The sequence below is a fragment of the Pseudomonas sp. FSL W7-0098 genome (assembly GCF_005930585.1).
GTDB lineage: Bacteria > Pseudomonadota > Gammaproteobacteria > Pseudomonadales > Pseudomonadaceae > Aquipseudomonas > Aquipseudomonas bubulae.
This window is the reverse complement of sequence record NZ_RXHW01000012.1, coordinates 56,028-113,698: the sequence shown is the minus strand read 5'-3', so window position 1 is coordinate 113,698 and position 57,671 is coordinate 56,028. Positions and strand designations below refer to the sequence as shown.

At 55.5% G+C, this 57,671-nt stretch carries 46 protein-coding genes and 1 other RNA gene (1 of these 47 only partly in view); 34 read left to right on the top strand and 13 right to left on the bottom strand.

Annotated elements, in window-relative coordinates:
- Together ubiG and FHL07_RS20435 are read right to left on the bottom strand one after the other, a co-directional pair.
- A protein-coding gene (gene ubiG / locus FHL07_RS20440) for a bifunctional 2-polyprenyl-6-hydroxyphenol methylase/3-demethylubiquinol 3-O-methyltransferase UbiG (RefSeq protein WP_095002809.1) crosses the window boundary here: on the bottom strand, positions 1–376 show its 5' portion. 323 nt of this gene lie to the left of the window's left edge; the window shows 376 of its 699 coding nt (coding positions 1–376); it begins with the start codon at positions 374–376; its stop codon lies off the left edge, out of view.
- 63 nt (positions 377–439) lie between these two features.
- Positions 440–1,771 (bottom strand): TRZ/ATZ family hydrolase, encoded by a 1,332-nt coding sequence (locus tag FHL07_RS20435; RefSeq protein WP_095019028.1) that lies wholly within the window; start codon positions 1,769–1,771, stop codon positions 440–442.
- A gap of 107 nt (positions 1,772–1,878) precedes the next feature.
- Between FHL07_RS20435 and mtnA the strand changes: the two genes are divergently transcribed.
- The 22 genes from mtnA (at position 1,879) to FHL07_RS20325 (ending at position 29,846) form a co-directional block, all read left to right on the top strand.
- A complete protein-coding gene (mtnA, locus tag FHL07_RS20430; protein WP_138738854.1) occupies positions 1,879–2,955 on the top strand; it encodes an S-methyl-5-thioribose-1-phosphate isomerase in 1,077 nt (358 codons plus the stop codon).
- 330 nt (positions 2,956–3,285) lie between these two features.
- Entirely contained in the window at positions 3,286–5,940 is a 2,655-nt protein-coding gene (gyrA, locus tag FHL07_RS20425) for a DNA gyrase subunit A (RefSeq protein WP_095002806.1), read from the top strand.
- Between the two features lie 215 nt (positions 5,941–6,155).
- Positions 6,156–7,241: a 3-phosphoserine/phosphohydroxythreonine transaminase gene (gene serC, locus FHL07_RS20420; protein ID WP_095002826.1), complete on the top strand. Its 1,086-nt coding sequence runs from the start codon at positions 6,156–6,158 to the stop codon at positions 7,239–7,241.
- Positions 7,241–8,335 (top strand): prephenate dehydratase, encoded by a 1,095-nt coding sequence (gene pheA, locus FHL07_RS20415; protein ID WP_016780245.1) that lies wholly within the window; start codon positions 7,241–7,243, stop codon positions 8,333–8,335. The genes serC and pheA overlap by 1 nt, the downstream gene beginning before the upstream one ends.
- Positions 8,336–8,346: 11 nt before the next feature.
- Complete coding sequence (hisC, locus tag FHL07_RS20410) at positions 8,347–9,459, top strand: histidinol-phosphate transaminase (RefSeq protein WP_138738853.1); 1,113 nt, start codon at positions 8,347–8,349, stop codon at positions 9,457–9,459.
- 4 nt (positions 9,460–9,463) lie between these two features.
- A complete protein-coding gene (locus FHL07_RS20405; protein ID WP_095002825.1) occupies positions 9,464–11,695 on the top strand; it encodes a bifunctional prephenate dehydrogenase/3-phosphoshikimate 1-carboxyvinyltransferase in 2,232 nt (743 codons plus the stop codon).
- Positions 11,695–12,381 carry a (d)CMP kinase gene (gene cmk / locus FHL07_RS20400; RefSeq protein ID WP_138738868.1) on the top strand — a complete coding sequence of 229 codons (687 nt, stop codon included), beginning with the start codon at positions 11,695–11,697 and terminating at the stop codon, positions 12,379–12,381. The genes FHL07_RS20405 and cmk overlap by 1 nt, the downstream gene beginning before the upstream one ends.
- Positions 12,382–12,504: 123 nt before the next feature.
- Positions 12,505–14,199, top strand: coding sequence for a 30S ribosomal protein S1 (gene rpsA, locus FHL07_RS20395; protein ID WP_016780248.1), 1,695 nt, complete (start codon positions 12,505–12,507; stop codon positions 14,197–14,199).
- 329 nt (positions 14,200–14,528) lie between these two features.
- Positions 14,529–14,825 (top strand): integration host factor subunit beta, encoded by a 297-nt coding sequence (gene ihfB, locus FHL07_RS20390; RefSeq protein WP_003447108.1) that lies wholly within the window; start codon positions 14,529–14,531, stop codon positions 14,823–14,825.
- Positions 14,826–14,848: 23 nt separating this feature from the next.
- Positions 14,849–15,112, top strand: coding sequence for a lipopolysaccharide assembly protein LapA domain-containing protein (locus FHL07_RS20385; RefSeq protein ID WP_095031747.1), 264 nt, complete (start codon positions 14,849–14,851; stop codon positions 15,110–15,112).
- 319 nt (positions 15,113–15,431) lie between these two features.
- Entirely contained in the window at positions 15,432–16,793 is a 1,362-nt protein-coding gene (locus FHL07_RS20380; RefSeq protein WP_178084398.1) for a Wzz/FepE/Etk N-terminal domain-containing protein, read from the top strand.
- 874 nt (positions 16,794–17,667) lie between these two features.
- A complete protein-coding gene (rfaH, locus tag FHL07_RS20375; RefSeq protein ID WP_095031748.1) occupies positions 17,668–18,195 on the top strand; it encodes a transcription/translation regulatory transformer protein RfaH in 528 nt (175 codons plus the stop codon).
- A gap of 165 nt (positions 18,196–18,360) precedes the next feature.
- A complete protein-coding gene (rfbA, locus tag FHL07_RS20370; protein WP_095019024.1) occupies positions 18,361–19,254 on the top strand; it encodes a glucose-1-phosphate thymidylyltransferase RfbA in 894 nt (297 codons plus the stop codon).
- Positions 19,251–19,799 carry a dTDP-4-dehydrorhamnose 3,5-epimerase gene (gene rfbC / locus FHL07_RS20365; RefSeq protein ID WP_095038552.1) on the top strand — a complete coding sequence of 183 codons (549 nt, stop codon included), beginning with the start codon at positions 19,251–19,253 and terminating at the stop codon, positions 19,797–19,799. Before rfbA ends, rfbC begins: the two co-directional genes overlap by 4 nt.
- A gap of 125 nt (positions 19,800–19,924) precedes the next feature.
- Positions 19,925–21,157, top strand: a complete 1,233-nt coding sequence (locus tag FHL07_RS20360) for a hypothetical protein (protein ID WP_138738852.1) — start codon at positions 19,925–19,927, stop codon at positions 21,155–21,157.
- 13 nt (positions 21,158–21,170) lie between these two features.
- On the top strand, positions 21,171–22,388 hold the full coding sequence (locus tag FHL07_RS20355; protein WP_095025919.1) for an oligosaccharide flippase family protein: 1,218 nt from the start codon (positions 21,171–21,173) through the stop codon (positions 22,386–22,388).
- A 13-nt stretch (positions 22,389–22,401) separates the two neighbouring features.
- Positions 22,402–23,196 (top strand): glycosyltransferase family 2 protein, encoded by a 795-nt coding sequence (locus tag FHL07_RS20350; RefSeq protein ID WP_095025920.1) that lies wholly within the window; start codon positions 22,402–22,404, stop codon positions 23,194–23,196.
- 1 nt (position 23,197) lies between these two features.
- Positions 23,198–24,283: a glycosyltransferase gene (locus tag FHL07_RS20345; RefSeq protein WP_095025921.1), complete on the top strand. Its 1,086-nt coding sequence runs from the start codon at positions 23,198–23,200 to the stop codon at positions 24,281–24,283.
- 237 nt (positions 24,284–24,520) lie between these two features.
- On the top strand, positions 24,521–25,648 hold the full coding sequence (locus FHL07_RS20340) for a glycosyltransferase family 4 protein (RefSeq protein ID WP_095025922.1): 1,128 nt from the start codon (positions 24,521–24,523) through the stop codon (positions 25,646–25,648).
- A gap of 43 nt (positions 25,649–25,691) precedes the next feature.
- On the top strand, positions 25,692–26,672 hold the full coding sequence (locus FHL07_RS20335) for a UDP-glucose 4-epimerase family protein (protein WP_238705570.1): 981 nt from the start codon (positions 25,692–25,694) through the stop codon (positions 26,670–26,672).
- Between the two features lie 43 nt (positions 26,673–26,715).
- Positions 26,716–27,735 carry an MraY family glycosyltransferase gene (locus FHL07_RS20330; RefSeq protein WP_095025923.1) on the top strand — a complete coding sequence of 340 codons (1,020 nt, stop codon included), beginning with the start codon at positions 26,716–26,718 and terminating at the stop codon, positions 27,733–27,735.
- Between the two features lie 113 nt (positions 27,736–27,848).
- A complete protein-coding gene (locus FHL07_RS20325) occupies positions 27,849–29,846 on the top strand; it encodes a polysaccharide biosynthesis protein (RefSeq protein ID WP_095025924.1) in 1,998 nt (665 codons plus the stop codon).
- A gap of 405 nt (positions 29,847–30,251) precedes the next feature.
- Here FHL07_RS20325 and FHL07_RS20320 read toward each other — a convergent pair whose 3' ends face one another.
- The gene (locus FHL07_RS20320) at positions 30,252–31,343 is read right to left on the bottom strand and encodes an acyltransferase family protein (RefSeq protein ID WP_138738851.1); all 1,092 of its coding nucleotides are present in this window, start codon (positions 31,341–31,343) and stop codon (positions 30,252–30,254) included.
- A gap of 523 nt (positions 31,344–31,866) precedes the next feature.
- Between FHL07_RS20320 and FHL07_RS20315 the strand changes: the two genes are divergently transcribed.
- Positions 31,867–32,196: a ComEA family DNA-binding protein gene (locus FHL07_RS20315; protein ID WP_138738850.1), complete on the top strand. Its 330-nt coding sequence runs from the start codon at positions 31,867–31,869 to the stop codon at positions 32,194–32,196.
- A 63-nt stretch (positions 32,197–32,259) separates the two neighbouring features.
- On the opposite strand, the gene FHL07_RS20310 is transcribed toward FHL07_RS20315, so the two are convergent.
- Together FHL07_RS20310 and FHL07_RS20305 are read right to left on the bottom strand one after the other, a co-directional pair.
- Positions 32,260–32,823 carry a TetR/AcrR family transcriptional regulator gene (locus FHL07_RS20310; RefSeq protein WP_095002781.1) on the bottom strand — a complete coding sequence of 188 codons (564 nt, stop codon included), beginning with the start codon at positions 32,821–32,823 and terminating at the stop codon, positions 32,260–32,262.
- A gap of 137 nt (positions 32,824–32,960) precedes the next feature.
- Complete coding sequence (locus FHL07_RS20305) at positions 32,961–33,128, bottom strand: DUF2897 family protein (protein ID WP_095002780.1); 168 nt, start codon at positions 33,126–33,128, stop codon at positions 32,961–32,963.
- A gap of 230 nt (positions 33,129–33,358) precedes the next feature.
- Between FHL07_RS20305 and pyrF the strand changes: the two genes are divergently transcribed.
- Positions 33,359–34,057 (top strand): orotidine-5'-phosphate decarboxylase, encoded by a 699-nt coding sequence (gene pyrF / locus FHL07_RS20300; protein ID WP_178084400.1) that lies wholly within the window; start codon positions 33,359–33,361, stop codon positions 34,055–34,057.
- Between the two features lie 125 nt (positions 34,058–34,182).
- On the opposite strand, the gene FHL07_RS20295 is transcribed toward pyrF, so the two are convergent.
- Entirely contained in the window at positions 34,183–35,187 is a 1,005-nt protein-coding gene (locus FHL07_RS20295; RefSeq protein WP_095002778.1) for an NADP-dependent oxidoreductase, read from the bottom strand.
- A gap of 196 nt (positions 35,188–35,383) precedes the next feature.
- On the opposite strand from FHL07_RS20295, the gene FHL07_RS20290 reads away from it, so the two are divergent.
- Complete coding sequence (locus tag FHL07_RS20290) at positions 35,384–36,145, top strand: SDR family oxidoreductase (RefSeq protein ID WP_138738848.1); 762 nt, start codon at positions 35,384–35,386, stop codon at positions 36,143–36,145.
- Between the two features lie 4 nt (positions 36,146–36,149).
- Here FHL07_RS20290 and FHL07_RS20285 read toward each other — a convergent pair whose 3' ends face one another.
- Positions 36,150–37,340, bottom strand: coding sequence for a benzoate/H(+) symporter BenE family transporter (locus FHL07_RS20285; RefSeq protein ID WP_138738847.1), 1,191 nt, complete (start codon positions 37,338–37,340; stop codon positions 36,150–36,152).
- Positions 37,341–37,567: 227 nt separating this feature from the next.
- Here FHL07_RS20285 and FHL07_RS20280 point away from each other — a divergent pair, with 227 nt between their 5' ends.
- A complete protein-coding gene (locus FHL07_RS20280; RefSeq protein ID WP_095002775.1) occupies positions 37,568–38,335 on the top strand; it encodes a GntR family transcriptional regulator in 768 nt (255 codons plus the stop codon).
- A gap of 111 nt (positions 38,336–38,446) precedes the next feature.
- On the opposite strand, the gene guaD is transcribed toward FHL07_RS20280, so the two are convergent.
- The 4 genes from guaD to xdhA are packed head-to-tail and all read right to left on the bottom strand — an operon-like array spanning position 38,447 to position 44,429.
- A complete protein-coding gene (guaD, locus tag FHL07_RS20275) occupies positions 38,447–39,745 on the bottom strand; it encodes a guanine deaminase (RefSeq protein WP_165484586.1) in 1,299 nt (432 codons plus the stop codon).
- A gap of 8 nt (positions 39,746–39,753) precedes the next feature.
- A complete protein-coding gene (gene xdhC / locus FHL07_RS20270; RefSeq protein WP_138738846.1) occupies positions 39,754–40,611 on the bottom strand; it encodes a xanthine dehydrogenase accessory protein XdhC in 858 nt (285 codons plus the stop codon).
- Complete coding sequence (gene xdhB, locus FHL07_RS20265; protein WP_095002772.1) at positions 40,604–42,979, bottom strand: xanthine dehydrogenase molybdopterin binding subunit; 2,376 nt, start codon at positions 42,977–42,979, stop codon at positions 40,604–40,606. The genes xdhC and xdhB overlap by 8 nt, the downstream gene beginning before the upstream one ends.
- Complete coding sequence (gene xdhA / locus FHL07_RS20260) at positions 42,972–44,429, bottom strand: xanthine dehydrogenase small subunit (RefSeq protein ID WP_095039339.1); 1,458 nt, start codon at positions 44,427–44,429, stop codon at positions 42,972–42,974. The genes xdhB and xdhA overlap by 8 nt, the downstream gene beginning before the upstream one ends.
- A gap of 224 nt (positions 44,430–44,653) precedes the next feature.
- On the opposite strand from xdhA, the gene FHL07_RS20255 reads away from it, so the two are divergent.
- The 8 genes from FHL07_RS20255 (at position 44,654) to recR (ending at position 56,153) form a co-directional block, all read left to right on the top strand.
- Entirely contained in the window at positions 44,654–45,313 is a 660-nt protein-coding gene (locus FHL07_RS20255; RefSeq protein WP_095002770.1) for a GntR family transcriptional regulator, read from the top strand.
- Positions 45,314–45,315: 2 nt separating this feature from the next.
- Positions 45,316–48,804 (top strand): chromosome segregation protein SMC, encoded by a 3,489-nt coding sequence (gene smc / locus FHL07_RS20250; RefSeq protein ID WP_138738845.1) that lies wholly within the window; start codon positions 45,316–45,318, stop codon positions 48,802–48,804.
- A 258-nt stretch (positions 48,805–49,062) separates the two neighbouring features.
- Positions 49,063–49,944 carry a cell division protein ZipA gene (gene zipA / locus FHL07_RS20245; protein WP_095002768.1) on the top strand — a complete coding sequence of 294 codons (882 nt, stop codon included), beginning with the start codon at positions 49,063–49,065 and terminating at the stop codon, positions 49,942–49,944.
- Positions 49,945–50,039: 95 nt separating this feature from the next.
- A complete protein-coding gene (ligA, locus tag FHL07_RS20240) occupies positions 50,040–52,400 on the top strand; it encodes an NAD-dependent DNA ligase LigA (protein WP_095026137.1) in 2,361 nt (786 codons plus the stop codon).
- Positions 52,401–52,645: 245 nt separating this feature from the next.
- An RNA gene (gene ffs / locus FHL07_RS20235) (signal recognition particle sRNA small type) lies at positions 52,646–52,742 on the top strand.
- Positions 52,743–52,964: 222 nt separating this feature from the next.
- On the top strand, positions 52,965–55,016 hold the full coding sequence (gene dnaX / locus FHL07_RS20230; RefSeq protein ID WP_095026138.1) for a DNA polymerase III subunit gamma/tau: 2,052 nt from the start codon (positions 52,965–52,967) through the stop codon (positions 55,014–55,016).
- 77 nt (positions 55,017–55,093) lie between these two features.
- Positions 55,094–55,432 carry a YbaB/EbfC family nucleoid-associated protein gene (locus tag FHL07_RS20225; RefSeq protein ID WP_095002765.1) on the top strand — a complete coding sequence of 113 codons (339 nt, stop codon included), beginning with the start codon at positions 55,094–55,096 and terminating at the stop codon, positions 55,430–55,432.
- Positions 55,433–55,550: 118 nt separating this feature from the next.
- Complete coding sequence (gene recR / locus FHL07_RS20220) at positions 55,551–56,153, top strand: recombination mediator RecR (protein WP_138738844.1); 603 nt, start codon at positions 55,551–55,553, stop codon at positions 56,151–56,153.
- A 98-nt stretch (positions 56,154–56,251) separates the two neighbouring features.
- Here recR and FHL07_RS20215 read toward each other — a convergent pair whose 3' ends face one another.
- On the bottom strand, positions 56,252–56,797 hold the full coding sequence (locus tag FHL07_RS20215; RefSeq protein WP_138738843.1) for an adenine phosphoribosyltransferase: 546 nt from the start codon (positions 56,795–56,797) through the stop codon (positions 56,252–56,254).
- A 53-nt stretch (positions 56,798–56,850) separates the two neighbouring features.
- Positions 56,851–57,585, bottom strand: coding sequence for a fumarate/nitrate reduction transcriptional regulator Fnr (fnr, locus tag FHL07_RS20210; protein ID WP_029611340.1), 735 nt, complete (start codon positions 57,583–57,585; stop codon positions 56,851–56,853).
- Between the last annotated feature and the right edge of the window lie 86 nt (positions 57,586–57,671).

Sequence of the window (57,671 nt, the reverse complement as noted above, 5' to 3'; positions counted from 1 at the left end):
CATGCTCAAGCATTTCGAGGCAGGTGACTACATCGAACTGCCCGGGCATTTCTTCAGCCAGATCTTCAGCAGTGACCTGGCGGTACTCAACGTTTACGCCGGACTCGAGCTGATGCAGCTGTGCCACGGCCAGCGGGGCTTCGCCCATGTCGATGCCCATTACGGTGGCGCCGCGCTGAGCCATCGACTCGCTGAGAATGCCGCCGCCGCAGCCGACGTCGAGGACTTTTTTGCCAGCCAGTTGTACGCGCTCGTCAATCCAGTTGACGCGCAGCGGGTTGATGTCGTGCAGCGGCTTGAACTCGCTCTCACGGTCCCACCAGCGATGGGCTAGCGCTTCGAATTTGGCGATCTCGGCGTGGTCAACGTTGCTCATGGGTAAATCCTCTAAAGCTGAATAATCTGGTAAAGCTCCGGGCGCAGGCCCGAAGGTACTGAATCAATGAGTATGGCCGCTTATGCGTTCGCCCCAGGCCCTTGCGGTTGCGCAGAGTTGTTGCTCGTCCAGGCGGGTCAGGTGTCGATCCTCGAGCAGCTGCTTGCCTGCGACCCACACATGTTTAACGCAATCGCGGCCAGTGGCGTAGATCAACTGCGAAACGGGGTCGTAGACCGGTTGCTGGGCCAGGCCGCTGAGGTCAAAGGCTACCAGGTCGGCGGCCTTGCCGATTTCGATCGAGCCGGTGTCGCTTTCAATGCCCAGGGCGCGCGCGCCATTGAGGGTGGCCATGCGCAGTGCGCGGTGGGCGTCCAGCGCGGTGGCAGAGCCTGCAACGGCCTTGGCCAGCAAGGCGGCGGTGCGGGTTTCGCCGAGCAGATCGAGGTCATTGTTGCTGGCCGCTCCGTCGGTACCCACCGCCACATTGACCCCGGCTTGCCACAGGCGCTCCACCGGGCAGAAGCCACTGGCCAGTTTGAGGTTGGACTCGGGGCAATGAACCACGCTGGAGTTGCTTTCTACCAGCATGGCCAGGTCGTCATCGCTGATCTGGGTCATGTGTACGGCCTGGAAGCGCGGGCCCAGCAAGCCCAGGCGGGCGAGGCGGGCCATCGGGCGTTCGGCGTGTTGCTCGACGGCCTGATGCACTTCGAAGGCGGTTTCGTGAACGTGCATATGAATGGCGGCATCCAGCTCGTCGGCGATGACCCGGATTTTCTCCAGGTTGTCGTCGCTTACGGTGTAAGGCGCATGGGGACCGAAGGCAATTTTGATCCGCGGGTGAAACTTCAGGTCGGCAAACAGTTCGACGGCCTGGCGCAGGGATTCGTCTGCGCTGCTGGCGCCGGGAATCGGAAAGTCGAGAATCGGAATGGCGATTTGTGCACGGATACCGCTCTTGTGCACGCACTCGCTGGCAACTTTCGGGAAAAAATACATGTCACTGAAGCAGGTGATGCCGCCCTTGAGCTGTTCGGCGATGGCCAGGTTGGTGCCGTCGCGCACGAACTGCTCATCGACCCATTTGCCCTCGGCCGGCCAGATATGCTGTTCGAGCCAGGTCATCAGGGGCAGGTCGTCGGCCATGCCGCGGAACAGCGTCATGGCCGCATGCCCGTGCGCGTTGATCAGCCCCGGGCTGAGCAGCATGTCCGGCAGCTCGCGGGTTTGCGTGGCGGTAAGCTTCAGCGCCTGTTCGCGCGGGCCGATGAACACAATGCAGCCGTCGCGAATGCCCACGCCGTGATCCTTGAGTACGACACCGGCCGGTTCTACAGGCACCAGCCAGGTGGGTAACAGCAGTAAGTCCAGGGGCGTGGTTGGGGTCGGCATCGAAAACTGATTCCAGTGCGTTATAAAAGGAGGCGAAGTATACCCGAGCGTCTTGGGGGTGGGCTCGCTATAATCGGCCGCTTTGTTACCAGGTAATGGGGGAAGGCATGCGCGATCGACTGTTGGCTGCGGAAAAGGTTAAGGCCATCGATTGGCGGGATGACGCCCTGTATCTGCTGGATCAACGCATTCTGCCCTTTGAAGAGAGCTGGCTGGCGTACGCCGGCGTTGACGGTGTGGCGCAAGCGATTCGCGACATGGTCGTGCGCGGCGCCCCGGCAATCGGTATCGCGGCGGCCTATGGCGTGGTGCTGGCTGCGCGTGTGCGCAAGGCTGCAGGTGGTGACTGGCTGGCAGCGCTGGAAGAGGACTTCACCCTGCTGGCGGACTCGCGTCCTACGGCAGTGAACCTGTTCTGGGCCTTGAATCGCATGCGCGAACGTCTGGCTCGAAGCCAAAACCGCGCGGATGTATTGCAGGTGCTTGAGGCAGAGGCTGTTGCCATCCACGAAAGTGATCGCGAGGCCAATCTGACCATGGCGCAGTTGGGTGTCGATGTCATTCGCCGCCATCAGGGCAATGCCCAGGCGGTGCTGACCCACTGCAACACCGGAGCCCTGGCCACAGGCGGCTTTGGTACGGCGCTGGGGGTCATCCGGGCGGCCTGGCTCGAAGGCATGATCGAGCAGGTCTATGCCGACGAAACCCGGCCCTGGCTGCAGGGTTCGCGCCTGACTGCGTGGGAGCTGGCCAATGAAGGCATCCCGGTGGTGCTCAATGTCGATTCGGCAGCAGCGCATATCATGAAAACCAAAGGCGTCACCTGGGTGATCGTGGGCGCTGACCGCATCACTGCCAATGGCGATGTGGCGAACAAAATCGGCACCTACCAACTGGCGGTCAACGCCATGCACCACGGCGTGCGCTTTATGGTGGTGGCCCCGAGCTCGACCATCGACATGGATCTGGCCTCGGGTGATGACATCCCGATTGAGGAGCGTGACGGCCGCGAACTGCTGGAAGTGGGTGGCAAGCGGGTCGGCGCGGATGTGCAGGCCTTCAACCCGGTGTTTGATGTGACGCCTGCGGACCTGATCGATGTGATTGTCACCGAGAAGGGTGTGATTGAACGCCCGGATGCGGCAAAGATGGCGCAATTGATGTGCCGCAAGCGCTTGCATTGAAACGCAAGCCTGTCGTCGCTGCCGAAGGCCGCGAAGAGGAACGCGGGTGCTTCAAATCGCCTTCAGAGTCCCTCTGGGGCCCTTCAGGCCGATAAACGTCGTAATTACTACGCTCCATGCACATCTGAGGGATAGGTGCGTGGCGGCGATTGTGATAACATTCGGCGGTTTCCAGGGTGACCCGCAAGGGTTGCCCTTACTGCGCAAATCCGTGACATAACTTGTTGATTTGTCGTAAGTCGTTGCGTGGCACGTGGCCAGCGGCGGCGAGCTTCGTTCGTCCCGAATGGATGTGGCGAAGTTTCACCCGAAAAAGGAATCAGGCTTCTCATGGGCGAACTGGCCAAAGAAATCCTCCCGGTCAATATCGAAGACGAGCTGAAACAGTCCTACCTCGACTACGCAATGAGCGTAATTGTCGGGCGGGCACTGCCTGATGCGCGCGATGGCTTGAAGCCCGTGCACAGGCGTGTGCTGTTTGCGATGAGCGAACTGAACAACGACTGGAACAAGCCGTACAAGAAATCTGCCCGTGTGGTCGGTGACGTAATCGGTAAGTATCACCCGCATGGTGATACTGCTGTTTACGACACCATCGTTCGAATGGCTCAGCCATTCTCCCTGCGCTACCTGCTGGTAGACGGTCAGGGCAACTTCGGTTCGGTCGACGGCGACAACGCTGCGGCCATGCGATACACCGAAGTGCGCATGACCAAGCTGGCCCACGAATTGCTGGCCGACTTGCACAAAGAGACCGTGGACTGGGTGCCGAACTACGACGGCACGGAAATGATCCCGGCCGTCATGCCGACACGAATTCCCAACTTGCTGGTCAACGGCTCAAGCGGTATCGCCGTGGGTATGGCCACCAATATTCCGCCGCATAACCTGGGTGAAGTCATCGACGGCTGCCTGGCGCTGATCGACAACCCGGAACTGAGCATCGATGAACTGATGCAGTTCATCCCGGGCCCGGACTTCCCGACTGCCGCCATCATCAACGGCCGTGCCGGTATCATCGAAGCCTATCGCACGGGCCGTGGCCGCATCTATATGCGCGCCCGCTCGATGATCGAAGACATCGACAAGGTCGGTGGTCGTCAACAGATCGTCATCACCGAACTGCCGTACCAGCTGAACAAGGCTCGCCTGATCGAAAAGATCGCCGAGCTGGTAAAAGAGAAGAAGCTTGAAGGCATCACCGAGCTGCGTGACGAGTCCGACAAAGACGGCATGCGCGTTGTGATCGAGCTGCGCCGTGGTGAGGTGCCGGAGGTTATTCTCAATAACCTTTATGCCCAGACCCAGCTGCAAAGTGTTTTCGGTATCAACATCGTTGCCCTGATCGATGGTCGCCCGCGCATCCTGAACCTCAAGGACCTGCTCGAAGCCTTCGTACGTCACCGTCGTGAAGTGGTTACCCGTCGTACTGTTTTCGAGCTGCGCAAAGCCCGCGAGCGAGGCCATATCCTTGAAGGCCAGGCCGTAGCCCTGTCCAACATCGATCCGGTCATTGCACTGATCAAGGCCTCGCCAACCCCGTCCGAAGCCAAGGAAGCGCTGATCAGCACCCCTTGGGAGTCGACAGCGGTAGTGGCCATGGTTGAGCGCGCCGGTGCCGATTCGTGCCGTCCGGAAAACCTCGATCCGCAATACGGTCTGCGTGATGGCAAATACTTCCTGTCGCCGGAGCAGGCCCAGGCCATTCTTGAGTTGCGCCTGCACCGCTTGACCGGTCTGGAGCACGAAAAACTGCTGGCCGAGTACCAGGAAATTCTCAACCAGATCGGTGAGCTGATCCGCATCCTCAATAGCGCCGTGCGCCTGATGGAAGTGATCCGCGAAGAGCTGGAAGTCATTCGCGCCGAATACGGCGATGTGCGTCGTACCGAAATCCTGGATCACCGTCTTGATCTGACCCTGGGTGACATGATCCCGGAAGAAGAGCGCGTCGTGACCATTTCCCACGGTGGCTATGCCAAGACCCAGCCATTGGCTGCGTACCAGGCCCAGCGTCGTGGCGGTAAAGGCAAGTCGGCTACTGGCGTCAAGGATGAGGACTACATCGCTCACTTGCTGGTTGCCAACAGTCACACCACGCTGCTGCTGTTCTCCAGCAAGGGCAAGGTGTACTGGCTGAAGACCTATGAAATTCCTGAGGCGTCCCGCGCTGCCCGTGGTCGTCCGCTGGTGAACCTGCTGCCGCTGGATGAGGGTGAATACATCACCACCATGCTGCCGGTCGAAGAGTACACCGAGGGTCACTTCATCTTTATGGCGACCGCCAACGGCACTGTGAAGAAGACCCCTCTGGAAGCCTTTAGCCGTCAGCGCAGCGTAGGCTTGATCGCGCTGGAACTGGACGAAGGCGACGTGCTGATCAGCGCCGCGATCACCGATGGCGAGCGTGAAGTCATGCTGTTCTCCGACGGTGGCAAGGTGACTCGCTTCAAAGAGTCCGATGTCCGTGCCATGGGCCGTACTGCCCGCGGTGTACGCGGCATGCGTCTGCCAGAAGGGCAGAAGCTGATTTCCATGCTGATCCCTGAGGAGGGTAGCCAGATCCTTACCGCTTCGGCGCGTGGCTATGGCAAGCGTACGGCGATCAGCGAGTTCCCAGAGTACAAACGTGGCGGCCAGGGTGTTATCGCCATGGTCAGCAACGAGCGTAATGGCCGTCTGGTCGGTGCGGTTCAGGTGCAGGACGGTGAAGAAATCATGTTGATTTCGGACCAGGGCACTCTGGTACGTACGCGCGTCGACGAAGTGTCGAGCCTGGGTCGTAATACCCAGGGCGTTACCTTGATCAAGCTGGCCAGTGACGAAACGCTGGTAGGGCTTGAGCGGGTTCAGGAGCCTTCTGAAGTTGAAGGCGAAGAGCTCGAAGATGAAGGCGGTGCAGAGTTCGACGGTGAGGCCATCCAGGATGGCGCAGACGACGAGCAGCCGCTAGAGGCTGGCGCTGACGAAGAGCCGCAGGAATAAGCGGACACACAGGGGGCGGATGAGAATTCGCCCCCTTGTTGTATGTCCAGTATGAAAGTTTGCGACACTGTGGGAGCGAGCCTGCTCGCGATGGCATCAGCGCGGTATGTCAGATAGACATTACTGCCCGTATCGCTAGCAAGCCCGCTTCTACAAGCAACAATGTGTCGAGAGTTGATTTATTGCGTGACCACCAAATCAGAGTGAGAGTGGAAGTGAGCAAACGAGCCTATAACTTCTGCGCAGGTCCTGCTGCGCTACCTGAAGCTGTTCTGTTGCGTGCCCAGTCCGAGTTGCTCGACTGGCATGGCAAGGGCCTCTCGGTCATGGAAATGAGCCATCGCAGCGATGAGTTCGTGTCCATTGCGACCAAGGCTGAGCAGGATCTGCGTGACCTGCTGTCTATTCCCTCGAACTACAAAGTCCTGTTTCTGCAAGGCGGTGCCAGCCAACAGTTTGCCCAGATCCCGCTGAATCTGTTGCCTGAAAATGGCAAGGCGGATTACATCGATACCGGTATCTGGTCGCAGAAGGCCATTGAAGAGGCGTCGCGTTTCGGTCACGTCAACGTGGCAGCAACCGCCAAACCTTACGATTACTTCGCGATTCCTGGTCAGAATGAGTGGAATCTGTCGAAAGACGCGGCCTACGTTCATTACGCGCCAAACGAAACCATCGGCGGTCTGGAATTCAACTGGATCCCTGAGACTGGCGATGTGCCATTGGTCGCTGACATGTCTTCGGATATTCTGTCGCGCCCGGTTGATGTGTCCCGTTTTGGCATGATCTACGCGGGTGCCCAGAAAAACATCGGCCCAAGTGGCATCGTGGTCAATATCATTCGCGAAGATCTGCTGGGTCGTGCGCGTTCGATCTGCCCGACCATGCTCGATTACAAGGTCGCGGCTGACAACGGCTCGATGTACAACACGCCGCCGACCCTGGCCTGGTACCTGTCAGGTCTGGTATTCGAATGGCTCAAGGAGCAGGGCGGTGTCGAGGCAATCGGCAAGCTCAATGAAGTGAAAAAACGCACCTTGTACGACTTTATCGACGCCAGTGGCCTGTACAGCAACCCGATCAACCTTTCTGATCGCTCGTGGATGAACGTCCCGTTCCGTCTGGCGGACGATCGCCTCGACAAGCCATTCCTGGCAGGCGCTGAAGCACGCGGGCTGCTGAACCTCAAGGGGCACCGCTCCGTTGGTGGCATGCGCGCATCGATCTATAACGCTGTGGATATCAACGCGGTTAACGCGCTGGTGGCTTACATGGCAGAGTTCGAAAAGGAACACGGCTAATGTCCGAGCAAGAACTCAAGGCGCTGCGCCTGCGTATCGACAGTCTGGACGAAAAAGTCCTGGAGCTTATCAGCGAGCGGGCGCGTTGTGCCCAGGAAGTGGCGCGGGTCAAGATGGCTTCCCTGGCTGAGGGTGAAGTGCCGGTATTTTACCGGCCTGAGCGTGAGGCTCAGGTGCTCAAGCGCGTTATGGAGCGCAATAAAGGCCCGTTGGGCAACGAAGAGATGGCGCGGTTGTTCCGCGAAATCATGTCCTCGTGCCTGGCGCTGGAGCAGCCGCTGAAAGTGGCTTATCTCGGCCCCGAGGGTACCTTTACCCAGGCTGCGGCCATGAAGCACTTTGGCCATGCCGTGATCAGCAAGCCGATGGCTGCCATTGACGAAGTATTCCGCGAAGTGGCTGCCGGTGCAGTGAATTTTGGCGTGGTGCCAGTGGAAAACTCCACAGAAGGCGCAGTCAACCACACTCTCGACAGCTTCCTTGAGCATGACATGGTGATCTGCGGTGAAGTAGAGCTGCGCATCCACCATCACCTGCTGGTCGGCGAAAACACCAAAACGGACAGTATCAGCCGCATTTACTCCCACGCCCAGTCGCTGGCTCAGTGCCGCAAATGGCTGGATGCACACTACCCGAATGTCGAGCGTATTGCGGTGTCGAGCAATGCCGAAGCGGCCAAACGGGTCAAGGGTGAGTGGAACTCCGCTGCCATTGCCGGTGATATGGCTGCTGGCCTGTACGGCTTGACCCGACTGGCCGAAAAAATTGAAGACCGCCCGGACAACTCCACGCGGTTCTTGATGATTGGCAGTCAGGAAGTGCCACCCACTGGCGATGACAAGACGTCGATCATTGTGTCCATGAGCAACCGTCCTGGCGCCCTGCATGAGCTGCTGGTGCCGTTCCATGAGAACGGGATCGATCTGACGCGTATTGAGACGCGTCCTTCGCGTAGCGGTAAATGGACCTATGTGTTTTTCATCGACTTTGCTGGTCATCACCGCGACCCCTTGGTCAAAAGTGTCCTGGAGCAGATCAGTCAAGAAGCCGTAGCGCTTAAAGTATTGGGTTCCTACCCGAAAGCGGTTCTCTGAGGCGATAAAACATGAGCGGTGATTTCCTCGCCCTGGCACAGCCGGGCGTACAACAACTTTCGCCTTATGTCCCGGGTAAACCTGTGGATGAGCTGGCGCGTGAACTGGATCTGGATCCGGCCACGATCGTCAAGCTGGCCAGCAACGAAAATCCTTTGGGTGCGAGCCCCAAGGCGCTGGAAGCCATTCGTGCCGAGCTGGCCGAATTGACGCGCTACCCGGATGGCAATGGCTTTGCCCTGAAAAGCCTGTTGGCTGAGCAGTGTGGCGTACAGCTTGGCCAGGTAACATTGGGCAACGGTTCTAACGATATTCTGGAGCTGGTGGCGCGTGCCTACCTGGCGCCGGGGCTAAATGCCGTGTTCAGTGAGCATGCATTTGCCGTGTATCCGATTGTGACCCAGGCGGTAGGTGCCCAGGCCCGCGTTGTGCCGGCCAAGGACTGGGGGCATGACCTGTCTGCCATGCTGGCTGCCATCGACAGTGATACCCGGGTGGTCTTTATTGCCAACCCGAACAACCCGACCGGTACCTGGTTTGGCGTCGATGCGCTGAACGAGTTTTTGCAGGACGTGCCCGAACACGTGCTTGTGGTGCTGGACGAAGCTTATATCGAGTACGCAGAGGGCGGTGATCTGCCCGATGGTCTGGAGTTTTTGTCGGGGTATCCCAACCTGCTGGTTTCCCGCACGTTCTCCAAGGCCTATGGCCTGGCCGCGTTGCGGGTGGGTTATGGGTTGTCAACGGCGGTGGTGGCCGATGTGCTGAACCGCGTTCGCCAGCCATTCAACGTCAACAGTCTGGCGCTGGCTGCGGCTTGCGCGGCGCTTAAAGACAGCGATTACCTGGAGCAAAGCCGCCGCCTGAACGAGGCCGGCATGCAGCAGTTACAGGACGGTTTTCGTGAGTTGGGCCTGGGCTGGATCCCGTCGCGCGGCAATTTTATCGCGCTGGATCTCGGTCAGGTAGCGGCTCCCGTCTATCAGGGGCTGTTGCGTGAAGGTGTCATAGTGCGTCCGGTGGCCAACTACGGAATGCCTGACCATCTGCGTATCACTATTGGTTTGCCGGCGGAAAACACTCGCCTGCTTGAAGCGCTGTCCAAGGTTCTTGCTCGTGGTTGATGTAATGTCTGTGCAATCTGTAAGGCCTGTAATAGGGCGGCTGGTCGTTGTCGGGTTGGGTCTGATTGGCGGGTCTTTCGCCAAGGGCATGCGTGAGAGCGGTCTGTGCGACGAAGTGGTCGGTGTTGATCTCGATCCCGAATCCTGTGTTCTGGCCGTTGAGCTGGGAGTGGTCGATCGCTGTGAAGCAAATCTGGCCGCTGCTTGCGTGGGCGCAGATGTGATTCAGTTGGCCGTGCCGATTCTGGCCATGGAAAAAATGCTCGGCCTTCTGGCGGGCATGGATCTGGGTAACGCGGTGCTTACCGATGTGGGCAGTGCCAAAGGCAATGTTGTGCGGGCAGCGGCACAAGCCTTTGGTGGCATGCCTGCGCGCTTTGTACCTGGCCATCCGATTGCCGGGTCTGAACAGAGTGGTGTAGAAGCTTCGAATGCCAGTCTGTTTGAGAGGCACAAGGTGATTTTGACGCCTGTGGCTCAGACCGATGCCGATGCGCTGGCTCTGGTTGATGCGATGTGGCGCGCCCTGGGGGCAGACGTCGAGCATATGCAGGTCGAGCGACATGACGAGGTACTGGCTGCAACCAGCCATTTACCTCATTTGCTGGCTTTCGGGCTGGTGGACTCTCTTGCCAAGCGCAACGAGAATCTGGACATCTTCCGTTACGCAGCGGGTGGCTTCCGTGATTTCACAAGAATCGCCGGCAGCGACCCGGTAATGTGGCATGACATTTTTCTCGCTAATCGCGAGGCAGTGCTGCGCACATTGGATACATTTCGCAGTGATCTCGACGCTTTGCGCGACGCGGTCGATGCAGGGGATGGGCATCAATTGCTGGGCGTTTTCACTCGCGCCCGGGTTGCCCGCGAGCATTTCAGTAAAATCCTGGCCCGCCGGGCATATGTGGACGCTATGAATTCCAACGATCTGATTTTTTTGGCAAATCCTGGTGGTCAAGTAACTGGCCGAATTCGCGTACCAGGCGACAAATCCATTTCCCACCGCTCGATCATGCTCGGCTCGCTGGCTGAAGGTACGACCGAAGTGGAAGGTTTCCTTGAGGGTGAAGATGCCCTGGCGACGCTGCAGGCGTTCCGTGACATGGGCGTGGTGATTGAGGGCCCGCATCATGGTCGCGTGACCATTCATGGCGTTGGCCTGCACGGTCTGAAAGCGCCACCTGGCCCGATCTACCTGGGCAACTCGGGTACTTCGATGCGCCTGTTGTCCGGCCTGCTGGCAGCACAGAGCTTCGACACCACCCTGACCGGCGATGCGTCCCTGACCAAGCGCCCGATGAACCGTGTGGCCAATCCATTGCGTGAAATGGGTGCCGTGATTGAGACCGCTGCCGAAGGTCGCCCGCCGATGACCATTCGTGGTGGTCATGCGCTCAAGGGCATGGATTACACCTTGCCGATGGCCAGTGCCCAGGTTAAATCCTGCCTGTTGCTGGCGGGCCTGTATGCAGAAGGTAAGACCTCGGTAACCGAGCCTGCACCGACTCGTGACCATACCGAGCGCATGCTGCAAGGCTTCGGATACCCGGTAACTGTTAATGGTCCTACTGCTTCGGTTGAGTCGGGCCACAAGCTGACGGCGACCCATATCGAAGTGCCGGGGGATATTTCCTCGTCGGCGTTCTTCCTGGTCGCCGCTTCGATCGCAGAAGGCTCGGATCTGCTGCTTGAGCATGTGGGCATCAATCCGACCCGTACCGGCGTTATCGACATCTTGCGTCTGATGGGGGCGGATATCACCCTGGAAAATCAACGCGAAGTGGGCGGTGAGCCAGTGGCGGACCTGCGCGTGCGGGCTGCTAAACTCAAGGGTATCGAGATTCCGGAAGAGCTGGTGCCGCTGGCGATTGACGAGTTCCCGGTACTCTTTGTGGCCGCGGCCGTGGCTGAGGGTCGTACGATCCTTCGGGGTGCTGAAGAGCTGCGGGTCAAGGAGTCCGACCGGATCCAGGTAATGGCAGATGGCTTGCTGACCCTGGGCGTGAAGTGCGAGCCGACACCGGATGGCATCATCATTGATGGTGGCACTATTGGCGGTGGTGAGGTTCATGGTCATGGCGATCACCGTATCGCAATGGCCTTCAGTGTGGCTTCGTTGCGCGCAACCGCACCCATCCGTATCCATGATTGCGCCAACGTGGCGACTTCTTTCCCCAACTTCCTTGCTCTGTGCAAGCAAGTGGGCATGCGTGTTGCTCAAGAGGCAAACTCGTGATGGTTTCGGCACCGGTTATCACCATCGACGGCCCAAGCGGTTCAGGTAAAGGCACGGTTGCTGGCATCCTGGCCAAGCGCCTGGGGTGGAATTTGCTCGACTCCGGTGCTCTGTACCGCCTGCTGGCGTTTGCCGCAGGTAACCATGGTGTGGCCCTGGATAACGAGGCGTTGCTGGAAAAACTGGCTGCGCATCTTGATGTGCAGTTCATCGGCGCGACGGACGGTAAGCCGGCGCGGATCATTCTGGAAGGTGATGACGTGACTCACGCCATCCGCAGTGAGACCGTAGCGGCCGGAGCCTCGAAAGTCGCGGCTTTGCCGGCTGTTCGCGATGCGTTGCTGCAGCGTCAGCGTGCTTTCCTTGAGTTCCCGGGGCTGGTTGCAGATGGTCGGGACATGGGTACCGTGGTCTTTCCTGACGCGCCATTGAAGGTTTTTCTGACCGCTAGCGCTGAGGAACGGGCCCGCCGCCGTTACTTGCAGTTGAAGGCCAAGGGCGATGATGTTAGTCTCTCGGGTCTGCTAGATGAGATTCGTGCCCGCGACGAGCGTGACATGCAGCGTGCAATAGCCCCGCTCAAGCCGGCGGCTGATGCCATACAGCTGGACTCCACGGAGTTGTCCATCGAGCAGGTGCTGGAACGCATCATGAGCGAAATCGCACTTCGCGATATCGCTGGATGACCAAGAAAGCGTGCAGGAGACCAGAAATAGTCCTGCATGCCTTCTTTTATATGAACGTAACCCACATTGTCTGGAATGTGGCTGATGGGCGTATTCCTTCGCCCTTGAACAACAGGAATTAAAATGAGCGAAAGCTTTGCAGAACTCTTTGAAGAAAGCCTAAAAACCCTGAATCTTCAGGCTGGCTCGATCATCACCGCTATCATCGTTGATATCGATTACCAAGCTGGTTGGGTTACCGTTCACGCTGGTTTGAAGTCGGAAGGCCTCATCCCGCTGGAGCAGTTCCACAACGACGCTGGCGAACTGAACATCAACATCGGTGATGAAGTTCACGTTGCGCTGGACGCGGTCGAAGACGGCTTTGGCGAAACCAAACTGTCCCGTGAAAAAGCCAAGCGCGCTGAATGCTGGATCGTTCTGGAAGCAGCCTTCGCAGCAGAAGAAGTGGTCAAGGGCGTTATCAACGGTAAGGTTAAAGGCGGCTTCACTGTCGACGTTAACGGCATCCGTGCGTTCCTGCCAGGTTCTCTGGTTGACGTTCGTCCAGTGCGCGATACTACGCACCTGGAAGGCAAAGAGCTGGAATTCAAGGTCATCAAGCTGGACCAGAAGCGCAACAACGTAGTTGTTTCGCGTCGCAGCGTGCTGGAAGCAGAGAACTCCGCCGAGCGTGAAGCTCTGCTGGAATCGCTGCAAGAAGGTCAGCAAGTTAAAGGTATCGTCAAAAACCTCACCGATTACGGCGCATTCGTCGATCTGGGTGGCGTTGATGGCCTGCTGCACATCACTGACATGGCTTGGAAGCGTATCAAGCATCCTTCCGAAATCGTCAACGTTGGCGACGAGATCGATGTCAAGGTTCTGAAATATGATCGCGAACGCAATCGTGTTTCCCTGGGCCTGAAGCAACTGGGCGAAGATCCATGGGTTGCTATCAAAGCCCGTTACCCAGAAAGCACTCGCGTTACCGCTCGTGTAACCAACCTGACTGACTACGGCTGCTTCGCAGAGCTGGAAGAAGGCGTTGAAGGTCTGGTACACGTTTCGGAAATGGACTGGACCAACAAAAACATCCACCCTTCGAAAGTCGTACAAGTCGGCGACGAAGTGGAAGTTATGGTTCTGGACATCGACGAAGAGCGTCGTCGTATCTCCCTGGGCATCAAGCAGTGCAAATCTAACCCATGGGAAGATTTCTCTGGCCAGTTCAACAAGGGCGATAAAATCTCCGGCACCATCAAGTCGATCACCGATTTCGGTATCTTCATTGGTCTGGACGGCGGCATCGACGGCCTGGTTCACCTGTCCGACATCTCCTGGAACGAAGTTGGCGAAGAAGCCGTACGTCGTTTCAAGAAGGGCGACGAGCTGGACACCGTTATCCTGTCTGTTGATCCAGAGCGCGAGCGCATCTCCCTGGGTATCAAGCAGCTGGAAAGCGATCCGTTCTCCGAGTACGTACAAGAGAACGACAAAGGCGCAATCGTTAAGGGCATCGTGAAAGAAGTTGACGCTAAAGGCGCCATCATCACTCTGGCCAACGATATCGAAGCGACTCTGAAAGCCTCCGAAATCAGCCGTGACCGCGTTGAAGACGCGCGCAACGTTCTGAAAGAAGGCGAAGAAGTAGAAGCCAAGATCATCAGCGTTGATCGCAAGAGCCGCGTAATCCAACTCTCCATCAAGTCGAAAGATGATGCTGAAGAGAAAGAAGCAATCCAGAGCCTGCGTGACAAGCCAGCTACCTCTGACATTGCTGCTGGTCCGACCACTTTGGGCGACCTGCTGCGTGCACAAATGGAAAAACAGAACTAAGTTCTGATTGACCATAGAAAAAGGGCGACTTAGGTCGCCCTTTTTTGTGCCTGCGATTTGTGATGGTGCTTGGCAAGATCTTGTGTAGGTCGGTTTGCTGCACGTCAGGGAGCTGGCTGTGGGGCAGGGTGAGTGCTGTCGTTGTGCGGCCTGTGATCGATCATGGGCTGTTTGGGCCTGATGGCTATGATGGTGGGTGGTGGAATCAATTTTTTACAGTGCTTATGCGGGTTGTAAAGATAAGTCAATCCCTGGGCTGTTCAAATTCATTCGATCATGCTAAAACCTTGGGAGCGCTGATCTAGCTGCTTGAAAAAGAAGGGAAAAATATGACGAAGTCGGAGTTGATCGAACGAATTGTCACCCATCAAGGGCTACTCTCATCCAAGGATGTGGAGTTGGCCATCAAGACCATGCTTGAACAAATGTCTCAATGCCTCGCGACCGGGGATCGTATTGAAATCCGTGGTTTTGGCAGCTTCTCCCTGCATTACCGCGCCCCTCGTGTAGGCCGCAACCCCAAGACAGGCCAGTCGGTCAGCCTGGATGGAAAATTTGTGCCTCATTTCAAACCGGGCAAAGAGCTGCGAGACCGGGTGAACGAGGATGAGGAAGACGACATTTAACCTTCAGGGAACAGGAGTTGCCGATGCGTACCTTTAAGCGTGCTGCGTCAGTGGTATTTGGGCTGATTGTCATTTTTGGGGTGCTTATTTTTATCCTGGAAAATCAACAGCCTGTAGCATTGGTGTTTTTGGGCTGGCGCATACCCGAATTACCTGGGTCGTTGTTGATTATCTGCGCACTGCTGCTAGGTATGGCTATCGGCCCTGTTCTGGGTTGGCTAGCCTACAGTCGCAAAGCCCGCAAGCTGAAGCTCGAGCTGATGGTGCAAGCCAAGCCAGCAATTTAGGCGCGTCTGGATCCCATTTGCACCATGGATGGCGCATTAGGCAGGGAAAGGAATGTTTGGATAGTTGGTATTTAAAGAATGGTTTAAGCCTCAAACATTCCGTTGAGCCGGAAATAACATCATTGTGCCACTCTTATATTGAAATGTTCTGGAATGCTGGCACAATGCGGGCTGCTCTCGATTGCCAGTGATTTTTATGCTTTATCAGGTGCGCATTGATGCTCAAGCCTGATGATTAAAACAATAAAAGCCAGTTAAGCGTATGTAAGAATTCCTGCATAACGAGCCCGCAGTTTCTTTTAGAAGGCAGGCCCCGGTTGTGAATAGCAAATCCCGTATCCCCGCTGGAAATCCGTCGTTTGAAGTGGACCTTTTCACTTTATTTCAGGCGGTCTGGAACAAAAAATCCATCATCATTGCAACGAGCGCGCTTTGTGGCATTGCAGCATTGGGTTATGCCTATTTCGTGACGCCTGAGTACCAGGTGAGCAGCATCTTGCGGCCTGCCGCGATCAACGAACTGGATGCCCTCAATCGTTCGGGTGTTTACACCTTGCCGCCTAAAGAAGCTTTGTTAAAAGTCGGTTCATCACTTGAGTCCTATGAGACGCGCCTGAGCTTTTTCAAAGCTAATCAGGCTCTGTTCAGCCAATTCAAGCGTCCGGGCCGGACCTTGGAGCAGAGTTTTGAAGATTTTAATCGTGACTCGCTTAAGCTGATTCTGCCTGATCCAACAAAAGCTGATTCGCTTAATGTTTCCATAGGCTTGGAGCTGAACTACCCCAAGGGTGTGGACGGTGTGCAAATTCTTAACGGATTTGTGGATCACGCCATTACAGCTGAGCGTGATCAAATTTCCGCCGATCTGAAGGTTATCGTCAATAATCGTTTAACCGAGCTCAAGGGTAAGATCGACGCTGCTCGCTCCAACTATGAGACCGAAAAGCAGGCGCGGATTGCTACCTTGCTCGAGACGGATAATCTCAAGCGCGCGCAATTGCAGGACGAACTCAAGGCTTTGCGTCAACAGCTCAAGACTGGACGCATGGATCGTATGGCCCAGTTGAGTGAGGCCATTGGCATTGCCAAGGCGCTGGGTATACAAAAGCCTACAACCCCCTCCGCTTTGGGCGATTCTGCGCGACCGGCTGATTCCAGTCTTATGCGCACCGAAATAAACAATCAACAGATCCCCTTGTACTTTCTTGGTGTAGAGGCGCTAGAGGCAGAGCGTGCTGCTTTGAAGAATCGTAGTAACGACGATTTTACCGAAAACCGTATCGCCCAGATCGCTCGTGAACTGTTGTTGTTGCAAAGCAACCGTGAAGTCGAAGTTCTTAAGCTGCGTCAAAATGAAGACCTCTTTTTAAGTGGTGTCGAGCCACTGCGTGCAGAAATTGTCCGTTTGGGTGGGGTTAGCAATCTCGATTTTACTAATTTGAAGCTGGTATCCATTGACCGCAAGGCTCTGGAACCCGTGGCTCCAATCAAGCCAAAAAAAGCCTTGATTACCTTGTTGGGGTTGGTGCTGGGCGCTCTGTTTGGCATCTTGATCGTTATCGCCAAGTACTTTGTAGCTCAGCGTCGTGACGGGCTTCACCAGCCTCTCTCGGTGCAAAGCCGAAGAGATCCGACTGAAACGACGGGTGCTGGTAACCTTTTACAAAAGGATCTGCGCTGATAGGGGGCTGGGCTGACACATTACTAGCCACTAGTTGATGGATTAATTGCTTCTTCATGGAGCTGTACTGAGAGCAACCTGTACCTTATCAGCTCATGTTTCAACATGGCGCCGGCAACGGCGTCATGGGTTCGCACCATCAGTTGCAGATGGGCACCCTGAGTAATCTGTTAATCGACGGCGGTCTGTTTCAGGGCAGTGAGCGCACTGTCAGCGGTGTCATCGGTGCATTGCATCCGCGAAAACTTTGTACTTGCCGGTATCAAAGTGCTGATGCTTACCCATGTCCAAGCTGATCATGTCGGATGCATTCCATAATTTTTTGGCGGCAGGTCTCAAGGATCCGATTGTGTGCAGTGATGCTCCCTCGCCGAAATTATTGGCGTTGGTGCTTTAAGGCTAATTGCGCCTGGAATTGAGCAGAGAGTCGGCACACATTGATCCTTGTCTGAGACGGCTGAAGCAGCACATCACCGAGATGCCTGCTCATCAGTGGTTCTGCATAAGTCAAGAATGACACTCTGCAGACGCAGACCAGATACAAAAGTACGGCCACCCAAGCGGTTATGTTGAATTGGAGGGCAAGCGCTGTATCATTCGCGCAGGCATCAGCACCTTGGGTGGCAATTTTCCCATGCCGATCAGCATGGTTTGCTCGGCTTTGTTTCAGGTATGAAGCATTGGGCCGAGATATATGCTTGGGGTATGGCGAAATAGTGGCGGAACGGGTGGTGGCAGTGAAATTGTCAAACCTGTATCAAACTCAAAACAGATTCGTTGAGGCAGTCATCCCGGCGAGCTGAAGGCCACCCTGTTATTGGCACATGCACTGTACGATGGTAAAACACGGAAGAACTTACTAAATGAATTATCCATGCCCATGATCAGCACCGCAGCAGCTCAGGAATCGACAGTGGCCACAACCGGCGAGTGGTATCTGGTGCAATGCAAGCCCAGACAGGACGAGCGTGCAGAAGAAAACCTTATACGCCAGGGTTATGGGTGTTCACGGCCCACATGCAGGCGTGAGCGAACCCTGCGTGGCCAGATGCACTACGCTGAGGAATCGCTGTTTCCTGGCTACTTGTTTATACATATGCCTGAAGGTGCCAACTGGGCTCCTCTACGTTCCACCCGTGGCGTAGCTCGCGTGGTGGCCTTTGGTGGTCGGCCGCTGGCAGTCGATCACGAGCTGATTATGCAGCTGCAGAGTCGCGCGAGTACTCATATTATCGCCAAATTTAGCCCTGGCGATAAAGTCACCATCCTTGATCAAGGTTTCGCAGGTATTGAGTCCATTTTCATGACAATGGACGGCGAAGAGCGGGTCATCCTGCTTATTAACTTGATGAATCGTCAGCAACAGATCAGCTTGCCTTTGGCGAGTATCGCCAATCGTTGAATAAACGCAGACTGAAGCCGGGGCTATCAATAGTCTTACAACCGTTCTCAGGAAATCGACGAAGAATCCTGGGGCGGTAGCGTACTTTTTTAAAACTCAAATTTATCTCATCACCGGCCAGCGCTGCGAGTGGTGCATTCGAATAATTAAGGAAGTGCTTGAAACATGATCTCGATCAAGCGTAAAGGCATCATTCTTGCTGGTGGCTCAGGTACGCGCCTGCATCCGCTCACGCTGGGAGTCTCTAAACAGATGCTGCCGATCTACGACAAGCCGATGATCTTTTACCCGCTGTCTGTTTTGATGCTGGCGGGGATACAGGAAATTCTGATTATTTCTACTCCGGAAGATCTGCCAAGTTTTGAAAAATTGCTAGGTAATGGCAGTCATTATGGTATTGAGCTCAGTTATGCCGAACAACCTAGTCCCGACGGACTGGCACAAGCCTTTATTATTGGTGAGGCCTTTATTGGTCAAGATCCGGTCTGCCTGATTCTGGGTGACAATATTTTCTATGGACAGCACTTCTCGGACAACTTGCGCTCAGCAATGTCAAAGACGGTAGGTGCTACAGTTTTTGGTTATCACGTCAGTGACCCTGAGCGTTTTGGCGTCGTGGAGTTTGACAGCTCTGGCCAGGCGCTTAGCATCGAGGAGAAACCGCCTAAACCCAAATCGAACTATGCTGTGACCGGGCTGTATTTCTACGACAACCAGATTGTTGAGATAGCGAAGAAGATCAAACCTTCGGCAAGGGGCGAGCTTGAGATTACCGATGTCAACCAGGCATATCTAGAACAGAAAGAACTGAGCGTTGAAATATTGGGGCGCGGGTTTGCCTGGCTTGACACTGGGACCCATGAATCACTGCTGGAGGCGAGTCATTTTGTCCATACCATTGAGAAGCGCCAGGGATTGAAGGTTGCTTGCCTGGAAGAAATTGCATTCAACAATGGCTGGATAACCTCTCAGGTGTTGGCTGAGCAGGCCGAAAGATTTAAAAAAACCGGTTACGGACAATACCTGGGCAAGCTGTTATCTGAGGGGAGCGGTGCATGAAATTTATGCCATCAACATTGCCTGGCGTAGTGATAATCGAGCCGGACGTTTACGAAGATGAACGCGGCTGGTTCATGGAAAGTTTCAATGCTCGCAAGTTTGAAGACGGCTTGCAGCAATTGGGGCTGCCGATTCCTGATCCCTTTGTACAAGACAATCAGTCTTGCTCCAGAAAGGGCGTGCTACGTGGATTGCATTATCAAATCGAGCCTTTTGCACAAGGGAAATTGGTCTGCGTAACCCAGGGTGCTGTTTTTGATGTGGCGGTCGATATTCGTGTGCAGTCGCCGACTTTTGGTCAATGGTTTGGATTGGAACTCAGTGCGGATAATAAAAAAATGTTGTGGATACCTGCGGGTTTTGCACATGGCTTTCTTGCGTTGGAAGACCATACAAAGTTCAGCTATAAAACCACCAATTTTTACGATCAGACATCGGAACGGAGTGTGCTCTGGTGTGATGAAGATCTTGCAATAGAGTGGCCGGATGTGAGGGATTATATAATTAATGAGAAAGACCAGCACGCCCCTGTGCTACGGCCGTAAAAAGTGATGATGGTTTTGGTATGCAGGGTATAAGATTTTCAAGAAGTTAATGCAAATGGCGGATCGCTTACTGTGTGACTTGGAGGATAAACACTATTAAATCACGAGTGAGCAGGTGGGTGTGAGTGGAAAGTGTCAAAAGCAATGCAGTTTCTTATGGTGTGATACTGAGTGCATGCCTGTTGGTCGTCTTGGGTGATTTGCGCAGTCTAATATCGCCAACAGGATATTGGGCGCTCTGGGGTGTCGTTGTGCTGGTTGGGTTTTTAGCTGCCCCGGAGAGGCTGAACCTCAAGGTGTCTCGAGAGCTAGGTATTTATATGCTCGGATTCTTGTTGCTGTTTTTCGCCTTTGGGTTGTCAGCCTTAGTTAATCTCGACGTTCAGACTTTCTATCAGGCCCTTAAGGTGATGTGCATCGGACTGGTGTTTGTATGCATTTACACACACTCACAACGTCTTGAGCAAAGCAGTTACTTTTCGATCAGCGCGATCTCTATCTGCGTAGGTTTCTGCTGTTTTTTCTTTGCTAAGTACTTTTTGGTGGGCTTGTATATTGAGCTGGGCGATGGAAGGCAGGGCAGTCAGTTTGCATACCCCGGGGTTTTATGGAAAACCTGTGCTTTTTTTGCCGGGTTCGTGATCATTGGCATGCTGTTCGATGCGAAAAATAAAGTAGTTAGCCTTCTGGTCCTGATGGCGGCGCTGTATGTGCTGGTGATGGACTCCAGTCGCACAGGCTTCATAGTTTTCCTGTTCGAGTTGATTTTGATATTCCTGTTGAGTGTGCACGTTAGGCCACAAGTGACTCTGCTACTGTGCTTTCTCGGTTTGATAGCAGTGACAACGGGGTTGATACTGTACAGCAGCGGCTATGATTTTATGAATATGAATGACAGTCCCTTGGTGGTGGACAGACTCGCCGCAGGTGATCCTATTCGTTCTAGAATGCTGGCAGACGGCCTAAATCAATTTGAATCCTGCATGCCGTTTGGCTGTGGCTTCGGATCCACGACTACGCAAGTGGATGGCGAGCCGATGGTTGTACATAACGCATTTCTTACGTCTGGCGGAGACATGGGTGCATTGGGATTGATAGGTTTGCTGATCCTTGTGTTTACACCGTTATTGATCTTTATATCAAGGCTGTGGCGTTATGCGAAGTACCAGTACAAAGAAAAACAGGTCTTCATCTACTCTGTCGCTGCGTTCGGCGGTTCTTTGGGATTTGCGCTGTTGTTGATGCTGCATCCTTTCAGTACAGAACTGTCCGAGTGGGGGATCTGGATGATCATGACGTCCGCGCTATCCGTGTTGTCGCATCAGTTTTTGGTCGGCGAGCAGGGCCCACAGTCATAGTTCGGTGTCTACAATGAGAGTGCAATTCAAAAATGTGAGTTTGCTGTTTATAGCTCAATTGGTCAGCTATTTAATACCCATCCTTGAGATCCCTATTCTGGCGAAGTCGCTTGGGGTGGATCAATATGGTCAGGTCCTGCTCATTCAGACAACGGCATTGTTATGTTCTTTAATCGTCGAGTATGGGTTCTCGCTTAGCGGCGCAAGGCAGGTTGCCGTTTGCGGCATTGACAATAAATCGCAGCTTTCAAAGATTTACAATGGCGTGACGTCGGCCAAGGTTCTGTTGTCAGGCTCGATGATTGGCTTGTCAGTACTGGTACTTTCATTGGCGGATCTGAGTATCGGTTTTGAAGCAGTTGTGTGGGGGTATTTATATTTCCTCGCGTTCAGCTTCAGTAATATCTGGTTGTTCCAGGGGTTGGAGAAAATCACCTTTGTAGTGGTATTCGAGTTGGTACTCAGGTTTATAGGTTTGGGGGTGCTGTATCTGGTGTTGGCGCACTCTGCAAAAGCCGGTTTTGCGCTTATGATTATGTCCTCGTTTGCACTGTTGAATACAGTCATTGGCCTTTACCTGGCCCATAGGGTGGTCGGTTCCTTTTCAATCGACTTCAAGGCCGGCATGGAACAAATTAAAAACGGTTTTCATGGATTTATATATAAAAGTTCCAATAACATCATGCTGAGTGCTGGCCCGGCTTTGGTAGGCGCTATGTGTGGCCAGGCATCCGTGGCCAAATTCGTTCCCGCCGAAAAAATAATAAAAGCCTCTGTGGGATTGGTGGGGCCGGTCCTCATAGGTTTGTACCCCTATTTGAGTCGGCGGCTGTTACAGACATCAGAAATAAACTTGAAGCTGTCGAGTGTGATTATCGCTTTTCTGTTCGCAGCGGGGATCGTAGGCGCGGCAATTATTGCCTGGGCGGGTGAGTTTTTAATCCATCTGATGCTCGGGTCTGGCTTCGAAGAGGCGGCCTCGATCCTGCAGGTGTTTGTGTTTATCATCCCGTTTCGTATGATGAACCAGTCTATTGGTCTCACCATCTTCATGCCCCTGGGTAAAGATAAAGTATTGAGCATGTGCTTGATGCTTTTCTCGATGCTGTCTTTGTGTTTAGCGGCGGTCTTGTCGTATGAGTATGATTTGGCAGGTATAGTTTATGGTCTGGTGCTGGCAGAGATTCTGTTTTCAATCACGTTGATCGTGCTGGCATTCAAAATAAAATAGAAGGGCGGGTTTTATGATTACTGTACTGACAGCAACTTATAACCGTGCCTATACCCTGAGTCGGTTGTATGAAAGCCTAGCGCGGCAGACCAACGAGTCTTTCGAGTGGGTGGTTGTTGACGATGGTAGCACTGATAACACCCTTGACTTGTTAGCTGGTTTTCAAAAAGAGTCGAGTTTCCCGATTAAGGTCTTGCGGCAGGAAAATGCCGGAAAGCATATTGCTATCAATACTGGAGTATTGGCAGAAGGGCATGATTGGATATTGCTGGTGGACAGTGACGATGCCCTCTCACCGGATGCGATCGAGGTTTTTTTAAATGACTTAAGTGCCCATAGTGCCCAGGATATCGTGGGTTACTGTTACCGAAGAGCCGATCTTGACGGGCGCTTGATTGGTAATGTCATTACTGATGTTGCCGATGATTCTGCAATCATGCTACCTGTCGTGGCTGGCCCCTTATACGGTGGCGACTTGGCTTATGTGTTCAAGAGAAGCGTCTTGCTCAAACATCCATTCCCGAGGTTTGAAGGTGAGAAGTTCGTGCCTGAACTGTTGATCTGGAACAGAATTTCTGACGATGGAAAGATTCTGTATTTTCATCATAAATTCATCTATCTGTGTGAATATTTGGCAGATGGCTACTCGGCCAATTTTTATCGAAACCTGCAGCGAAACCCAAAGGGCTTTGGGTCTTTCTACAAAGAGCAAATAGGTCGTGAAACCAACCTGGTCAGGAAATTGAAGTGTACGATCCGCTATGTACAATGTGTTCTGTTTAACTTCAAAAACAGGCGTGTAATGTGACATGAAAATTTTATATATCATCACTGGGCTGGGAGTTGGTGGGGCAGAACGACAGGTTCTTGATCTGGCTGAACGATTTCATCGGCAGGGCCATGAAGTGAAGATTTGCTATCTCACCGGCTCGGCTTTATTGCGCCCCCAGAGCAGTGACATTGAACTTATTGCCTTGGATTTTGAAAAAAGTATTTCTGGAGTCATCGGCGGCCTATTTAAGCTAAGAGGGTTAATCAAAGATTTTGCTCCTGATGTGGTGCACGCCAATATGGTGCATGCTAACTTGGTCTCACGGATTATTCGGCCTTTCTGCTCAATAAAAAAACTTGTCAATACCGCACACAGTACGAATGAAGGTGGCAAAGTAAAAATGCTGGCTTACCGGCTAACACATTCATTGGCTGATGTGACAACAAATGTCACACACGAAGCGGTGAGGGTATTCGAGCAAAAAAAAGCGTGCCCAGTAGGCGAGATGTTAGCGATACCCAATGGGGTTGATACCGAGCGTTTTAAACCCGATCCAGTCGCACGGGCAGCACTGAGAAGTTCCGAAGGTCTTGACGAGCAGGACGAGCTGATTCTTGCAGTAGGTCGGTTAGTTGAAGCCAAAGACTATCAAAACCTGTTGCATGCCTTTAGCATTCTTTCTGAAAGTCGCCCAAAAGCAAAGTTGTGGATTGTAGGGGATGGCCCGCAAAACCAGTTCTTGGCGGATCTTTCCGGCTCTTTGGGACTGGATCATGCTGTCAAGTTTTTAGGCGTTAGATCTGACGTCGATAAAATTTATAACGCTGCAGACCTCTATGTGCTTTCCTCCGCATGGGAAGGATTTGGCTTGGTGGTTGCTGAGTCCATGGCCACGGAGAAACTTGTTGTCGCTACCGATTGCGGGGGGGTCAAAGAGGTGGTGGGTGGATTGGGTTTCCTTGTGCCTGCAAAAGACTCACAGCGTCTGGCGCAATCCATGTGTGCTGCTTTGGATTTAGCTCCGAGTGAGAAAAACCGAATGACAAGTTCGGCAAGATCAAGAATTATTGATCATTACTCGATTCATAAGATTGTAGAAATCTGGGCGGGTGTATACACGTAATAAAAAGGGTGTTCATTGAGTGCGATAGTCGTCAGGTTCAAACATAAAGATCGCAGCGTTGAAGAGTGCTAGCGATAAAGATGATGAGTAAAAGTATAAGTTGTATTTGTTGTCTGGTTAATGTGTGTTGAATTATTTATTTTGGCTGTTCATGACTTTCTGGTCAGTGAGCCACAGGTTTTAAAAGATAAGGGTATATTCGATGACGCTGGCTGATTCTAATATTTGGCAAATGGTATGATTAACAGTATTGCTCTTGTAGGCACTGTCGCCTCCTGCGTAACAGGTTTTCGCAGAGACTTGATTAAATATTTAGTGGGTAAAGACATTACCGTTTATGCGTTTGCACTTGATTATGATGACGCTAGCAAGGCAGAAGTCAAGAAGCTGGGTGCAGTGCCTGTGGATTATACATTGAGCCGCTCGGGCCTCAATCCTTTCAAAGATATATCAGACACCATAAAGCTATCTAGAACTCTCCGTTCAATCAAACCTGATCTGGTTTTTTGCTACTTTTCCAAACCTGTCATTTTTGGAACCCTGGCAGCTAAATTAGCTGGGGTCAAAAGACGGATCGGTATGCTGGAAGGTTTGGGCTATGCTTTTACCGAACAACCTCACGCAGTGAAATTGAAAACGAAAATACTGAAAAATGTTCAGGTTATCTTGTATAAAATCTCAATGCCATTTCTGGAGCGTTTGATTTTGTTGAACGGCGATGACAAGAAGGACCTTGTCGATGCGTATGGTATTAACGTAAAAAACGTCGATATTATTGGCGGGATTGGCCTTGATTTAACCAGTTATCAGTATTCGGAACCGCCCCAAACACCGGTTGTATTTGTTTTTGTCGGACGTTTGTTAGCGGAAAAAGGGATACATGAATTTGTTAAGGCTGCTGAGCTTGTCAGGGAAAAATATAAAGACTCGCGCTTTCTTGTACTGGGCGGGATAGACATTGCCAACCCGGGAGCTCTCACCGAGGATGCCCTCGACCATGCGATAAAAAGTGGGTTGATAACCTACCCTGGGCATGTAAATAATGTTATCGAATGGCTGCATACATCAAGCGTTTTTGTGCTCCCTTCTTACAGAGAGGGAGTACCCAGGAGTACCCAGGAGGCGATGGCGATCGGTCGCGCTGTCATTACCTCCGATGTGCCGGGGTGTCGTGATACCGTGGTTGATGGTGTCAACGGATTCTTGACCACCCCGTGGTCCACATTGGATTTATATGAGAAAATGGAAAAGTTCATGATCGACAGAAAATTGATTGTAACGATGGGCGTTGAAAGTCGCGAAATGGCTATGCGCGATTTTGATGTAAACAGCGTTAATGATAAAATCTATGGGTTTTTGAGTTGATCTTTGAAGTTCTAAAAAATATTCAAATACCTTAGGTGTGTTCATGATGGGTAAAGATCAACTCAATGCCTGTAATAAAATACTCGTTACTGGTGCCAGTGGCTTTTTAGGTTCTGCACTTGTGGACCGGTTAGCCTCCCGCGAAGGGGCTGCCGTTTTGGCAATGTTACGCAGTGAGCATGCGTTTTCCAGCCCAAATGTGGAACCGCTTTATGCTGATCTGGACAATCTTTCATCACGCGCTTTATCACTAGCTGGGGTTGATGCGATTGTTCACTGCGCTGCGCGCGTACACGTAATGGATGATGGTTCCAGCGATCCTTTGACGGCATACCGAAAGATTAACGTGCAGGCCACTTTGGAGTTGGCCAATCAAGCGGTGTTGGCTGGCGTTAAGCGATTCATTTTTATCAGCTCAATCAAGGTTAACGGTGAAGCGACAGCTCCGGGCAAACCATACACGCCTGATGATCTTCCAGCCCCATTAGATCCTTATGGGGTGTCCAAGATGGAGGCGGAGGAGCAACTGAAGCTCCTCGCGGCTGCCTCAAATCTTGACGTTGTTATAATACGTCCGGTCCTGGTGTATGGTCCCGGTGTAAAAGCAAACTTCCACAGCATGATGCGATGGCTGAATAAAGGCTTGCCTTTGCCATTGGGTGGCGTTCGAAATCAGCGCAGCCTGGTTGCATTGGATAATTTGGTAGATCTGATTGTCACATGCCTTAACCATCCGGCTGCTGTTAATCAAACATTTCTGGTCAGTGACGGCGAAGATATGTCAACGACCCAATTGCTTAAGCGTATGGGAATTGCATTGTCACGGAGGGCACGTTTAGTGCCTGTGCCTGCAGCTGTTTTATTGACGTGTGCATCCGTTTTGGGACGCCGAGGGGTAGCCCAGCGCTTATGTGGTTCATTACAAGTAGATATTAAAAAAACACAAGATTTATTAGGCTGGTCCCCACCCATGTCGGTTGAGGATTCCTTGCGCAAAACCGCAGAAGCTTTCAAAAAGGCGTGAGTGGATTAATGAATCCTATGTTTGTAATGATGCGGAGTTGTCAATGAATTATTTGCTGTGGCTGGTCCCTGCTGTTGCGATACTGGCGCTTCTATTAACGTGGTTGTTACGACGGTACGCACTGGCGCGCAGCCTGATCGATATACCCAATGCGCGCAGTTCTCACTCAGTGCCTACACCCAGAGGTGGGGGTGTGGCTATCGTTATCAGTTTTCTTATTGCGCTTCCTTTTGTTTGGCTTGAAAACGCAATTGACAACCCTGTTTTTTTTGCACTAACAGGTGCGGGTGCTGCCATAGCATTGCTTGGATTTCTCGATGACCATGGCCATATTGCAGCGCGCTGGCGATTGCTTGGGCATTTTAGTGCCGCGGGATGGGCTATTTATTGGTTGGGAGGGCTGCCCGCGTTAAGTATTTTTGGACTCGACGTCGATATGGGTTGGCTGGGCTACATTTTCATTGCTCTATATCTTGTCTGGTTGCTCAATCTTTACAATTTCATGGATGGTATCGATGGCCTTGCCAGTATAGAAGCGCTGTGCGTGTGCCTGGGGAGCTGTTTGATCTACTGGTTGATCGGGGCCAGAGAGCTGGTTGTCCTTCCATTGCTCCTGAGCGCAGCCGTTGCTGGTTTCCTGTGCTGGAACTTTCCTCCCGCTAAAATATTCATGGGTGATGCGGGCAGTGGTTTTTTAGGCATCACCTTGGGTGTGATTTCATTGCATGCTGCATGGCATGATCAAACCTTGTTATGGGTCTGGTTGATACTCCTTGGGGTTTTTATCGTCGATGCGACTGTCACTCTTATTCGTCGCTTGCTGAATGGATGCAAGGTGTACGAGGCTCACCGTAGCCATGCCTATCAATTTGCATCCCGCTCCTTTGGGGGCCATTTGCCAGTGACAATGGCTGTTTTGGCGATAAACTGTTTGTGGCTGCTGCCCATAGCGCTATGTGTTGCCTTGCTGGGGCTCAATGGTGCAGTGGGACTGGTTGTCGCGTATGTCCCCCTCACGGTACTGGCCTTCAAGTTTCAAGCCGGGACAAAGGAAAATTCTTGAGGCTGGATGTTTAGTCAAGGATAGCGCATTGATTTTTTTGATGATGCATGCTCTGGCCGTGTGCGGGTTTGCAGTCATTATGTTTTTTGGTTGTTTTAGGGGGCAATATTTTCATGGATGGTATTAGGGCATATTTATTGAACTTATCGCGTAAGCAAAAGCGATTTATTCAAGTTGCGACAGATATTATTGTAGTCTGGCTGGCCCTATGGCTTGCATTTGTCGTGCGCCTCGGGATTGACGATATGATCAACCCGGTCAAGCTGCATATGTGGCTGTTTATCGGCGCCCCCTTGATTGCCATCCCGCTGTTTGTCCGTTTCGGTATGTACCGCGCCGTAATGCGCTATTTCGGCAACGATGCCCTGATCGCCATTATCAAGGCTGTCAGCCTCTCCTCGCTGATTCTGGCTGTGGTGGTGTACTGGTATAGCAACCATGAAAATGTCGTGCCTCGCTCGATCATTTTCAACTATTGGTGGCTTAGCCTGATCATGCTCGGTGGCCTGCGCCTTGCGATGCGCCAGTACTTCCTGGGTGACTGGTTCGCTGCCGCCCAACATGTGCCGTTTACCAATCGTGACGATGGCTTGCCCAGAGTAGCCATTTATGGAGCCGGCGCAGCTGGCAATCAATTGGTTGCCGCCTTGCGCATGGGCCGGATGATGCGCCCGGTCGCTTTTATTGACGATGACGGCAGCATTGCTGATCGCATCATCTCCGGCTTGCAGGTGTATACGCCTGCAAATATTCAACAGATGATCGATCGTACAGGTGCGCAGGAATTGCTTCTGGCGATTCCGTCCTCTTCCCGGGGGCGCCGTCGGGAAATCTTAGGTTTGCTTGAAGGTTTCCCGCTCCACGTCCGCAGTGTTCCCGGTTTTATGGATTTGGCCAGTGGCCGGGTCAAGGTCGATGATATCCAGGAAGTGGATATCGCCGATTTGCTGGGTCGTGATGCAGTCCCTGCTCAAGGTGAACTGTTAGAGCACTGCATCAAGGGGCAGTGCGTGTTGGTCACCGGTGCGGGTGGCTCCATTGGCTCGGAGCTGTGCCGGCAGATTCTTGCGCTGAGGCCGACGACGCTGCTGTTGTTTGAGCACAGCGAGTTCAATCTTTACAGTATTCTCAGTGAGCTGGAACAGCGGGTCAGTCGTGGGTCGCTGTCGGTCAAGGTTTTGCCGATTCTGGGGTCGGTGCGTAATCCGCAGAAGTTGCTGGACATGATGAAGACCTGGCAGGTCGATACGGTCTATCACGCTGCTGCCTACAAGCATGTGCCTATGGTCGAGCACAATATTGCCGAAGGCGTGTTGAACAATGTTATAGGCACGCTCAATACCGCCCAGGCTGCCTTGCAGTCCGGTGTGGCGAACTTTGTGCTGATCTCCACCGACAAGGCTGTAAGGCCGACCAATGTGATGGGCAGCACCAAGCGTCTGGCGGAGATGACACTTCAGGCTCTCAGTCGTGAAGTGGCTCCGGTACTGTTTGATGACAAGTCAAATGTCTCTCGGGTCAACAAGACTCGCTTCACCATGGTTCGTTTTGGCAATGTTTTGGGTTCATCAGGGTCGGTGATTCCGTTGTTCCACAAACAGATCAAGGCTGGCGGTCCCTTGACCGTTACTCACCCCAAGATCACTCGTTACTTCATGACTATCCCGGAGGCTGCCCAACTGGTGATTCAGGCGGGTTCAATGGGGCAGGGCGGGGATGTGTTCGTCCTCGATATGGGCGAGCCGGTAAAAATCGTCGAGCTGGCAGAGAAGATGATCCACCTGTCGGGCTTGAGTGTCCGTTCCGAAAAAAATCTTCATGGCGATATCGAAATCGAGTTCACCGGCTTGCGTCCCGGTGAAAAACTTTACGAAGAGCTACTGATCGGGGATAACGTCGTAGCAACCCAGCACCCGATGATCATGAGTGCCAACGAAGACATGTTGTCCTGGGATGAGCTTAAGGGGCGGTTAGGGCTATTACTCGACGCGGTTGATCAGGATGACTATGCCCGGGTTCGCCAACTGTTGCGTGAGACGGTAAGTGGCTATTCGCCCGAAGGGGATATTGTGGATTGGATCTACCAGCAAAGTCGTGTAGAACCGTCTTGAAATGGCTACCCTGCCCCTTGCCTTAGAGGGGGGCTACCCTTTGCACTTAATGAATTTATACCCTGTGAATTTGTCATTGACCTGCAACTGTACGCTGCAGTTTTTCTAAACCAGCCCGCAAACCTAGCAGGCGTGTAAAAGAAAGCATCTCCCTGCGTGCTTGATCCGAAGCTTTTACGCTCCTGATAAAACCTGCGTTTCGATACCAATCCTGGTGTCTGAGTGACGGTGTTCGTTAATCACCTCTTCTTGCACGGCGTTGTTTGGATAAACCGCGATTTAGCAAGGCAAAAACGCCTGAGGATAACCATTCGTTTTGCCATGTATGCGACTTGCTTAAATCCCCTGCTTGAAGCATCAGTGTGAGCTGATGCTTCAAGCTTTCTGAGCGCGACTTGCGGGAATTTAGATAATGGGCGCACTGGCAGGAGTGGTAGGGATAGTTGCAGAATTAACCTTTTTGCTCATGAACCTTTTTTCAATATGGATATAGGTCAGTGTCGATACCCAGGTTATCAACGGTATCGCAATCAAGTTGATTGACCAAAATGTTGTTTTGGATATTGTTGACATGTCTACGAAGTGTGAAGCAATTTTGAATGTCAAATAGAGGATGGGCAAATGCATCAGATAAATGCTGTAGCTGATATCACTCAATCGGTTAAGACACTGCGCATGTAAGATCCTGGGATTTGCAAGCGTAATGCACAAAAAGAAACAGGATGTGAGCGCGAACCGAAGCGCGTCGTATCCTTGTGGATTTTTGGTTCCGCAAGTGTATATAAATATGCCGAGCGCAATGATTGAGAGAGGCCAGGTCGCCGGCATGGTATGGCGGAGTTTGTTGTGAAGGGCTGCGGCAATAATACCGCTCAAAAAGTATGCCCAGCAAACAATGGTGCTCATGCTCAAGTCGATGGCAGCGAGTAATAATGCAATGGCCAGTACCCATTTGTTATATCTGGACTTGTAAGTCAGTGCAATAAGGGGTAGGACTGCATAGAATCGCCACTCATGGACCAGTGTCCAAGTGACTGAATTGAGCGGGGTCAGTACGATGCCGCCGATTTTGGATGGACCGTCAAGGAAGTTGAAGGTCAACATGTTGGCGACAGTCAGAAGTGTTTCTTTGTTGAAGATGTCGAAACCGGAATACAGGGCGGCAATGACAAAGACTATCAGTGAAGAGAAATAGTATAAGGGGGCTACGCGCCTGACGCGACCTTCAAAGAATTTTTCCCACTGGATGGCCGGACTTTTCATTATTTTATCGAAAAATAAAAAACCTGTAATGCAGAAAAATATTTGCACGCCAAAGGAGCCCAGGTTTACATATATCCAACCCCATGAAGAAAAATTATCGTTTTTCATTCCCATGTTGGCCAGCATGAAGGGAGCATGATTGATAACAACAAATACGGCCGCGAGACCTCTCAATCCGTTGATGAACTTATAGTCATGCTTGACTTCATTTAGCTCTATTTTGCTTTTGAGCAAAGTTGAAAAAAAGTAAAAATAACAAGATGATTGATAAGGTTATTGCGAGTGTTTCCAGGGTGAATTCAGTATTCATTTTTATCGTTGGAATCCAAGTGTTTTTTAAATGCCACATTGTTGTTCAGCGTAAATCGCATTGTGACTGATTGTGTTTGTCTTCAAGGTTGAGGGTGTCCAAGGTGGTCAACGTCCGGACATTGGATCGAATCATATCGCTCCAAGCCGAATACTGCTAGGGAGGCTTAGGAAAAATCCGCTAGGCCTGTGTCAGTGTTCAACAGTATGAAATGGCCACGCACGCCAGTTGTTAAATGATTTGAGCCTAATTATCCTTGGCCTTGGAAGTGGTTTTTTTAGCACTGGCTAGTAGTCCGGTTTATGTGTAAGTGTCTGAATTCCCTACTTCTAAAAGCATACACACTCTGCAATGCACCCGTTTTTGACATTTTCCAGCCATCGCCTAAGTTTGAAATACAGCTCAGGAAAGCTGTTTTTAAATTAACGATGTTATGGAGTGTCAATTATGCGTGCTGCTTTTCTCTCTTCGATTTTCTTTGCCTTGATGGTAGGTGTTTCCAGTGTGGCCCATGCCGCACCTGCGGCCGGAGCAGTTGAACCGGTGGTTGCTGCGCCAGTAGTGCTGGATGCCAAAGTGGTGACGATTAATATCAATACCGCAGATGAGGCTACCCTGCAGCGTGAACTTTCGGGTGTAGGGGCTGTTAAAGCCAAGGCGATCGTGGCTTATCGCGAGGCCAATGGTGATTTTACTTCAGTCGATGAGTTGCTTGAGGTCAAAGGCATAGGCAAGGTTATTCTGGAGAGAAACCGCGACAAGATCGTAATCAGCTAAGCCAGGTAACAGAACGAAAAAAGCCAGTCATAGACTGGCTTTTTTGTGGCTGTCAGCAAGCGTTCAGGCATAAGGCGCTGACGACTTCAATGTACTGCGCGTGACTTCGAAAATCTTCTGTTTCAGTGCATCACTCTCTGCGCCGCGAGCCAGAACCAGTGCGCCTACCAGGGTAGCGAAAATCACGATGCTTTTGTCTTCAGTGTCTGACCCTTGCAGGGTCGCCTGGATCTGTTTGAGCCTGGCATCGATGACATGGTCGGTGGTGACACTTGCCTGGCCCTGTTGGGCCATTTCAGCGGACATGGTCGGCAACGGGCAACCCTCATGGGGGGAGGTCAGATGCCACTCAGACAAGTAAGCATCGATAAATGCGTGCAGGGGGTGGGGCTGGCTGAACAGTTCGGCGCAGATACCGTCAACCTGGTTGGCTGCGTGCTGCAAGGCTTTTTCTACCAGGTCGTTTTTGGATGAAAAATGAGCATAGAAACCACCGTGAGTAAGGCCCAGTGATTTCATCAGGGGTTGCAGGCCTGTGGCGCCAATACCGTGTCGTCGAAAGAGCCCGGATGCTTCTTTAACGATGCGCTGATGGGTTTGGGCTTTATGATCTTGTGAATAGCGCATGACAGGTGTCTCTTTATGCAATGGACCATCATAGCGTCGACCTTCAAACAGATGCAGTGGTTAATCATGCAACTGTTTGTAGGTTTTTCCTCACCGATGCTCATTCCTTGGCATGCAGGCCCTGAGCGCTTGTCTGACTACCTGTCTTTTGATTCCTTGGCGTCCATTTCGGCATTGCGTTCGGCAACACGTTTGCGTTGCTCATCGGTCAGTTCAACTTTATTGGCTGTGTCACGTAGTGTCATCAGGGCGCCTACAATGACACCGATAGCGACGACGAGAATTAACCAGGCATACCAAGGCATAGAGTGTTCTCCGTGTTGAGTGCAGCACAGGGCAGGGGTTGCGCTGTGTGCTGCTGTTTATCCTGTTAAGTGAGTAAGTGTTGATTGCTTTCAGTGTAGGCCGGTTATTCAGTCATGTGCGGTATAAGCTTGGTAAAGACTAAAATCGTGTATTTGCGATCATCGGGTGCCGGTAAGCGGCTGGTTCCGCTACAATGCGCGCCGATTTCGACCAGCCTGAGAACCCGCTAATGTCCGACTGCCAGACTCCTATTATCGTCGCCCTGGATTTCCCGACCCGTGACGCCGCATTGAAACTGGCTGATCAGTTGGACCCCAAGCAGTGCCGTGTCAAGGTGGGCAAAGAGCTGTTCACCAGTTGCGCTTCGGAAATCGTCGGTACTTTGCGCGACAAGGGTTTTGAAGTATTTCTGGACCTGAAGTTCCACGATATCCCCAATACCACGGCAATGGCGGTCAAGGCCGCAGCTGAAATGGGCGTATGGATGGTTAACGTTCACTGTTCGGGCGGCTTGCGCATGATGGCCGCTTGCCGCGAAGTACTCGACAAGCGCACCGGCCCGCAGCCGTTGCTGATTGGCGTGACCGTGTTGACCAGCATGGAGCGTGAAGACCTGGCCGGTATTGGCCTGGATATTGAGCCTCAGGAGCAAGTGTTACGCCTTGCAGCCCTGGCCGACAAGGCCGGTATGGATGGCCTGGTGTGTTCGGCCCTGGAGGCGCAAGCGCTGAAGGCCGCGCACCCGGGTCTGCAACTGGTAACCCCGGGGATTCGTCCTGCGGGCAGTGCGCAGGACGATCAGCGTCGTATCCTGACGCCTCGCCAGGCACTGGATGCAGGTTCTGATTATCTGGTAATCGGGCGCCCGATCAGCCAGGCAGTGGATCCGACCAAGGCACTCGCTGCCGTGGTAGCTGAGCTGGCTTAAGGCTGTTTGCCACCGTTTTGATTCGGCAATCGCGGGCAAGCCCGCGATTGCCGCGCCGCGGTCTGCCTTGACAGGCCGCGGTGCCTGTATTGCGAGCAAGTCCGCTGCCACCTGTATGTGGTGTGTCAGACCTTCAACACCAGCTTGCCGTGATTTTCCCCGCTGAACAGCTTCGCCAGGCTTTCCGGGAAGCTTTCCAGGCCTTCAACAATATGCTCTTTGCTTTTCAACTGGCCCTTGAGCAGCCAGCCCGCCATCTCTTGTCCGGCTGCTGCATAGCGATCGGCATAGTCCATTACCACAAAGCCTTCCATGCGGGCGCGATTGACCAGCAGTGACAAGTAGTTGGCCGGACCTTTAACGGCTTCCTTGTTGTTGTACTGGCTGATGGCTCCGCAGATGATGACCCGCGCCTTGAAATTCAAACGGCTCAATACGGCGTCGAGAATATCGCCGCCCACGTTGTCGAAAAACACATCTACACCCTTGGGGCATTCGCGTTTGAGGCCTGCGAGCATATCTTCGTTCTTGTAGTCGATTACACCGTCAAAGCCGAACTCCTCGACCAGCCGCTTACATTTCTCTTGGCCGCCGGCAATGCCTACCACGCGGCAGCCCTTCAACTTGGCGATTTGCCCGGCAATGCTGCCAACAGCACCCGCTGCGCCGGAAATCACCACGGTGTCTCCTGTTTTCGGTGCGCCGACGTCCAGCAGGGCGAAGTAGGCCGTCATGCCCGTCATGCCCAGTGCGGACAGATACACGGGCAGCGGTACCAGTTTCGGGTCGACCTTGTAGAAACCCCGTGGCTCACCGGTGAAGTAATCCTGCATTCCCAGGGCACCGTTGACGTAATCCCCCACAGCAAAGCCCGGGTGGGCGCTGGCAATCACCTTGCCCACTCCCAGGGCGCGCATCACATCACCCAGCGCTACCGGCGGAATATAGGACTTGCCTTCGTTCATCCAGCCACGCATGGCCGGGTCGAGGGACAAGTATTCATTTTTGACCAGGATCTGGCCGTCCTTGGGCTGTACTACGGGCACTTGCTGGAAGGTGAAGGTATCGCGGGTTGCTGCACCGACTGGACGTTTGGCGAGCAGGAATTGGCGGTTTGTCTGGTCAGTCATTGCTATAACTCTTTAGAGATTGATGGCTGTTGATAGACCTTCTCACGCTACAGGGCAAGTGAATACGCGCTTACGAATAGGTTTTTATCAGTGATGGTGATGGTTGTAGGCAGTCTTTTATCACTCGGATAAATAGGCGGATGGCCGTGCCCGAACGTTTCGGGGGTACAGATGCACTCTGCTGAGGGTTAAGACGATGGGCATGACGTTTACGGGGCAAGTGGCTGTAGTGACAGGGGGCGGGGCCGGTATCGGGAGGGCCGCGGCGCTGGCATTTGCCGGCGAGGGTTTGAAGGTGGTGGTGGCTGATCGGGATGTGGCAGCGGGTGAAGACACTGTCGAGCAGATAAGGACTGCGGGCGGCAGTGCTGTTTTCGCAGGCTGCGATGTCACTGTAGAGGCGCAGGTCAGGCAACTGATGGAGCAGACAATCAGCACCTACGGGCGTCTGGACTATGCCTTCAACAATGCCGGGATCGAGATCGAGCATGGTCGCCTGGCCGACGGTACCCTGGATGAGTTCGATGCGATCATGGGGGTAAACGTCAAGGGCGTTTGGCTGTGCATGAAATATCAGCTGCCATTGATGCTGGCCCAGGGCGGCGGGGCGATCGTCAATACCGCCTCGGTGGCCGGACTGGGCGCCGCGCCAAAGATGAGCATTTACTCGGCGTCCAAACATGCGGTGATCGGGCTGACCAAATCGGCAGCCATTGAGTATGCGAAAAAGCATATTCGGGTGAACGCGGTGTGCCCGGCGGTCATCGATACCGATATGTTCCGCCGCGCTTATGAGGTCGACCCGCGCAAGGCTGAATTTGCCGCCGCGATGCACCCGGTGGGGCGTATCGGCACGGTCGAAGAAGTTGCCAGCGCCGTGCTGTACCTGTGCTCGGATGGCGCAGCATTTACCACAGGCCATGCGCTGGCGGTCGATGGCGGGGCACTGGCGATCTGATAGCTCAGCGTGATTTGACGTTCAGGATCATCAGGGTCAGCACGCCCGCGACAATGCCCCAGAAAGCCGAGCCAATTGAAAACAGGGTCATGCCCGATGCGGCGACCATAAAGGTCACCAGGGCAGCTTCACGCTCCCTGGCTTCGCCCATGGCAATACTCAGCCCGTTCATGATCGAGCCGAACAGTGCCAGTGCGGCAATCGACAGCACCAGTTCCTTGGGCAATGAGGCGAACAGGGCGGCCAGGGTGGCGCCGAATATGCCGGCGATGCCATAGAAAATTCCGCACCACACGGCTGCGGTGTAGCGTTTTTTCGGGTCTTCGTGGGCATGGGGGCCGGTGCAGATGGCGGCACTGATGGCTGCCAGGTTGATGCCGTGGGAGCCGAAGGGGGCGAGCAGCAAGGAGGCTACCCCGGTGGTGGTGATCAGCGGCGAGGCGGGCACGTCATAGCCATCGGCCCGCAGTACGGCGATGCCCGGCATGTTTTGCGAGGTCATGGCCACCACAAACAGCGGGATGCCGATGCTGATGGTTGCCGCCAGCGAAAAGGACGGCGTGGTCCACACCGGCACGGCCACTTCAAGGGAAAAACCGCTGAAGTCCAGCAGCCCGAGCATGCCCGACAGCAGGGTGCCGATCAGCAGCGCCGCCAGTACGGCGTAGCGGGGTGACAGGCGCTTGACGATCAGGTAGGTGAAAAACATGCCGATCACCAGGCCGGTGCGATGTTGCGCCGCGACGAAGATTTCGCTGCCGATTTTAAACAGGATGCCCGCCAGCAACGCGGCGGCCAGGGATGAGGGGATGCGCTTGACCAGGCGCTCAAAACTGCCGGTGATGCCACAGATGATCACCAGTACCGCGCAGGTGATATAGGCGCCGATGGCCTCGCCGTAACTGACGCCGCCAAGGCTGGTGATCAGCAGTGCCGCCCCCGGTGTGGACCAGGCGATGGTGATCGGTGTGCGATAACGCAAAGACAAGCTTATGCTGCAAACAGCCATGCCGATCGACAGTGCCCAGATCCATGATGAAATCTGCCCGCTGGTAAGTCCCGCTGCCTGACCCGCCTGGAACATCAGGACCAGGGAGCTGGTGTAGCCGGTCATCATGGCGATAAAGCCTGCGACCACCGCCGAGGGCGAGGTGTCTGCCAGTGGATGCAAGCGCGGCTGCGGGGTGTCGGTCATGGAACGGTCTTCCTTGTGTGCTATAGGAGTTCGGGCAGGCGACAAGCCTAAACGTAAAGGTTGCATCTAGTTGCGATACAGCAGGGTTCGTAAACGACCGTACAGTCGTACTGGCACTCTGCTTTGTGTACAATGCGCCCTGTTTTTTGCATTAATTTCTGGTCGGTGACACCCGTTTACGTACTAGCGTAATCCCTTATTCGCCGCCGCTTCCCACACGAGTGCCCATGAACGAACAGTTGCAGCCTCTCAAGAAACAACCCCGCGCTGGCAAGGCCGGCCGCAGTGGAACCCAGGACGATATTGTCTATGCGCATATTTTCGAGGCGATCCTTGAACAGCGTCTGGCGCCTGGCACCAAGTTGAGTGAAGAGGCTCTGGGCGAAATCTTTGGCGTGAGCCGCACCATTATTCGTCGCGCCCTGTCGCGTCTGGCCCATGAAGGGGTTGTGCTGCTGCGCCCTAATCGTGGTGCAGTGGTGGCGAGCCCTAGCGTAGAAGAAGCGCGCCAGGTGTTTCTGGCCCGGCGACTGGTTGAAAAGGCCATTACCGAGCTGGCGGTGGTGCATGCTACGGCTGATGATCTGGCGCAACTGCGCAAGATGGTCCAGGACGAGCGCGACAGTTTTTCGCGGGGCGATCGGGGTGCGGGTATTCGCCTGTCGGGCGAGTTCCACCTGAAGTTGGCCGAAGCGGCGAAGAATGCGCCGCTGATCAGCTTTCAGCGCAGTCTGGTGTCGCAAACGTCGTTGATTATTGCCCAGTACGAGAGCGGCAACCGTTCGCACTGCTCTTATGACGAGCACATGCAATTGATCGATGCCATCGAAGCCCGGGATGCCGGCCAGGCCGTGCACCTGATGATGCATCACATGGATCACATCGACAGCAAGCTCAACCTTGACGAAGAAAGCGCCTCTGACGACTTGCACGCGGTGTTTTCGCACTTGCTGCAAACCAAGGGCAAAAGCCCTCGGCCTGCTGCCAAGCTTTAAGCCTCGGCTGCTCTTGTGGGAGCGGGCTTGCCCGCGATGCAGGCGACGCGGTGCTTCAGTAGAACCGCATCGATAACCTCGCGAGCAAGCCCGCTCCCACAAGGGAAATTATCAGCGCTGATGCACCAGATTGCCTGCCGCATAGGTTTGCTGCACCGTACGGTCATCCCCAAGGGTCATCAATACAAACAGCGTCTCGGCGATGTTTTTTGACTGCTTGAGGCGATAGCTCATCAGTGGCGTAGCGTTGTAGTCCAGTACCAGGAAGTCAGCGTCGCTGCCCGGTTGCAGATTGCCGATCTTGTCTTCCAGGCGCAGTGCTCGCGCCCCGCCCAACGTAGCCAGGTACAACGACTTGAACGGATCGAGGCGTGCACCCTGCAGTTGCATGACCTTGTAGGCTTCGTTCAGGGTGTTGAGCAGCGAGAAGCTGGTACCTGCACCCACGTCTGTGCCCAGCCCCACATTGAGCTTGTGCTTTTCGGCCATCGGCAGGTTGAACAGGCCGCTGCCCAAAAACAGGTTGGAAGTCGGGCAGAACGCCACTGCCGAACCCGTCTCGGCGAGTCGCGCACATTCCTCGTCACACAGATGTACACCGTGGGCAAACACCGAGCGTTCGCCCAGCAACTGGTAGTGGTCGTACACATCCAGATAGCCTTTGCGCTCAGGGAACAGCGACTTGACCCACTCGATTTCCTGAAGGTTCTCGCTGATATGGGTGTGTAGATACACATCCGGGTATTCGCCCAGCAGCTTGCCGGCCAGGGTCAATTGCTCCGGGGTGCTGGTCGGCGCGAAGCGCGGGGTGACGGCGTAATGCAGGCGGCCCTTACCGTGCCAGCGCTCGATCAGTGCCTTGCTTTCGCTGTAGCCGGTTTCGGCGGTATCGGTCAGATAGTCTGGGGCGTTGCGGTCCATCATCACCTTGCCGGCTATCAGACGCAGGTCCAGGTGCTGTGCGGCCTCAAACAGGGCATCCACCGATTGCGGGTGTACGCTGCCGAAGACCAGGGCGGTGGTAGTGCCGTTGCGTAGCAGTTCCTTCAGGAATACGTCAGCAACTTCGTCAGCATGGGCCTTATCGGCGAACTGGTTTTCGCACGGGAAGGTGTAGGTGTTGAGCCAGTCGAGCAGTTGCTCTCCGTAAGCGCCAATCATCCCGGTTTGCGGGAAATGGATATGGGTATCGATAAAGCCGGGGGTGATCAGTGCGTCTTTGTACTCGGTCACAGCAACGTCGGCGGCCAGTGTGCCAAGCAGTTCGCTGGCCGGGCCAACAGCCTTGATCTGGCCGTTGTCGACCACCAGCAAGCCGTCTGCAAAATATTCATAGGAGGCCTCGATCCCGACTTCGGCGGGGTCGGCGATGCTGTGCAAAATGGCGGCGCGATAGGCTTTACAAGTCATGGCAATTCTCAGTGTGTGGCATGGCTGCGTCGTGAAGACGGCAACAATTGTTTAATGGATTCAGATGACGCGCTGTCGGCGCTCGCAGTGTGCTGGCCGAAATGAGTGTTGTAGGTGGCGATGATTTCGCCGGCGATGGAGATCGCGATTTCAACAGGCAATTTGCCTTTGACTTCGCTCAAACCCATCGGGCAACGCATGCGCTGCAAAGGTGAGGCGTCGATACCGCGCTCACGCAGGCGATGTTCGAACTTCACGCGTTTGGTTTTCGAACCAATCAAGCCGAAGTAAGTAAAGTCGTTGCGTTTAAGCAGGGCGGCGCTGAGCTCCAGGTCCAGGGCGTGATTATGCGTCATGACGATGCAGTAGCAACCCGCAGGCAGGGCATCGACTACATCTACCGGTTCGTCGGTAACGATTTTTTCCACGCCTTGAGGGATAAGTGTCGGGAATTCCTGCTCCCGCGAGTCGATCCAGCGCACCCGGCACGGCAGGCTGGCGAGCAGGGGTACCAGGGCTCGGGCCACGTGCCCTGCGCCAAACACCGCAATCTGAGCCTGCACCTTGCCCATCGGTTCGAACAGCAGCACGGCCACCCCGCCGCAACACTGGCCCAGGCTGGCGCCGAGGCTGAAGCGCTGTAGAAGGGTATCGTGCTTGCCGCTGCTGAGCATCTGACGGGCAATTTCCATTGCCTTGTACTCCAGATGACCGCCACCAATGGTGTCGAAGATTTTATCTGCACAAATGACCATCTTCGAACCGGTATTGCGCGGGGTAGAGCCTTGCTCTTCGATGATGGTCACCAGCACGCAGGGTTCGCCTTGCTGCTGCAACTCGGCCAGGGCACTGATCCAGTTATTCATGCTGATCTCCCGACAGGCTTTTGCGCATTTGCTCACAACCCCACAGCACCCGCTCCGGGGTGGCCGGGGCGTCAATCGCAGGTTGCACGCGGTAGTCAGCCAGGCTCGCAACGGCGTCCTTGAGTGCACACCATGCGGCGATGCCGAGCATAAATGGCGGTTCGCCCACGGCCTTGGAGTGGAACACGGTGTCTTCGGGGTTCTTGCGGTTTTCCACCAGGGTTACGCGCAGGTCCAGCGGCATGTCTGCCACCGCGGGGATCTTGTAGCTGGCCGGGCCGTTGGTCATCAGCTTGCCCTTGGCGTTCCACACCAGTTCTTCCATGGTCAGCCAGCCCGCCCCCTGTATATACCCGCCTTCGACCTGGCCGATGTCGATGGCCGGGTTCAGCGAGGCACCGACATCATGGAGGATATCGGTACGCAACATTTTGTATTCGCCGGTCAGGGTGTCGACGATCACCTCGGCGCAGGCGGCGCCAAAGGCAAAGTAATAAAACGGCCGACCACGTGCCTGAGTGCGGTCATAAAAAATCTTCGGGGTTTTGTAGTACCCGGTGCTCGATAACGACACCTGGCCGAAATAGGCCTGCTGGATCAGGCTTTCAAAACTGATGATCTGCTCGCCAGCCTGCACCTGGCCGTTATGGAAGATCACCGCCCGTTGCTCGACCTGATATTTGTCGGCAGCAAATTCAACAAGTCGCTGCTTGATGGTTTCGGCTGCGTTTTGCGCGGCCTTGCCATTGAGGTCGGCACCGCTGGACGCTGCAGTAGGCGAGGTGTTTGGCACTTTGTCAGTGTTGGTTGCGGTGATCTGGATGCGGCTGATATCCACCTGGAACACTTCGGCGACCACCTGCGCGACCTTGATATTCAGGCCCTGGCCCATCTCGGTGCCGCCGTGGTTGAGGTGGATGCTGCCATCGGTATAAATATGGATCAGGGCGCCGGCCTGGTTGAGGAAGCTGGCGGTAAAGGAGATGCCGAATTTGACCGGGGTCAGCGCCAGGCCTTTTTTCAGGATCGGACTGCTGGCGTTGAACGCCTTGATCGCTTCCCGGCGCTCGGTGTACTGGCTGCTGGCCTCAAGGTCGGCGGTCATTTCTTGCAGCAGGTTGTGTTCCACGGTCTGGTAGTAGTGGGTCACGTTGCGTTCGGTTTTGCCGTAGTAATTGGCCTTGCGTACGGCCAGCGGGTCGAGGCCCAGATGGCGGGCGATACGGTCCATGACCTCTTCGATGGCGACCATGCCTTGCGGGCCGCCAAAGCCGCGATAGGCCGTGTTGGAAGCCGTGTTGGTTTTACAGCGATAACCATTGATCGTCGCGTCGCCCAGATAATAGGCGTTGTCGGCGTGGAACATGGCGCGGTCGACAATGGAGTTGGACAAGTCCGGCGAACAGCCACAGTTGCCCGCCAGGTCCAGCTGGATGCCCTGCAAGCGGCCGCTGGCGTCGAAACCGACGTCATATTCGATATAAAACGGGTGGCGCTTGCCGGTCATCAGCATGTCTTCGACCCGCGGCAGGCGCATCTTGGTCGGTTGCCCGGTGAGGCGAGCCACCACTGCGCACAGGCAGGCGGGGCTGGCGGCCTGGGTCTCCTTGCCGCCAAAGCCGCCGCCCATGCGGCGCATATCGACAACGATCTTGTTCATTGAAACATCAAGGACTTCTGCCACCAGCTTCTGCACTTCAGTAGGGTTCTGCGTGGAGCAGTAAACGATCATCCCGCCGTCTTCGGTAGGCATGACCGATGAGATCTGGGTCTCGAGGTAAAAGTGCTCCTGCCCGCCAATATGCAGGCTGCCCTGCAGGCGATGTTCGGCCCCGGCCAGTGCGCCGGCAGAGTCGCCGCGTTGATGGGTGTGGGTATCGAGCACAAAGTGCTTCTGGCGCAGGGCCTGAACCACGTCCAGCACCGGCTCCAGGTCTTCGTATTCGATAATGGCAGCCATTGCCGCCTTGCGCGCGGTGTCCAGGTCGCAAGCGGCCACTGCCAGTACGGGCTGGCCGACAAACTCCACCTTATCGATGGCCAGTAGCGGATCGCCGGGCAGTAGCGGGCCAATGTCCTTCAGACCGGGGATATCTTCGTGGGTGATCACCAGGCGCACGCCTGCGAAGGCGTAGCAGGGCGTGGTGTCGACACGCAGGATTCTGGCGTGGGCGCGGTCGGACAGGCGTGCGAAAAGGTGCAACTGGTTGGGGAATTCCAGGCGGTCATCGATGTACTGCGCTTCGCCGCTGACATGTTTTTCGGCACTGTCATGCTTGACGCTGCGACCCACACCGGTTTTCAAGTCCTGCTGGAAGAGTGCGGCCAGCTCGGCCTGGGTTGGGGCAACCTTGTGATGGTTAGACATAAGCTGTTACCCGCGTCTCGAGATGTGGCGTTTGCAGTTCGATAAAGTATTTGCGTAGCAGGTTTTGTGCACTCAGCAGACGGTATTCCTTGCTGGCGCGAAAGTCCGAGAGCGGGGTGAAGTCGTTTGCCAGTGCAGCGCAGGCCCGTTCGATGCTGGCGCTGTTCCAGTCAGCGCCGAGCAGTGCGGCTTCGCAGGCGGCGGCGCGTTTGGCGATGGCCGCCATGCCGCCGAATGCCACGCGGGCACCGGTCACCACGCCGTTGTCGATGTTCAGGTTGAACGCTGCGCACACGGCGCTGATGTCGTCATCCAGGCGCTTGGAGATTTTATAGGCGCGAAATGCATGGCTGGGGTCGGCGCGAGGGATGATGATTTTTTCGATAAATTCGCCTTCCTGGCGTGCCGTCACCCGGTAGTCGATAAAGTAATCCTCGATCGCCAGGGTGCGCAGGGTTTGCCCTTTGCGCAGTACCAGTTGTGCGCCGAGGGCAATCAGCAGCGGTGGCGAGTCGCCAATGGGCGAGGCATTGCCGATGTTGCCGCCCAGGGTGCCCTGATTGCGGATTTGCAGGGAGGCGAAGCGTTGCAGCAATTCGCCGAAGTCCGGGTACTCGGCCTTGAGCGTGCCGTAGGCGTCTGTCAGCGACACCGCCGCGCCGATTTCAATACGGTCATCAAAGCGCTCGATGTGCTTCATTTCGGCCACGTTGCCGACGTAGATCATGACCGGCAGCGGGCGATGAAACTGGGTCACCTCAAGCGCCAGGTCGGTACCGCCGGCCAGCAGGCGGGCCTGGGGTTGGGATTCGTACAGCTGGGCCAGGTCGCTGATGGTCATGGGCAGCAGGCAGCGCTTGTCGCCGCTGTTAAGTTCGCCGGTTTGGGTCGGGGTGATGGTCTTGAGCAGGGCAATGGTCGCGCTCTGGTGTGTATCGAACTGATCCTGTTGTTGCCCGCTGCAAGCCTGTTCGGCAGCCGCCAGAATAGGGCGGTAGCCGGTGCAGCGACAGAGGTTGCCCGCCAGGGCTTCATGGGCCTGATGGCCATCAGGCTGGCCCGTGCTGTTTTTTTGCAGGGCGAACAGTGACATCACAAATCCCGGCGTGCAGAACCCGCACTGTGAGCCGTGGCAGTCGACCATCGCCCGCTGCACGCTGTGCAACTGCCCCTGGTGCTTGAGGTCTTCGATGCTGATCAGTTGCTTGCCGTGCAAAGCCGAGACAAAGGTCAGGCACGAATTGAGGCTGCGATAGCGCAGCCGTTCAAGGCCTTCAGCGTCGGTGTGAAGTTCGCCGACCACAACGGTGCAGGCACCACAGTCTCCGCTGGCGCAACCTTCTTTGGTGCCAGGCTTGTGCAGGTGTTCACGCAGGTAATTGAGCACGGTCAGATTCGGGTCCAGCGTGTGCTCGGTGCGCAGCGTCTGGTTGAGTAGGAACTGGATCACGGAAGGCCTCGCATAATCATTATTGTTGTAACGCGGGATACACTGAATTTAGCTAAAGTTGACCTGCGGGTCAAGAAATAGCGATCGGTAATCCCGGTGATTGATAACCGGGGGATTTATTTGCGGGTTTCGTGCCATATTCAGCCCCTGAGGCTCTGCGCGAGGGCATATCAAGTGCGTTACACTGCACCGCCTGCACTGATCAAAGATTTTGAAGGTAAAACATGACGTTCAAGGCGCCGGACAGCCTCGCCGAGCAAATCGCTCACCACCTCGCCGAACGCATCATTCGCGGCGAGTTAAAGCCTGGGGAACGCATTCAGGAACAGAAAGTGACGCTGGCGCTGAATGTCAGTCGCGGCTCTGTGCGCGAAGCATTGTTGATCCTTGAGCGTCGACATCTGATCGCCATCCTGCCGCGTCGTGGCGCCCATGTGACCGAACTTACGGCGCACAAGGTGCAGAGCCTGTGCACGCTGATGAGCGAAATGTACATCCTGCTCGGCAATGCCGTAGCCCAGCGCTGGGCAGTTCCGGCCGACCTGGGGCCGTTCTTGCAGATCCAGCAGCGCCTGGCCGCCAGCTACGAACGCCAGGACATCAGCACCTTCGTTGAAGACAGCTTCAATGTGATGCGTGCGGCGTACCCGTTCGCCGACAACCCCTATTTGCAGGAAACCGTCGAGAACCTGCACCCGGCCATGAGCCGTGCCTATTACCTGGCACTGGACCAGCGCAAGGCGGAGATGAGCGAGTTCCTGGCGTTGTTTGCGCAGTTGCTCGACGCCGTGCTGGCGCGTGACCTGGCGCAGATTCGCGTGGTGCTGAGCAGCTATGCCCAGCGCAGTTGTGCCCTGGTGCTGTCTGCCTTGACGGTTGCCTGAGCGTGCGCCTGACCTGTATCAAGCTGGCCGGCTTCAAGTCCTTCGTTGACCCGACAACCGTTACCTTTCCAAGCAATATGGCGGCGGTGGTAGGCCCCAACGGCTGTGGCAAGTCCAATATCATCGATGCCGTGCGCTGGGTCATGGGCGAAAGCTCGGCCAAGAACCTGCGCGGCGAGTCGATGACCGACGTTATCTTCAACGGCTCCACCACGCGCAAGCCGGTGAGCCAGGCCAGTATCGAACTGGTCTTCGACAACTCCGACGGCACGCTGCTGGGCGAGTATGCGGCCTATGCCGAGATATCGATCCGCCGCAAAGTCACCCGCGACAGCCAGACTACCTATTACCTCAATGGTACCAAGTGCCGTCGTCGTGACATTACCGATATCTTCCTCGGTACTGGGCTGGGGCCGCGCAGCTACTCGATCATCGAGCAGGGCATGATCTCCAAGCTGATCGAGTCCAAGCCTGAAGATCTGCGCAACTTTATCGAAGAGGCGGCGGGCATTTCCAAGTACAAGGAGCGCCGCCGCGAGACTGAAAACCGTATCCGCCGTACCCACGAAAACCTTGCCCGTCTGACTGACCTGCGCGATGAGCTGGGGCGTCAGCTGGAGCGTTTGCACCGCCAGGCCCAGGCCGCCGAGAAATATCAGGAATACAAGGCCGAAGAGCGTCAGCTCAAGGCCCGGCTGTCGGCTCTGCGCTGGCAGGCCCTGAATGAGCAGGTGGGGCAGCGCGAAGCGGTCATCGGTAATCAGGAAGTCAGTTTCGAAGCCCTGGTGGCCGAGCAGCGCAATGCCGATGCCAGCATCGAACGCCTGCGTGACGGGCACCATGATCTGTCAGAGCGCTTCAATCTGGTGCAGGGGCGCTTCTATTCGGTAGGGGGCGATATTGCCCGGGTCGAGCAGAGCATTCAGCATGGCCAGCAACGTTTGCGCCAGTTGCAGGATGACCTGCGCGAAGCCGAGCGCTCGCGCCTGGAAACCGAATCCCATCTGGGGCATGACCGCACCTTGCTGGCGACTCTGGCTGAAGAGCTGCACATGCTTGAGCCCGAGCAGGAACTGACCAGCGCGGCCGCCGAAGAGGCTGCCGCTACTCTGGAAGTGGCCGAGCAGACCATGCATGGCTGGCAGGAACAGTGGGACATTTTCAACCTTCGCTCGGCCGAGCCGCAGCGCCAGTCTGAAGTGCTGCAAGCCCGTATCCAGCAGCTGGAAACCAGTATGGAGCGCGTGGCGGAACGTCAGCGCCGCCTGGCTGAAGAGCGTGCCTTGCTTGCCGCAGACCCTGAAGATGCGGCCATTCTGGAGCTCAGTGAGCAACTGGCCAGCAGCGAAATGGCCCACGAAGAGCTGCAGGCCAGTGAGCAGCAACTGGTCGAGCAGCTCGAGCAAGTGCGTCACGACTTGCAACAGGCCACGCAGAACCAGCAGCAGGCCCAGGGCGAGCTGCAGCGCCTCAACGGTCGTCTGGCATCGCTGGAGGCCTTGCAGCAGGCTGCGCTTGATCCGGGTACCGGTACTGGCGAATGGTTGCGCGATCAGCAGCTTGCCGAGCAGCCACGACTGGCAGAAGGCCTGCGCGTAGAGGCTGGCTGGGAGCTGGCGGTAGAGACCGTGTTGGGGGCTGATTTGCAGGCCGTACTGGTCGAGGATTTTGCCCGGCTGGATCTGGCAGGGTTTGCCCAGGGTGATTTGCGCCTGTTCAGTGATGCAGGGCAGGCCCCTCGCTTGGCGGGCAGCCTGCTTGACAAGGTCACGGCCGATTTTGATCTGGCGCCGTGGCTGGGCCAGGTCAAACCGGTCGAAACACTGGAGCAGGCACTGGCCTTGCGTGCTCAACTGGCCGAGGGCCAGAGCCTGATCAGCCGTGATGGCTATTGGGTCGGGCGCAACTTCCTGCGGGTGCGCCGCGCCAGTGAAGCCGAAAGCGGGGTGCTGGCCCGGGGCCAGGAAATCCAGCGCCTGGGGCTTGAGTGCGAAGAGCGTGAAGCCACCCTGGCGGCCCTGGAGGAACAACTACAAAGCATGCGTGAGCAACAGCGTATGCAGGAAGACTCTCGTGAGCAGCTTCGCCGTCGCTTGCAGGATGAAGCTCGCCACCAGGGTGAGATCAAGGCCAAGCTCTCCGCCAGCAAGGCCAAGGTCGAGCAATTGACCTTGCGCCGCCGCCGTCTGGACGAAGAACTGGCCGAGTTGGGTGAGCAGCGCGCCCTGGAGCATGAGCAGGTAGGGGAGGCGCGCCTGCTGTTGCAGGGCGCCCTGGATGCCATGGCCACCGATACCGGGCAGCGCGAGCTGTTGCTGGCCCGTCGCGACAGTCTGCGCGAGCAGTTGGATCGGGTGCGTCAGGATGCTCGACAACATAAAGACCACGCCCACCAGTTGGCTGTCCGCCTGGGGTCGCTCAAGGCGCAGCATGATTCCACCCGCCAGGCTCTTGAGCGCCTGGAAATGCAGGCCGAGCGCCTGGCTGAAAAGCGCGAACAGCTGACCCTCAATCTGGAGGAGGGCGAAGCGCCGCTGGAAGAGTTGCGCCTCAAGCTTGAAGAGTTGCTCGACAAGCGCCTGAGCGTGGATGAAGAACTCAAGATTGCCCAGACCGCGCTCGAAGATGCCGATCGCGAATTGCGCGATGCCGAAAAACGCCGCAATCAGGCTGAGCAACAATCGCAATTGATTCGTGGCCAGCTCGAACAGCAGCGCATGGAGTGGCAGGCCTTGAGCGTGCGTCGTACTGCGTTGCAGGATCAGTTGCTGGCCGATGGCTATGACCTGCACGGGGTGCTGGCCACCCTCGATGCCGAGGTCAACGAGCAGCAGGCCGAAGAAGAACTGGAGCGTATCGCTGCGCGAATTCAGCGCCTGGGCGCGATCAACCTTGCAGCCATTGATGAGTATCAGCAGCAGTCGGAGCGCAAGCGCTATCTGGATGCTCAGGATGCCGATCTGGTCGAGGCACTCGATACCCTGGAAAACGTCATCCGCAAGATCGACAAAGAGACCCGCAGCCGCTTCAAGGACACCTTTGATCAGATAAATGGTGGATTACAGGCACTTTTCCCAAAAGTTTTCGGTGGCGGCAGCGCTTATTTGGAACTGACGGGCGAAGATCTACTCGATACAGGGGTGACCATCATGGCGCGTCCGCCGGGCAAGAAGAACAGCACGATCCATTTGCTGTCCGGTGGCGAGAAAGCCTTGACGGCCCTGGCGCTGGTTTTTGCCATTTTCAAGCTCAACCCGGCGCCGTTTTGCATGCTCGACGAAGTCGATGCACCGCTTGATGACGCTAACGTAGGCCGCTATGCACGCTTGGTAAAGGAGATGTCGCAGACCGTGCAATTTATCTATATCACTCACAACAAGATCGCCATGGAGATGGCGGATCAGTTGATGGGGGTGACGATGCATGAGCCGGGCTGTTCACGTCTTGTAGCGGTTGATGTTGAGGAGGCAATGGCAATGGTCGATGCTTGAGCTATAAGCATGTAGGACGATTTTTTTCTTCTTGTAAGAAAAATTTCAAGCATTTGACCGATATGACGTGTAGGTCGAAGGCAGCATGGGCCTAGCTCAATGCGACAGACGGTGTAAAGTTATCTTTGGTCGTGTTAATTTAATGTCTAATTTTTTTGTACGTGGGTAAAACGCCATTCAGAACATAGAGTTGGCGCCACGTTTTAAAGGGCTTTAGGCTCTTCTTCATAGAATCATTTTTTAGGGGCAAGGGATTACATGGAAATCGGTCTGCGCGAATGGCTGATAGTCATCGGCATAGTGGTAATCGCCGGTATTCTTTTTGATGGCTGGCGCCGCATGCGTGGTGGCAAAGGCAAGCTCAAGTTTCGACTTGATCGCAGTTTTTCCAATGCCCCTGACGACGAGCACAGCCCTGAGTTGTTGGGCCCGTCACGGGTGCTGGATACGCCAACCCATAAAGAGCCGCAACTTGATGAGCACGACTTGCCATCGGTGAGCATGCCTGCACGGGACAAAGGTGCCAAGCGCGGCAAGCGTGGCGGTGAGCCGAGCCAGGGTGACCTGAACCTTGATCTTGAACTGGATGAAGGCCCGAGCATCAGCGCCCGTGATGATGATCATGTAGCGCCAGTCAAGCCGGCGCGTGGTCGTGCCAAGCCGAGCGTAGCGGACGTTGAAGTCAAGGAGCCTGCACCGCAGCAGGCCGCCGAAGAAGTGCTGGTGATCAGCGTGATCAGCCGTGACCCGGCAGGCTTCAAAGGCCCGGCACTGTTGCAGAACATCCTCGAAAGCGGTTTGCGTTTTGGCGAGATGGATATTTTCCATCGCCACGAAAGCATGGCCGGTAATGGCGAAGTGCTGTTCTCCATGGCCAATGCGGTGAAACCGGGTGTATTCGACCTGGATGATATTGACCTGTTCAGTACGCCAGCTGTCAGCTTTTTCCTTGGTTTGCCCGGCCCGCGCCATCCCAAGCAGGCTTTTGATGTGATGGTTGCCGCTGCACGCAAGCTGTCCCAGGAGCTCAATGGTGAGCTTAAAGATGACCAGCGCAGTGTGTTGACGGCCCAGACTATCGAGCATTACCGCCAGCGCATTGTTGAATTCGAGCGCCGTGCCCTGACTCAAAAACGCTGAACATGTGGGGGCGGCTTGCCTGCTCCACCCACATGCAACATGAATAACACAAGGAGCAGCCTCGGCTGCTCTTTTGCTTTGTGAGAGAACACCCCATGACCGCCGCCAATACCCGCATTCTAGAGCTGCGCGCTGAACTGGATCAGCATAATTACCGCTACCATGTACTCGACGAGCCAAGCATTCCGGACGCCGAGTACGATCGCCTGTTCCGCGAGCTGAAGGCCCTGGAGGCCGAACATCCTGAGCTGGTGACCGCCGACTCGCCCACCCAGCGTGTTGGCAGCGCAGCCTTGTCTGCCTTTACTCAGGTGCGTCACGAAGTGCCCATGCTGAGCCTGGGTAACGCATTCGATGAAACCGATATGCGCGAATTCGATCGCCGTGTCAGCGAGGGCCTGGATCTGCCTGCGGGCGATCTGTTTGGTGGCGGCGCTGAAGTTGAATACAGCTGTGAGCCCAAGCTGGACGGGCTGGCAGTCAGCTTGTTGTACCGGGATGGCAGCCTGGTGCGTGGTGCCACGCGGGGTGATGGCACTACCGGTGAAGACATCAGCGTCAACGTACGCACCGTGCGCAATATTCCGCTCAAGCTGCATGGCAGCGGCTGGCCAGCGGTGCTGGAAGTGCGTGGCGAAGTGTTTATGTCCAAGGCCGGCTTTGAGCGTCTTAATGAGTCTCAGCTGGCTGCTGGCGGCAAGACCTTTGCCAATCCGCGCAACGCAGCGGCGGGCAGCTTGCGTCAGCTGGATTCGAAGATCACGGCCAGCCGCCCGCTGGAATTTTGCTGCTACGGTCTGGGGCAGGTCTCTGAAGAGTTTTCGGACACCCATATCGGCAACCTCAAACAATTGCAGCAATGGGGCATGCCCATCAGTCATGAGCTGAAGCTGGCAAAGGGGATTGCCGAGTGCCTGGACTATTACCGTGATATCGGTGAGCGTCGTGCTTCCTTGCCCTACGAGATCGACGGAGTGGTGTTCAAGGTCAACAGCCTGGCGTCGCAGCGCGAGCTGGGCTTTCGTGCGCGTGAACCGCGCTGGGCCATCGCGCACAAGTTTCCGGCCATGGAGGAACTGACCGAGTTGCTGGATGTTGAGTTTCAGGTCGGACGCACCGGTGCAGTAACGCCCGTGGCGCGTCTCAAACCGGTCAAGGTGGCCGGGGTGACCGTATCCAATGCCACCCTGCACAATATGGATGAAGTGGCGCGGCTGGGCCTGATGATTGGCGATACCGTGATTATTCGCCGTGCTGGTGATGTTATCCCGCAGGTTGTGCAGGTGGTGCTGGAGCGTCGCCCTGAAGATGCCCGGCCGGTGCAGATCCCTGAAAGCTGTCCGGTGTGCGGCTCCCACGTTGAGCGCACGCAGCTGATCAAGCGCAGCAAGGGCCGTGAAACCGTCAGCGAAGGTGCGGTGTACCGCTGTGTCGGCCGGCTGGCCTGTGGTGCCCAGCTTAAACAGGCGATCATTCATTTTGTTTCGCGCCGGGCGATGGACATTGAAGGCCTGGGGGAAAAAAGTGTCGAGCAGTTGGTCGATGAGGGCCTGGTGAGTTCGCCGGCAGACCTCTATACCCTGCAGTTCGAGCAGATCGTCGATCTCGAAGGCTTTGCCGAGCTGTCGAGCAAGAACTTGCTGCAGGCCATCGCCGACAGCAAGCGTCCGACGTTGGCGCGTTTTATCTACGCATTGGGCATTCCTGATGTGGGCGAAGAGACTGCCAAGGTGCTGGCGCGTTCATTGGCCTCCCTGGAGCGTGTGCAGCGGGCGTTGCCGCAAGTGCTTACCTACCTGCCGGACGTGGGCCTGGAAGTGGCGCACGAGATTCATAGTTTCTTCAGTGACGCACACAACCAGCAGGTGATTGATCAACTGCTGGAGCGTGGTCTTGAGTTGCAGGATCAAGGTGAGCTGGGTGCCGAGTTTGCCGCCAGCACAACCTTGGGCGGGTTGATCGACAAGTTGCATATTCCTTCGGTGGGGCCGGGCGGGGCGCAAAAACTGGCCGACAGGTTTGGCTCCCTTGAAGGGGTGATCACTGCAGACTGGCTCGATATGCGCCAGGCCTTGCCGGAAAAACAGGCCAAGGCGGTACGCGAGTTCTTCGATAACCCTGAAAATGCCCGTATGGCGCTGGCAATCGAAGCGCAACTGCATGATTTCGGCATGCACTGGCACAGCGAGAAAAAGGCCGTGGAAGGTTTGCCGCTGGCAGGCCAGACCTGGGTGTTGACCGGCTCGCTGGAATTAATGAGTCGCGATGTGGCCAAGGACAAGCTGGAAAGTCTGGGGGCCAAGGTTTCGGGCTCGGTGTCGGGCAAGACCCATTGCGTCGTAGCGGGGCCGGGAGCAGGCTCCAAGCTGGCCAAGGCCAACGAGCTGGGGCTCAAGGTGCTGGATGAAGAAGCCTTTGTCGCGTTTTTGAGCGAACAGGGTATTTCGATTCCGTAATGGCTGTGGCAGCGGGCTTGCTCGCGATGCAGGCGACGCGGTGTCTCAGTTGAGCCGCGTAGAAGCCATCGCGAGCAAGCCCGCTCCCACAAATGACCTGTGCCGGGTTGCGAGGCGGTGTTTCAACCCGAATCCAAGTACTTGAGCCCATTCATTTTTTTATTCTTGCCGCAGCGGTTGTAAGTTTTTCTCAGACAGGTACAATGGCGCCGTTCGCTGCTAAGCGGATGTTGTTATGGTGACCCTATCGGTCCCCCCGCAACGATTACCCGTGAACCTGGTCAGATCCGGAAGGAAGCAGCCACAGCGGGAACATTGTGTGCCGGGGTGTGGCTGGTGGGGTTGCCTCCATTTTAAACCCGCAGTTCTGTCGGGTTCGAACCAAACTCCAAATCTTGCAGTCAAGCCTTGTTCGACGGTCAAAAGACCGGGCGATGATTTTCTGTGCGTGGGTAAAAAGGTCTATGCCAAGGCTGCGCGCAGTTAAACGTGCGCATCGGATGCAATTTTGCCCTTGCTCCGCTAGCATTAGCCCCCTCCGCTTTTCTGACGCGACGGTTATCAATGAGTTATCAGGTTCTTGCACGTAAATGGCGTCCGCGCTCGTTCCGCGAAATGGTCGGCCAGACCCATGTGCTCAAGGCTCTGATCAATGCCCTGGACAGTCAGCGCCTGCACCACGCTTACCTTTTCACCGGTACCCGTGGCGTCGGCAAGACCACCATTGCGCGGATCATCGCCAAATGCCTGAACTGTGAAACAGGTATCACCTCGACTCCCTGTGGCGAGTGCTCCGTGTGCCGTGAAATCGATGAAGGGCGCTTTGTCGACCTGATCGAAATCGACGCCGCCAGCCGCACCAAGGTCGAGGACACCCGCGAACTGCTCGACAACGTGCAGTACGCGCCGAGCCGCGGGCGCTTCAAGGTCTACCTGATCGACGAAGTGCACATGCTCTCCAGCCATTCGTTCAATGCGCTGCTCAAGACCCTTGAAGAGCCGCCGCCTTACGTCAAGTTCATCCTCGCGACCACCGACCCGCAGAAATTGCCGGCCACGATCCTGTCGCGCTGCCTGCAGTTTTCGCTGAAGAACATGACACCCGAGCGCGTGGTCGAGCATTTGACCCACGTTCTCAGTGTCGAAAATGTGCCGTTTGAAGATGATGCGCTGTGGCTGCTCGGTCGCGCCGCCGATGGCTCGATGCGTGATGCCATGAGCCTCACCGATCAGGCCATTGCCTTCGGTGAGGGCAAGGTACTGGCGGGTGATGTGCGGGCGATGCTTGGTACGCTGGATCACGGTCAGGTGTTCGACCTGTTGCACGCCTTGATCGAAGGTGATGCCAGGGCCATGCTCGAGGCCGTTCGCCATCTGGCCGAGCAGGGCCCGGACTGGAATGGCGTGCTGTCCGAGATCCTCAACGTCTTCCATCGCGTGGCCATTGCCCAGGCGCTGCCCGAAGGCGTCGATAATGGTCACGGCGACCGCGATCGCGTCTTGGCCCTGGCCAAGGCATTGCCTGCCGAAGATGTGCAATTTTATTACCAGATGGGCCTGATTGGCCGGCGCGATTTGCCGCTGGCGCCAGATCCGCGTGGTGGCTTTGAAATGGTCCTGCTGCGAATGCTGGCCTTCCGCCCGGCAGACACCGGCAACGCGCCGAGTCAGCCGCTAAAGCCAGTGGGGATCAGCCAGGCCACAGTTGATTCCGCCCCAACCGTGGCGGCCATGTCCCCTGTCGAGCCAGTGCCGGCCGCGCCGGCACCGGTTGCAGTGCAACCGGTACCGCCTGTGGTCGAAGCGGTTGCCGAGCCTGTGCAGGCGCCCAAGGCTCCGTCAGTGGCGGAAAAGGACTTGCCCTGGAACGAGCCGGCTGCCCCGGTGATTGAGCTCAAGGTTGCGCCCGAGTCGGTGCTGGACACTATTGGCGAGCCTCCTGAGTTGCCGCCGATGCCGCTGCCGACGCCGGACAGTGTGGTGCCGGATGCGCCGGAGTGGATCGCGGCGCCGCTTCCAGAGCCGACCGTCGAGCAGGTGGACGCAGCGGTGTCGGGCATGGATCGTGACGACGAGCCGCCCCTGGACGAAGACTACATTGAGCCGGACATGGATTCGGCGGCCTACAGCTACCTCGACGAGCTGGCCAGTGAGCATGCCAGCGAGCCAGCGCCTGCGCCCGAACCGCTGCCTGCGGCGATGCCGGCGACCGGTCTGGCCCTTGAATGGCTGGAGATGTTCCCCAAATTACCGGTGTCGGGCATGACCGCCAGCATTGGCGCCAACTGCACGCTGATTGCGGTTGACGGTGATGACTGGCTGTTGCATCTGGACCCGGCCCACAGCGCGTTGTTCAACCTGACCCAGCAGCGTCGACTCAACGATGCACTGAACCAGTTCACTCAGCGTACACTCAAAGTCACGATTGAGCTGGTCAAGCCGGAGCAGGAAACCCCGGCCCAGGCGGCTTCGCGTTTTCGCGCAGAGCGCCAGCGTCTGGCCGAAGAGTCGATCCATGCCGACCCGGTGGTCCGGCAGATGGTCGAGCAGTTCGGTGCGGCCGTACGCGAAGATACGATTCAACCTTTAGAGGTGGCTCAGGCTCAAGTGTCGTAACGCCAGAGCAGAAACTTACAGCCCGCAGTCGTTTTGATTGCGGGTGCATTGTCCAAATAACGTTTGAGGTGATTCCCATGATGAAAGGTGGCATGGCCGGCCTGATGAAGCAGGCGCAGCAGATGCAGGAAAAAATGGCCAAGATGCAGGAAGAGCTGGCCAATGCTGAAGTCACCGGCAAGGCGGGTGGCGATATGGTCACTGTGGTCATGACCGGCCGTCATGACGTCAAACGGGTGAGCATTGACCCGACTTTGCTGGAAGGTGTGAGCGAAGACGACCGCGAAGTGCTGGAAGACCTGTTCGCCGCAGCGGTCAACGACGCCGTGCGCAAGATCGAAGCCAACAGCCAGGACAAAATGTCTGGTGTGACCGCCGGCATGCAACTGCCGCCGGGCATGAAGATGCCGTTCTAAGGCATGCTGAAATGCCAGGCCATGAGCCTGGCATTTTTTTGCCTGTTTTACGGGTATTTGACGCTAGCTCACACCGAGGGTATAAACCGCGTCTCGTTGTTTTGTCGGACCTTTCCTTATGAGCTTTAGCCCTCTGATTCGCCAACTGATCGATGCCTTGCGTACCTTGCCGGGCGTGGGTCAAAAGACCGCCCAGCGCATGGCGTTGCAATTGCTTGAGCGTGATCGCAGTGGTGGCTCGCGCCTGGCCCTGGCGCTGACTCAGGCGATGGAAGGTGTGGGGCATTGCCGTTTGTGCAGAACCCTGACCGAAGACGATCTGTGCCCGCAGTGTGCCGATGTGCGCCGGGATGACACCTTGCTGTGCGTGGTCGAGGGGCCGATGGACGTGTATGCCGTGGAGCAGACCGGTTATCGCGGCCGTTACTTTGTGCTCAAGGGGCATTTGTCGCCGCTCGATGGTTTAGGCCCTGAGGCGATAGGCATTCCGCAATTGATGGCGCGTATTGCAGAGCAGGGTACGTTTACGGAGGTGATCCTGGCCACCAATCCAACGGTTGAGGGCGAGGCCACTGCGCATTACATCGCCCAGTTGCTGAGCAACAAAGGCCTGATAGCGTCGCGTATCGCCCACGGTGTGCCGCTGGGTGGCGAGCTGGAACTGGTGGATGGCGGTACTTTGGCGCACTCGTTCTCGGGGCGTCGGCCGATTACGCTCTGATTGCGATTGCAGGGGAGAGGGGACTCCTGTGGGAGCCGCGGTATTCAGTTGAACCGCGCTGATGCCATCGCGAGCAAGCCCGCTCCCACGTGTCGGTATTACTCGGTCAACGAAAATTCCGTCAGACAGAAAGTAGGCACACCCAAATTCTGCAAGCGCTGCGAACCGCCCAGTTCGGGCAGGTCGATAATGGCCGCTGCTTCAAACACCTGCGCACCCATGCGTCGCACCAGGTTGGCTGCCGCAATCAGCGTGCCGCCCGTAGCAATCAGGTCATCGACGATCAGCAGCGAGTCACCCTCGCACAGGCTGTCGGCGTGAACCTCCAGAAACGCTTCGCCATATTCCGTCTGATAGCCTTCGGCCAAAACGTCTGCGGGCAATTTGCCCTGTTTGCGAAACAGGATCAGCGGTTTATTGAGCTGGTGGGCCAGTACCGAGCCGATCAGGAAGCCGCGGGCATCCATGGCGCCGATATGGCTGAAGTCAGCCTCGACGTAGCGCTCGATAAAGCTGTCGGCGATCACGCGCATGGCGCGGGGCGACTGGTAGAGGGGGGTGATGTCGCGAAAGATGACGCCCGGCTTGGGGAAATCAATAACCGGGCGAATCAGGGTTTTGAGGCAAAAATCGTCGGAGACCATATCGGGCTGTCCTGGGGAGCGTTAAGCGCGCCAGTATAACCCGTCAGGCCGTGTCAAACCTCCAGCGAACCACCGGCCAGGGCACACAGCTTGATCGGGTCAAGAATATGCACTTCCTTGCCTTCGGCAGTGATCAACTGGTTTTCCTGCAGGCGGGTAAACACGCGGGACACGGTTTCAACGGCCAGGCCCAGGTAATTGCCGATTTCGTTGCGCGACATGCTCAGGCGGAACTGATTGGCCGAGAAGCCGCGAGCACGAAAACGCGCTGACAGGTTGACCAGGAACGTGGCGATACGTTCGTCGGCGGTTTTTTTCGACAGCAGCAACATCATTTGCTGATCGTCGCGGATTTCGCGGCTCATTACACGCATCAGCTGGCGACGCAGTTGCGGCAGTTGCACGGAGAGTTCGTCGAGACGTTCGAAAGGGATTTCGCATACCGGTGTAGTCTCTAGCGCCTGGGCCGATACCGGGTAGGTTTCAGTGTCCATACCCGACAGGCCGACCAGTTCGCTGGGCAGGTGGAAGCCGGTAATTTGCTCTTCACCGTTGTCGCTCAGGCTAAAGGTTTTCAGTGCGCCGGAACGTACCGCGTAAACCGAGCCAAACGTGTCGCCCTGGCGGAACAGGAACTCGCCTTTTTTCAGTGGGCGGCCGCGCTTGACGATTTCTTCCAGCGCATCCATGTCTTCCAGGTTCAACGAAAGTGGCAAACAGAGTGGGGCCAGGCTGCAATCCTTGCACTGTGCCTGAGTGTGAGCGCGCACTTTTACTGGCTCGGACATTTCTTAAATCCTTGTAGGAAAACACACATAAGATGCAAGGGTAACCCAGCGTGGGGGGGCTAGACCAGCCGCACCATGCCAGGGCA

What these genes read in the sequence shown, in the direction of transcription:
- FHL07_RS20435 (WP_095019028.1), bottom strand. Translation starts at nt 1,771, where the DNA reads ATGCCGACCCCAACCACGCCCCTGGACTTACTGCTGTTACCCACCTGG.
- mtnA (WP_138738854.1), top strand. Translation starts at nt 1,879, where the DNA reads ATGCGCGATCGACTGTTGGCTGCGGAAAAGGTTAAGGCCATCGATTGG.
- gyrA (WP_095002806.1), top strand. Translation starts at nt 3,286, where the DNA reads ATGGGCGAACTGGCCAAAGAAATCCTCCCGGTCAATATCGAAGACGAG.
- pheA (WP_016780245.1), top strand. Translation starts at nt 7,241, where the DNA reads ATGTCCGAGCAAGAACTCAAGGCGCTGCGCCTGCGTATCGACAGTCTG.
- hisC (WP_138738853.1), top strand. Translation starts at nt 8,347, where the DNA reads ATGAGCGGTGATTTCCTCGCCCTGGCACAGCCGGGCGTACAACAACTT.
- FHL07_RS20405 (WP_095002825.1), top strand. Translation starts at nt 9,464, where the DNA reads ATGTCTGTGCAATCTGTAAGGCCTGTAATAGGGCGGCTGGTCGTTGTC.
- cmk (WP_138738868.1), top strand. Translation starts at nt 11,695, where the DNA reads ATGGTTTCGGCACCGGTTATCACCATCGACGGCCCAAGCGGTTCAGGT.
- rpsA (WP_016780248.1), top strand. Translation starts at nt 12,505, where the DNA reads ATGAGCGAAAGCTTTGCAGAACTCTTTGAAGAAAGCCTAAAAACCCTG.
- ihfB (WP_003447108.1), top strand. Translation starts at nt 14,529, where the DNA reads ATGACGAAGTCGGAGTTGATCGAACGAATTGTCACCCATCAAGGGCTA.
- FHL07_RS20385 (WP_095031747.1), top strand. Translation starts at nt 14,849, where the DNA reads ATGCGTACCTTTAAGCGTGCTGCGTCAGTGGTATTTGGGCTGATTGTC.
- rfaH (WP_095031748.1), top strand. Translation starts at nt 17,668, where the DNA reads ATGCCCATGATCAGCACCGCAGCAGCTCAGGAATCGACAGTGGCCACA.
- rfbA (WP_095019024.1), top strand. Translation starts at nt 18,361, where the DNA reads ATGATCTCGATCAAGCGTAAAGGCATCATTCTTGCTGGTGGCTCAGGT.
- rfbC (WP_095038552.1), top strand. Translation starts at nt 19,251, where the DNA reads ATGAAATTTATGCCATCAACATTGCCTGGCGTAGTGATAATCGAGCCG.
- FHL07_RS20355 (WP_095025919.1), top strand. Translation starts at nt 21,171, where the DNA reads ATGAGAGTGCAATTCAAAAATGTGAGTTTGCTGTTTATAGCTCAATTG.
- FHL07_RS20350 (WP_095025920.1), top strand. Translation starts at nt 22,402, where the DNA reads ATGATTACTGTACTGACAGCAACTTATAACCGTGCCTATACCCTGAGT.
- FHL07_RS20345 (WP_095025921.1), top strand. Translation starts at nt 23,198, where the DNA reads ATGAAAATTTTATATATCATCACTGGGCTGGGAGTTGGTGGGGCAGAA.
- FHL07_RS20340 (WP_095025922.1), top strand. Translation starts at nt 24,521, where the DNA reads ATGATTAACAGTATTGCTCTTGTAGGCACTGTCGCCTCCTGCGTAACA.
- FHL07_RS20335 (WP_238705570.1), top strand. Translation starts at nt 25,692, where the DNA reads ATGATGGGTAAAGATCAACTCAATGCCTGTAATAAAATACTCGTTACT.
- FHL07_RS20330 (WP_095025923.1), top strand. Translation starts at nt 26,716, where the DNA reads ATGAATTATTTGCTGTGGCTGGTCCCTGCTGTTGCGATACTGGCGCTT.
- FHL07_RS20325 (WP_095025924.1), top strand. Translation starts at nt 27,849, where the DNA reads ATGGATGGTATTAGGGCATATTTATTGAACTTATCGCGTAAGCAAAAG.
- FHL07_RS20315 (WP_138738850.1), top strand. Translation starts at nt 31,867, where the DNA reads ATGCGTGCTGCTTTTCTCTCTTCGATTTTCTTTGCCTTGATGGTAGGT.
- FHL07_RS20310 (WP_095002781.1), bottom strand. Translation starts at nt 32,823, where the DNA reads ATGCGCTATTCACAAGATCATAAAGCCCAAACCCATCAGCGCATCGTT.
- FHL07_RS20305 (WP_095002780.1), bottom strand. Translation starts at nt 33,128, where the DNA reads ATGCCTTGGTATGCCTGGTTAATTCTCGTCGTCGCTATCGGTGTCATT.
- pyrF (WP_178084400.1), top strand. Translation starts at nt 33,359, where the DNA reads ATGTCCGACTGCCAGACTCCTATTATCGTCGCCCTGGATTTCCCGACC.
- FHL07_RS20295 (WP_095002778.1), bottom strand. Translation starts at nt 35,187, where the DNA reads ATGACTGACCAGACAAACCGCCAATTCCTGCTCGCCAAACGTCCAGTC.
- FHL07_RS20290 (WP_138738848.1), top strand. Translation starts at nt 35,384, where the DNA reads ATGGGCATGACGTTTACGGGGCAAGTGGCTGTAGTGACAGGGGGCGGG.
- FHL07_RS20285 (WP_138738847.1), bottom strand. Translation starts at nt 37,340, where the DNA reads ATGACCGACACCCCGCAGCCGCGCTTGCATCCACTGGCAGACACCTCG.
- FHL07_RS20280 (WP_095002775.1), top strand. Translation starts at nt 37,568, where the DNA reads ATGAACGAACAGTTGCAGCCTCTCAAGAAACAACCCCGCGCTGGCAAG.
- guaD (WP_165484586.1), bottom strand. Translation starts at nt 39,745, where the DNA reads ATGACTTGTAAAGCCTATCGCGCCGCCATTTTGCACAGCATCGCCGAC.
- xdhC (WP_138738846.1), bottom strand. Translation starts at nt 40,611, where the DNA reads ATGAATAACTGGATCAGTGCCCTGGCCGAGTTGCAGCAGCAAGGCGAA.
- xdhB (WP_095002772.1), bottom strand. Translation starts at nt 42,979, where the DNA reads ATGTCTAACCATCACAAGGTTGCCCCAACCCAGGCCGAGCTGGCCGCA.
- FHL07_RS20255 (WP_095002770.1), top strand. Translation starts at nt 44,654, where the DNA reads ATGACGTTCAAGGCGCCGGACAGCCTCGCCGAGCAAATCGCTCACCAC.
- zipA (WP_095002768.1), top strand. Translation starts at nt 49,063, where the DNA reads ATGGAAATCGGTCTGCGCGAATGGCTGATAGTCATCGGCATAGTGGTA.
- ligA (WP_095026137.1), top strand. Translation starts at nt 50,040, where the DNA reads ATGACCGCCGCCAATACCCGCATTCTAGAGCTGCGCGCTGAACTGGAT.
- dnaX (WP_095026138.1), top strand. Translation starts at nt 52,965, where the DNA reads ATGAGTTATCAGGTTCTTGCACGTAAATGGCGTCCGCGCTCGTTCCGC.
- FHL07_RS20225 (WP_095002765.1), top strand. Translation starts at nt 55,094, where the DNA reads ATGATGAAAGGTGGCATGGCCGGCCTGATGAAGCAGGCGCAGCAGATG.
- recR (WP_138738844.1), top strand. Translation starts at nt 55,551, where the DNA reads ATGAGCTTTAGCCCTCTGATTCGCCAACTGATCGATGCCTTGCGTACC.
- FHL07_RS20215 (WP_138738843.1), bottom strand. Translation starts at nt 56,797, where the DNA reads ATGGTCTCCGACGATTTTTGCCTCAAAACCCTGATTCGCCCGGTTATT.
- fnr (WP_029611340.1), bottom strand. Translation starts at nt 57,585, where the DNA reads ATGTCCGAGCCAGTAAAAGTGCGCGCTCACACTCAGGCACAGTGCAAG.